The 56,861-nt window shown below is 66.5% G+C and carries 46 protein-coding genes and 1 tRNA gene (1 of these 47 running past the window's edge); 21 read left to right on the forward strand and 26 right to left on the reverse strand.

What is annotated here, in order from left to right; all coding sequences use genetic code 11:
* The 3 genes from BLS91_RS14670 to BLS91_RS14680 all read right to left on the reverse strand — a co-directional run.
* A protein-coding gene (locus BLS91_RS14670) for a CDP-alcohol phosphatidyltransferase family protein (protein WP_092341500.1) crosses the window boundary here: on the reverse strand, positions 1-604 show its 5' portion. The gene continues 221 nt to the left of window position 1, outside the view; 604 of the gene's 825 nt are visible here — the first part of the coding sequence; its start codon is at positions 602-604; the stop codon falls past the left edge of the window.
* 4 nt (positions 605-608) lie between these two features.
* The gene (locus BLS91_RS14675) at positions 609-1,664 is read right to left on the reverse strand and encodes a glycosyltransferase family 2 protein (protein ID WP_369827299.1); all 1,056 of its coding nucleotides are present in this window, start codon (positions 1,662-1,664) and stop codon (positions 609-611) included.
* A 139-nt stretch (positions 1,665-1,803) separates the two neighbouring features.
* Complete coding sequence (locus BLS91_RS14680; RefSeq protein WP_092341501.1) at positions 1,804-3,495, reverse strand: S1C family serine protease; 1,692 nt, start codon at positions 3,493-3,495, stop codon at positions 1,804-1,806.
* 147 nt (positions 3,496-3,642) lie between these two features.
* Between BLS91_RS14680 and BLS91_RS14685 the strand changes: the two genes are divergently transcribed.
* On the forward strand, positions 3,643-4,842 hold the full coding sequence (locus BLS91_RS14685) for an aminotransferase class I/II-fold pyridoxal phosphate-dependent enzyme (RefSeq protein ID WP_092341544.1): 1,200 nt from the start codon (positions 3,643-3,645) through the stop codon (positions 4,840-4,842).
* A 117-nt stretch (positions 4,843-4,959) separates the two neighbouring features.
* Here BLS91_RS14685 and BLS91_RS14690 read toward each other — a convergent pair whose 3' ends face one another.
* On the reverse strand, positions 4,960-6,033 hold the full coding sequence (locus tag BLS91_RS14690) for an alkene reductase (protein WP_092341502.1): 1,074 nt from the start codon (positions 6,031-6,033) through the stop codon (positions 4,960-4,962).
* Between the two features lie 194 nt (positions 6,034-6,227).
* Between BLS91_RS14690 and BLS91_RS14695 the strand changes: the two genes are divergently transcribed.
* Both BLS91_RS14695 and BLS91_RS14700 read left to right on the forward strand, forming a co-directional pair.
* Positions 6,228-7,325, forward strand: coding sequence for an alpha/beta fold hydrolase (locus tag BLS91_RS14695; RefSeq protein ID WP_134505246.1), 1,098 nt, complete (start codon positions 6,228-6,230; stop codon positions 7,323-7,325).
* 142 nt (positions 7,326-7,467) lie between these two features.
* On the forward strand, positions 7,468-7,860 hold the full coding sequence (locus BLS91_RS14700) for a DUF7882 family protein (protein WP_241983101.1): 393 nt from the start codon (positions 7,468-7,470) through the stop codon (positions 7,858-7,860).
* Here BLS91_RS14700 and BLS91_RS14705 read toward each other — a convergent pair.
* Positions 7,847-8,722 carry a carbon-nitrogen hydrolase family protein gene (locus tag BLS91_RS14705; protein WP_092341504.1) on the reverse strand — a complete coding sequence of 292 codons (876 nt, stop codon included), beginning with the start codon at positions 8,720-8,722 and terminating at the stop codon, positions 7,847-7,849. The genes BLS91_RS14700 and BLS91_RS14705 overlap by 14 nt on opposite strands.
* 129 nt (positions 8,723-8,851) lie before the next feature.
* Between BLS91_RS14705 and BLS91_RS14710 the strand changes: the two genes are divergently transcribed.
* The 8 genes from BLS91_RS14710 (at position 8,852) to BLS91_RS14745 (ending at position 17,843) form a co-directional block, all read left to right on the forward strand.
* Positions 8,852-10,399, forward strand: a complete 1,548-nt coding sequence (locus BLS91_RS14710) for a glycosyltransferase family 39 protein (protein ID WP_134505247.1) — start codon at positions 8,852-8,854, stop codon at positions 10,397-10,399.
* A gap of 4 nt (positions 10,400-10,403) precedes the next feature.
* Positions 10,404-11,168: a polyprenol monophosphomannose synthase gene (locus BLS91_RS14715; RefSeq protein WP_198412786.1), complete on the forward strand. Its 765-nt coding sequence runs from the start codon at positions 10,404-10,406 to the stop codon at positions 11,166-11,168.
* A 91-nt stretch (positions 11,169-11,259) separates the two neighbouring features.
* Complete coding sequence (locus BLS91_RS14720) at positions 11,260-11,976, forward strand: NUDIX hydrolase (RefSeq protein WP_369827300.1); 717 nt, start codon at positions 11,260-11,262, stop codon at positions 11,974-11,976.
* A gap of 37 nt (positions 11,977-12,013) precedes the next feature.
* Positions 12,014-13,324: a quinolinate synthase NadA gene (nadA, locus tag BLS91_RS14725; protein ID WP_092341506.1), complete on the forward strand. Its 1,311-nt coding sequence runs from the start codon at positions 12,014-12,016 to the stop codon at positions 13,322-13,324.
* Entirely contained in the window at positions 13,324-14,985 is a 1,662-nt protein-coding gene (nadB, locus tag BLS91_RS14730; RefSeq protein WP_092341507.1) for an L-aspartate oxidase, read from the forward strand. The genes nadA and nadB overlap by 1 nt, the downstream gene beginning before the upstream one ends.
* Positions 14,979-15,857: a carboxylating nicotinate-nucleotide diphosphorylase gene (gene nadC, locus BLS91_RS14735; RefSeq protein WP_092341508.1), complete on the forward strand. Its 879-nt coding sequence runs from the start codon at positions 14,979-14,981 to the stop codon at positions 15,855-15,857. The genes nadB and nadC overlap by 7 nt, the downstream gene beginning before the upstream one ends.
* A 3-nt stretch (positions 15,858-15,860) precedes the next feature.
* Entirely contained in the window at positions 15,861-16,997 is a 1,137-nt protein-coding gene (locus BLS91_RS14740) for a cysteine desulfurase family protein (RefSeq protein ID WP_092341509.1), read from the forward strand.
* A gap of 123 nt (positions 16,998-17,120) precedes the next feature.
* Positions 17,121-17,843, forward strand: coding sequence for a GntR family transcriptional regulator (locus BLS91_RS14745; protein WP_369827293.1), 723 nt, complete (start codon positions 17,121-17,123; stop codon positions 17,841-17,843).
* An 87-nt stretch (positions 17,844-17,930) separates the two neighbouring features.
* Here the strand turns inward: BLS91_RS14745 and BLS91_RS14750 are convergent, their stop codons facing one another.
* The 14 genes from BLS91_RS14750 to BLS91_RS14810 form a co-directional block, all read right to left on the reverse strand.
* The gene (locus BLS91_RS14750) at positions 17,931-18,728 is read right to left on the reverse strand and encodes an ATP-binding cassette domain-containing protein (protein WP_092341511.1); all 798 of its coding nucleotides are present in this window, start codon (positions 18,726-18,728) and stop codon (positions 17,931-17,933) included.
* Positions 18,725-19,765 (reverse strand): ABC transporter permease, encoded by a 1,041-nt coding sequence (locus BLS91_RS14755; RefSeq protein WP_092341512.1) that lies wholly within the window; start codon positions 19,763-19,765, stop codon positions 18,725-18,727. Before BLS91_RS14755 ends, BLS91_RS14750 begins: the two co-directional genes overlap by 4 nt.
* Entirely contained in the window at positions 19,762-20,733 is a 972-nt protein-coding gene (locus tag BLS91_RS14760) for a sugar ABC transporter substrate-binding protein (RefSeq protein ID WP_233197405.1), read from the reverse strand. Before BLS91_RS14760 ends, BLS91_RS14755 begins: the two co-directional genes overlap by 4 nt.
* Before the next feature lie 80 nt (positions 20,734-20,813).
* Positions 20,814-21,713, reverse strand: coding sequence for a TIM barrel protein (locus BLS91_RS14765; RefSeq protein WP_092341514.1), 900 nt, complete (start codon positions 21,711-21,713; stop codon positions 20,814-20,816).
* Complete coding sequence (locus BLS91_RS14770) at positions 21,710-22,708, reverse strand: Gfo/Idh/MocA family protein (RefSeq protein WP_092341515.1); 999 nt, start codon at positions 22,706-22,708, stop codon at positions 21,710-21,712. The genes BLS91_RS14765 and BLS91_RS14770 overlap by 4 nt, the downstream gene beginning before the upstream one ends.
* Positions 22,709-22,832: 124 nt before the next feature.
* On the reverse strand, positions 22,833-24,719 hold the full coding sequence (iolD, locus tag BLS91_RS14775) for a 3D-(3,5/4)-trihydroxycyclohexane-1,2-dione acylhydrolase (decyclizing) (RefSeq protein WP_092341516.1): 1,887 nt from the start codon (positions 24,717-24,719) through the stop codon (positions 22,833-22,835).
* A gap of 11 nt (positions 24,720-24,730) precedes the next feature.
* Positions 24,731-25,684 (reverse strand): 5-deoxy-glucuronate isomerase, encoded by a 954-nt coding sequence (iolB, locus tag BLS91_RS14780; RefSeq protein ID WP_092341517.1) that lies wholly within the window; start codon positions 25,682-25,684, stop codon positions 24,731-24,733.
* A 59-nt stretch (positions 25,685-25,743) separates the two neighbouring features.
* The gene (locus BLS91_RS14785) at positions 25,744-27,204 is read right to left on the reverse strand and encodes a CoA-acylating methylmalonate-semialdehyde dehydrogenase (RefSeq protein ID WP_092341518.1); all 1,461 of its coding nucleotides are present in this window, start codon (positions 27,202-27,204) and stop codon (positions 25,744-25,746) included.
* Positions 27,205-27,240: 36 nt separating this feature from the next.
* On the reverse strand, positions 27,241-28,122 hold the full coding sequence (locus BLS91_RS14790) for a class I fructose-bisphosphate aldolase (RefSeq protein ID WP_092341519.1): 882 nt from the start codon (positions 28,120-28,122) through the stop codon (positions 27,241-27,243).
* A complete protein-coding gene (iolC, locus tag BLS91_RS14795; protein WP_092341520.1) occupies positions 28,119-29,081 on the reverse strand; it encodes a 5-dehydro-2-deoxygluconokinase in 963 nt (320 codons plus the stop codon). The genes BLS91_RS14790 and iolC overlap by 4 nt, the downstream gene beginning before the upstream one ends.
* 228 nt (positions 29,082-29,309) lie before the next feature.
* Positions 29,310-29,435, reverse strand: coding sequence for a hypothetical protein (locus BLS91_RS20980; RefSeq protein WP_255410030.1), 126 nt, complete (start codon positions 29,433-29,435; stop codon positions 29,310-29,312).
* 81 nt (positions 29,436-29,516) lie between these two features.
* Positions 29,517-29,590 (reverse strand) — tRNA-Met (locus BLS91_RS14800).
* Between the two features lie 221 nt (positions 29,591-29,811).
* Positions 29,812-32,727: a UPF0182 family membrane protein gene (locus BLS91_RS14805; protein WP_241983102.1), complete on the reverse strand. Its 2,916-nt coding sequence runs from the start codon at positions 32,725-32,727 to the stop codon at positions 29,812-29,814.
* Positions 32,728-32,860: 133 nt separating this feature from the next.
* On the reverse strand, positions 32,861-33,964 hold the full coding sequence (locus BLS91_RS14810; protein WP_092341521.1) for a YlbL family protein: 1,104 nt from the start codon (positions 33,962-33,964) through the stop codon (positions 32,861-32,863).
* A 210-nt stretch (positions 33,965-34,174) separates the two neighbouring features.
* Between BLS91_RS14810 and BLS91_RS14815 the strand changes: the two genes are divergently transcribed.
* The 3 genes from BLS91_RS14815 to BLS91_RS14825 all read left to right on the forward strand — a co-directional run bounded on the left by BLS91_RS14815 (position 34,175) and on the right by BLS91_RS14825 (position 37,625).
* The gene (locus BLS91_RS14815) at positions 34,175-35,476 is read left to right on the forward strand and encodes a zinc-dependent metalloprotease (protein ID WP_092341548.1); all 1,302 of its coding nucleotides are present in this window, start codon (positions 34,175-34,177) and stop codon (positions 35,474-35,476) included.
* 152 nt (positions 35,477-35,628) lie between these two features.
* Positions 35,629-36,639 (forward strand): alcohol dehydrogenase AdhP, encoded by a 1,011-nt coding sequence (gene adhP / locus BLS91_RS14820; RefSeq protein WP_092341549.1) that lies wholly within the window; start codon positions 35,629-35,631, stop codon positions 36,637-36,639.
* A 140-nt stretch (positions 36,640-36,779) separates the two neighbouring features.
* On the forward strand, positions 36,780-37,625 hold the full coding sequence (locus BLS91_RS14825; RefSeq protein ID WP_134505248.1) for a TOMM precursor leader peptide-binding protein: 846 nt from the start codon (positions 36,780-36,782) through the stop codon (positions 37,623-37,625).
* Here the strand turns inward: BLS91_RS14825 and BLS91_RS14830 are convergent.
* Both BLS91_RS14830 and nudC read right to left on the reverse strand, forming a co-directional pair.
* Positions 37,516-39,225 (reverse strand): ATP-dependent helicase, encoded by a 1,710-nt coding sequence (locus tag BLS91_RS14830; RefSeq protein ID WP_092341523.1) that lies wholly within the window; start codon positions 39,223-39,225, stop codon positions 37,516-37,518. The two genes, BLS91_RS14825 and BLS91_RS14830, sit on opposite strands and share 110 nt — an antisense overlap.
* Before the next feature lie 2 nt (positions 39,226-39,227).
* Entirely contained in the window at positions 39,228-40,211 is a 984-nt protein-coding gene (nudC, locus tag BLS91_RS14835) for an NAD(+) diphosphatase (protein WP_092341524.1), read from the reverse strand.
* An 86-nt stretch (positions 40,212-40,297) separates the two neighbouring features.
* Between nudC and BLS91_RS14840 the strand changes: the two genes are divergently transcribed.
* Positions 40,298-41,446, forward strand: coding sequence for a phosphotransferase (locus tag BLS91_RS14840; protein ID WP_134505249.1), 1,149 nt, complete (start codon positions 40,298-40,300; stop codon positions 41,444-41,446).
* Here the strand turns inward: BLS91_RS14840 and BLS91_RS14845 are convergent.
* Together BLS91_RS14845 and BLS91_RS14850 are read right to left on the reverse strand one after the other, a co-directional pair.
* Positions 41,329-44,700: an ATP-dependent DNA helicase gene (locus BLS91_RS14845; protein ID WP_092341525.1), complete on the reverse strand. Its 3,372-nt coding sequence runs from the start codon at positions 44,698-44,700 to the stop codon at positions 41,329-41,331. The genes BLS91_RS14840 and BLS91_RS14845 overlap by 118 nt on opposite strands.
* Complete coding sequence (locus BLS91_RS14850) at positions 44,697-47,918, reverse strand: ATP-dependent helicase (protein ID WP_241983103.1); 3,222 nt, start codon at positions 47,916-47,918, stop codon at positions 44,697-44,699. The genes BLS91_RS14845 and BLS91_RS14850 overlap by 4 nt, the downstream gene beginning before the upstream one ends.
* A 95-nt stretch (positions 47,919-48,013) precedes the next feature.
* Between BLS91_RS14850 and BLS91_RS14855 the strand changes: the two genes are divergently transcribed.
* Positions 48,014-48,238, forward strand: coding sequence for a DUF3107 domain-containing protein (locus BLS91_RS14855; protein ID WP_092108379.1), 225 nt, complete (start codon positions 48,014-48,016; stop codon positions 48,236-48,238).
* Positions 48,239-48,243: 5 nt separating this feature from the next.
* The gene (locus tag BLS91_RS14860; RefSeq protein WP_092341526.1) at positions 48,244-48,552 is read left to right on the forward strand and encodes a hypothetical protein; all 309 of its coding nucleotides are present in this window, start codon (positions 48,244-48,246) and stop codon (positions 48,550-48,552) included.
* A 15-nt stretch (positions 48,553-48,567) separates the two neighbouring features.
* On the opposite strand, the gene BLS91_RS14865 is transcribed toward BLS91_RS14860, so the two are convergent.
* Entirely contained in the window at positions 48,568-49,212 is a 645-nt protein-coding gene (locus BLS91_RS14865; protein WP_244288017.1) for a ferritin-like fold-containing protein, read from the reverse strand.
* Positions 49,213-49,441: 229 nt separating this feature from the next.
* Between BLS91_RS14865 and BLS91_RS14870 the strand changes: the two genes are divergently transcribed.
* Positions 49,442-51,016 carry a DEAD/DEAH box helicase gene (locus tag BLS91_RS14870; protein ID WP_092341528.1) on the forward strand — a complete coding sequence of 525 codons (1,575 nt, stop codon included), beginning with the start codon at positions 49,442-49,444 and terminating at the stop codon, positions 51,014-51,016.
* 121 nt (positions 51,017-51,137) lie between these two features.
* On the opposite strand, the gene BLS91_RS14875 is transcribed toward BLS91_RS14870, so the two are convergent.
* On the reverse strand, positions 51,138-52,007 hold the full coding sequence (locus BLS91_RS14875) for a PHP domain-containing protein (protein WP_092341529.1): 870 nt from the start codon (positions 52,005-52,007) through the stop codon (positions 51,138-51,140).
* Positions 52,008-52,095: 88 nt separating this feature from the next.
* Between BLS91_RS14875 and BLS91_RS14880 the strand changes: the two genes are divergently transcribed.
* Both BLS91_RS14880 and BLS91_RS14885 read left to right on the forward strand, forming a co-directional pair.
* Complete coding sequence (locus BLS91_RS14880) at positions 52,096-53,136, forward strand: endonuclease/exonuclease/phosphatase family protein (RefSeq protein WP_092341530.1); 1,041 nt, start codon at positions 52,096-52,098, stop codon at positions 53,134-53,136.
* An 86-nt stretch (positions 53,137-53,222) separates the two neighbouring features.
* A complete protein-coding gene (locus tag BLS91_RS14885) occupies positions 53,223-54,779 on the forward strand; it encodes an aminopeptidase P family protein (RefSeq protein ID WP_092341531.1) in 1,557 nt (518 codons plus the stop codon).
* A 70-nt stretch (positions 54,780-54,849) separates the two neighbouring features.
* Here the strand turns inward: BLS91_RS14885 and BLS91_RS14890 are convergent, their stop codons facing one another.
* The gene (locus tag BLS91_RS14890; RefSeq protein ID WP_092341532.1) at positions 54,850-55,365 is read right to left on the reverse strand and encodes a YflT domain-containing protein; all 516 of its coding nucleotides are present in this window, start codon (positions 55,363-55,365) and stop codon (positions 54,850-54,852) included.
* A gap of 109 nt (positions 55,366-55,474) precedes the next feature.
* Here BLS91_RS14890 and BLS91_RS14895 point away from each other — a divergent pair, with 109 nt between their 5' ends.
* On the forward strand, positions 55,475-56,806 hold the full coding sequence (locus BLS91_RS14895) for a magnesium transporter MgtE N-terminal domain-containing protein (protein ID WP_092341551.1): 1,332 nt from the start codon (positions 55,475-55,477) through the stop codon (positions 56,804-56,806).
* Positions 56,807-56,861: the final 55 nt, after the last annotated feature.

A 56,861-nucleotide genomic window follows, 5' to 3' on the forward strand; every position in this document is an offset into this window, starting at 1 on the left:
GGCTCGAGGTGGGCGTCTTCTCACCGTGGGTATCGGCGAGCTTGGTCAGGCCGGCATTGGAGCGGGCGACGTGCACCATGTCGTTGAGCGCCTTGTTCAGCACGATGATCAGGGCGAGCAGCAGCGCCAGGCTGGTCCAGAGAAAGTCGTCGGGCGATTCGAACGGGTAGGCGGCCGCCCGAATGCCAAGCGCGATGGGAATGAGCGACTCGGTGGAGTAGTGCCCAACCTTGTCCAGGAACACCCCGGCCGGCGAGGAAGTACCGCGCCACCTCGCCACCTCGCCGTCGCAGCAGTCGATGAGCATCTGCACCTGGCTGAGTGCGAGAGCGAGTAGCGCCCCCCAGATTCCGGGGATCAGCAGGGCCGCAGCGGTCGACCAGCCGGCCAGGATCATCAGCGCGGTCACACCGTTAGCGGAGATACGCGTCTTCAGCAGCATCCAGGTGAGGTACGGCGACAGGTCGCGCAGGTATAGGCTCGCCGTCCAGTGCTCAGCGTTGGCGCGCAGGCGCACCTCCGGCGGCTGGGCGACAGCGCGCAGATGCGCGATCGACTCCGGCCTGACAGCGGGGTCGCGGGCGATATTCGGCGAACTGGTCATCTGCTCACCTTCCCGTGTGTGCCGTGATATTGCTGGTGAGTTTCAGGTAACCGAGCACGAACCCGATCCCCCAGCAGAAGTGAATGCAGGGTAAGACTACGAGAAAATTGAGGGACGCACGAAATCCGTCCGGCCGGGCAACTGCGAGCGTCGCAGCGACCACGATGAGCAGATACCCGGCGGGAACGATCAGGCCCAGCAGCAGCCACGGCGCCGCACCGAGGGCGGCCTGCACCACGCCGACGATGCCCAGGAGCAGTCCGAGTGCCACTCCCAGCACCATCGCCGGCGGCACGAAATAGCGGATGCCGTTGGCCGCCGGATACCGCCTGGCCAGCTCACCGCGCCAGAGCCCGGTCGAGAGCATCTGCCGGGCCAGCTGGGCCAGGGTCGGCCGCGGGCGATAGAGCACACGCAGTTTCGGGGTGAACCAGACCGTGCCGCCTGCTTCGCGGAGGCGACGGTTCAGGTCCCAGTCCTGGCCCCGTTTGACGCCCTCGTCGAACAGGCCGACGTTCAGGATGCTCTCGGTGCGAAAGCAGCCGAGGTACACCGTTTCGGCGACGCCTTCCGCCCCGCCAACGTGATGCGGTGTGCCACCGAGCCCGATCCGGGTGCCGTAAGCGCGGGCCACTGCGCGCTCGAATGCGCTGATGCCGCGGGCATCCATGATGCCGCCGACATTGTCTGCTCCGGTACGTACGAGGGTCTCGACGGCGATGCGGGCGTACTCAGGAGGCAGCACGGAGTGCGCGTCGACGCGGATGACCACCGCGTACTGGGAGGCACGGATGGCGATGTTCAGGCCGGCCGGAGTTGATCCGACCTCGTTGGCTACGACCCGAATGCGCGCGTCAACGGCGGCCATTTCCTCGACCAGTTCGGTCGTGCCGTCAATGCTCGGTCCGAGCGCCAGAGTGACTTCGAACGTTCCCTGGTAGTCCTGGGCGAGCAGGCTTTCGACGGCGGCTCGCACGTGCGTCGCCTCGTTGAGAACGGGCATCACATACGACACCCCGGGAAGAAGACCCGTACCACGTTGGTGCACCTGGCTGGCCAGCTTTCCGGTTATTGGGTAGGACGATCGAGCCTACCAGCCCACGAAATGGCCGTGCGCCCGGTGGTACGCACCCACTGACAAACACATCGCGCCGCCGGCGAGCCGGCGACGCGATGTGGGAAGGAACAGAAGCGAGCGGTTAGCTTGAGAGCTCGCCGACCGTGACCGAGACGGTGATCGACTTGCCGTCCCGCACGTAGGTGAGATCGGCGCTGCCGCCGGCCGGGAGCACCCGCACCTGCGCGGTGAGGTCGATCGAGTCCGTGATCGGCACACCGTTGAAGTTGGTGATGACATCGTCGGCGGCCAGACCGGCCTTGGCAGCGGCGCCACCGGAGGTGACCTCGCTGATGAGCGCACCAACCGTGCTGCTGGTCGAACTGGACGCGTCCTTCACGCTCGCACCGAGCAGGCCGTGGGTGGCCTTTCCGTTGGCGATGATCTCGTCGGAGATGCGCTTGGCGAAGTTCGACGGGATGGAGAACCCGACGCCGATGCTGCCGGCGGCCGACGAGGAGGTGGTGCTGCCGGCGCTCGCTATGGCCACGTTGATGCCGACCAGTTCACCGCTGCCGTTGAGCAACGCGCCGCCGGAGTTGCCGGGGTTGATGGCGGCATCCGTTTGAATCACCGGGAGCGCAATGCTGGCGGTGGCGGCCTGCGAGCCCTGCGACGGGGTGCCGTCCTGGTTCGGAAAGTCGAAGAAGAACGGGTTCTGGCTTTGGCCTTCGTCGGGCGTTGTGGTGTCTGGCGAGGTGGGGGCGGCCGAGCTCGCGACGGTGATGCTGCGATTCAAAGCGCTGACGATGCCGTCGGTGACCGTGCCGGAGAGGCCGAGCGGGGCGCCGATGGCGATGGCGCTGTCACCGACGTTGAGCTCGGAGGAATCGCCCCAGGTCATGGGAGTGAGACCGCTCGCGTCGGTCAGTTTGATCACGGCGAGGTCGGAAATGGGGTCGGTGCCGACCAGGGTCGCGGCGTAGAGCTTGCCGTCGTTGCTCTTGACCTCGATTTTCACATCGGAGGCTGCGCCGTCGAGGGTGACCACGTGGGTGTTGGTGAGCACGTAGCCGTCGTCGGTGAGAATGACGCCGGAGCCGGTTCCGCCCGCTGAACTGCTGGACACGTCGATGGTCACGACGCTCGGCGAGGCCTTGGCCGCGACGGCGGTGATCTGGTTGACGCTCTTGGTGTTGTTCACCACGACGTTGCTCGGGCCGGAGGCCTGGCTGACGGGTACACCGTTGTTCTGGCCGTTCATCATGAGGGCGGTAATGCCGGCGCCGGACGAACCGCCGACGAGCGCACCAATGGCGAGGGCCGCGATCAGCGCGACACTACCCTTGCGGCGACCGGATTCCTTGGTCTTAGCGGCGAAGGGCTGGCTGGGATAGGCATCCGTCGGGTAGGAGTCTGCTGTCGCATAGGCCTGGGGTACGGCGTTCGGGGCGTAGGCGGAGGACGACGCTGTCGGGGTCTCGATCGGGCGACCGAAGGCATCCGTCGGGTCGGAATCCGTGGGGTAGGCAACCGTTTGGTTGGCGGCGGGAGAGCTGTCAGCGGGGACGTTGTCTGCGGGCCGGTTCTCGGCGGATGCGTTCACGACGGGCTCCGGTGAAACGGATGCTGCCGGCTGGCTCGGTGCTGCAACGACCGGTACGGCGTTCGATGGCGGCGCAGTAGGGGCCGAGGGCGCGGCCGGTACGTCGGTCGGTGGCACCGTCGGTGGTGTGCTGGGCGGGGTAGCCTCGCCGGAATCATTCACTTCAAAAGCGGCGGCATCATCGGACCTGTCGGGGGTGGTGCCGGAATCATTGGTGTTGTCAGTCATCGGGTGCTCCTTCCAAGCGTTGCCAGCTTTGCGCCCAAACCTGAACGTTCGATATGTACACACTGAGAGCATTCAATGATCAAGCCGAGACGTTGCCGAGGCGATAGTTTGGAAACCATGCAGCACTCTTCACGGGTCGAACCAGCCCTGACCATTTCCGGCGCCTGGCAACGCACAGCCAGAGGTGCCGGACTTCTCGCCGCGGACGGCAGCGTTGCGGCGAGCATCTTCGCCGAGATGAGCGCTCTCGCCGCGCGCACCGGTGCGATCAACCTCGGACAGGGCTTTCCTGATGAAGACGGGCCGGCCGTGGTGCTCGAGGCGGCCCGCCAAGCGATCAGCGACGGAGTGAACCAGTACCCGCCGGGCCGAGGCCAGCCGATTCTGCTCGAGGCGATCGCCCGGCACCAGCAGCGGTTCTACGGACTGACTCTCGACGCGGGAAGCGAAATCCTGGCGACTGCGGGAGCGACCGAGGCTCTCGCCGCGACGATTCTGGCACTGATCGAGCCCGGAGACGAGGTCGTCACCTTTGAGCCCTTTTACGACGCGTATGGCGGTCTGATCGGCTTGGGCGGAGGCATCCATCGCACCGTGCCGCTGCGTGCCCCCGATTTTCAGCCGGACCTGGACGCGCTGCGGGACGCGGTCACCGACCGCACCCGGCTGATCATCGTGAACGATCCGCACAATCCCACCGGAGCGGTCTTTCCCCGCGAAACGCTCGAGCTGATCGTGGAGCTCGCCAACCAGCACAACGCACTCGTGGTCACCGATGAGGTCTACGAACACCTGACCTTTGGCGCGCCGCACATCCCGATCGCGACCCTGCCGGGAGCGTGGGAACGCACGGTCACCATCTCCTCGGGCGGCAAGACGTTCAGCCTCACCGGCTGGAAGGTGGGCTGGCTGAGTGCGCCGGCCGCCATCGTCACGGCGATTCTCGCGGTCAAGCAGTTTCTCACCTACGTGAACGCGGCGCCGTTCCAGCCGGCGATCGCCGTGGGGCTCGGCCTGCCCGATGCGTACTTCGATGGAATCGCCGCCGATATGAAGGCCAAACGTGATGTGCTGGCGCCCGGTTTGCGGGCGGCCGGTTTTGAAATCAGTGTGCCGCAGGGCTCGTATTTCATCGTGGCGGATGCGACACCGCTCGGCTTCACCGATGGCACCGAGCTGTGCCGAAAGCTGCCCGGGCTGGCCGGGGTGGTCGCGGTGCCGATAGCCGCGTTCTGCTCCCCCGGCAACCGGGCCGAGTACGCGCCCCTGGTGCGTTTCGCTTACTGCAAGAAGGAGCCCCTGCTCGAGCAGGCCTCGGCCCAGCTGGCGGCCCTCTCCCGTTCATAACTCCTGCAATTTCTGCGACACCGGGTTCTGAACGCCGCAATGACACGGAACTTTCGCTGACGGCATAGGAATTGCAGGAGTTATGCACCCCAGCGCATGAGTGGGGGTGACGCGGGGTTACGACGCTAGAGCGGGGTAGTCGGTGTAGCCCTCGGCACCGTCGGCGTAGTAGGTGAGCGGGTTGGGGTCGTTCACGGGAAGGTCGTTCTGCCAGCGATGCACCAGGTCGGGGTTCGCGATGGCGGCGCGCCCCACGACCACAGCGTCGGCCACGTCGTCCCGCACCAGGGCCAGGGCTTCGTCGCGCGCGGTGATGGCGCCGAATCCGCTGTTGACCAGGAACACGCCGCCGAAGCGGATGCGCAGGTTCTGCACGAATTCTCCGCGCGGGTCGGCGTGCAGCACGCTGAGGTAGGCCAGGCCGAGCGGAGCCAGACCGTCGACGAGGGCACCATAGGTGGCCGCGAGGTCGGTGGCATCCGTTTCGAGCGCGTCCTGAATGTTGTGTTCCGGTGAGATGCGGAGGCCCACCTTGTCGGCGCCGATCGCCGCGGCGACGGCGGTCACGACATCGATGACGAACCTGGCGCGTCGTTCGGGTGAACCGCCCCAGGAGTCGTCGCGCACGTTGGAGGCCGGTGACAAGAACTCGTGCAGCAGGTAGCCGTTGGCGCCGTGCAGTTCAACGCCGTCGAATCCGGCCGCGATGGCGTTCTGCGAGGCGAGCACGAACTCGGCGATGATGCCGGGCAGTTCCTCGGCCGTCAGCGCGTGCGGCACCGGGTAAGCCTGCTTGCCGTCGTAGGTGCGGGTGGTGCCATTGATGGCGATGGCGCTCGGCGCGACGACGGGGAAGCCGCCGTTCGTGGCCTCGTGAGTGACCCGGCCGGCGTGCATGACCTGGGCGACGATGCGACCGCCGGCGGCGTGCACCGAGTCGGTGACGGCTTTCCAGCCGGCCAACTGTTCCGGCTCGACCAGCCCGGGCTGGCCGGGGAAGCCCTGGCCGGCGTGGCTCGGGTAGGTGCCCTCACTCACGATCAGGCCGAGCGAGGCGCGCTGCGTGTAGTGCAGGGCGACCAGGTCTCCGGGCACACCGGACTGGCCGGAGCGGATGCGGGTCAGCGGCGCCATAACGAGACGGTTGGGGAGTTCGAGGTCGCCCAGGTTCAGCGGAGAAAAGAGATTCACGGGCACTTCTTTCACAATCAGCCGGCAATCAGACCGGACACGTTCGTTGGGGGCACTAGGTGGATCCTGGGTGCCCGTAGGCAGCAACGGGCCACAGGCGCGCGATATTCCTGCCTGTCAATTGGCTGGACGGCCGCGTGCAGTTGGATGGCCAGGCGGGCAATCCGGTTGGTCTGCGGCACCGAACTACCACCATGAGCATCTTGATGTCCCGACCAGCGATCCGAAACCACGCCGTGTCACCGCTCTGCGCTCTGGACTCACCGAAGCCCGGTCCGCGCCCCGGCCCCCACGTTCCCGCCCGGCCAAAACCGGCACCACCGGCCACCGCGCTGGGCTACAGCCCGTTCCCGCTCGACTCGGATGCCCGCCACTTCGGCCTCACCACGAGTTCCATGCGGCTTAGGGGCGGAACGGTCACGGTACGGCACGGACGCCGCAGCGCGAGTACGACCGCGACCATCCTGCTGCACGGCGCCGCCGGGTCATGGACCACCTGGACACCCCTGCTTCAGGCCGCCGATGCGACCGCCCGCGACCTGACCGATCTCATCATCCCCGACCTGCCGGGGTGGGGTGACTCGCCACTTCCGGCCGACCGTTCGACGCTCGGCCTCGAGTCGATGGCCGAGCTGGTCGCCGACCTGGCGCGCTCCCTCGGCTACGAACGCTGGAACGTTGTGGGTCACTCCATGGGCGGGTTCATCGCACTGGCGCTGGCGGCGAGCGAAACGCGCGCCACGGCATCCGTCGGCCTGGTCTCGGCCACCTCGTTTTCGGTCCAGGACAGCGTTCGGCACCCAGTTCGCCGGTTCTTTGCGCTGCCTGCTTTCTCAGCGCTGTTCCAGACCATGCGGATGCTGCAACTCGCTGGCCCGCTCGGCCGCGACCTGGTACGGGCGGTCACGCGCTTCGGCCTGCTGCGCTTCCTGGTGGCTCCACTGTTTCGGTACGGCCAAGCCGTCGATGCAAGCGTGGTCGCCGCCCTCGGCGCCGAGATGCGGCCGGCCGGTTTCGTGCTGGCGGCGACCCGTGCCGGCGCCTACGACGCCTCCGCAAGCTGGGCGCAGATCAGCTGCCCGGTGCGCTCCGTGCACGGCGACCGAGACGTGTTCGTCACGGCCCAGGACGACCGAAAGCTCCGTTCGGTCGTGCCGCAGTGCGTGATCAGCACGATCGCCAGCGCCGGGCATTTCGGTCAGATCGAGCGCCCGCTCGAGGTGCTGCTGCGGCTCGAATTCGCGGCCCCACTACCGATCGTATCGACTTCGAGTCAGCTGGGCACTTCCTGAAAACCTTGCATTTACCCCCCAAACGGAGGACGGTTATTAGCAGTGCCCGGTTCAATTCCAAAGTGCATTCTTCGCTTTCATTCGTTCCGGCTCCCGGCTCTCAGTGAGCGCAACCGATCGCAGCGAAATGGAAGTGGCAATCATGGGTTCTCTCACGTACGACCGTGTCGTCGTGGAATTCGAAGATCGCATGCTGGCACACCTGCAGCTCGTAATCATTCAAAAGCTTCGCCGCGGCGAAAGTTTTCTGTTGTCCTGGCGTGATGCCGCCGTCGTCGGCGACGGCCGCAGCTCTGCCTGGCTGCACCCGGCGATTCCGCTCTATTTCAAGTTTGCCGGCGGCCACGCACCGAGCATCAACCCGAACTGGGTCGCCCAGCTGACCCGCTCGGCCAACAGCTCGCAGGGGCTCGTGGTAACCGCGGAAGAAAGCGCCGCCGTTGACACCAATGCGACCCCGAAGCTAGAACCGGCCATCGGCATTCGAGCGGCCGCGCAGACCCGCGCGACCAAGGCCAGCGTCACCGAACGCTGATTCTCATAGGTGCCGCTTCGCGCGGCACGACGGTGAAGCGTCGGAGTGCGAGGGCCGGATTGATAGCGCGCACGGCGGTGACTCTGGCCGGTGTGAGGTACGCGACGGCGACATCCGCTGCCTCGCCGAGGCTGACCAGCGCAACGCCCATCGGGTCAATGATGAGGCTGGTACCAACGCCGATCGGCGGGGTCTGATCGGCGGCCGCCACAAAAACGGTGTTCTCCAGCGCCCGGGCCGTCAGCAGGGTACGCCAGTGGTGTTCTTTGAGCGGGCCACGCACCCACTCCGACGGCACGAGCACGAGGGTGACTCCCGCGTCGACGAGTCGACGCGTGACCTCGGGAAAGCGGATGTCGTAGCAGGTCTGCAGCCCCACCCGCAGGCCGCCGACATCGAAGGTCTCGGGGTCGGTCACGGTGCCGGGCAGCACCCACTCCGATTCACGGTCGCCGAACGCGTCGTACAGGTGCAGCTTGCGGTAGGTCGCCACGAGGTGCCCGGTGTCATCGAGAGTGACGAGCGTGTTCGAGAACCTGGCCGGGTCCACGGTCGTTTCGAGCATGCCGGCCACGATGTGGATGCCGAGTTCGGCGGCGAGCGCGGCCAGCGCGGTCACGAATTCTCCGTCGAGCGGTTCGGCGGCCGCCACAAACGACGGTCCGAGTTTCGGTTCGAAGAATGCCGAGTACTCGGGAAAAACGACGAGCTGGGCGCCACGACCGGCGGCCGTTTCGGCCAGCTGCCGCATGGTGCCGAGGTTAAGCGCCCGATCTGGCCCAGGGGCGAACTGGGCAACGGCCACGCCGACCGCATCGGAATCGATCGTTGCGGATTCATGCGTTGCGGCGCCTGGAGTCATGGCGAAAGCCTAGCTGGCCGCTCGATCAGCATGCCGATACCGATGCCAACCGGCGAAAGGTTTGATCTTCGCAGTCAACTGAGGGGTTATCGAAGGCTCCCGTTAACATTTGCTGGGTAAGTTCATAGGGTGACTTCCGTTATCGCTCCGCATCTCGTGGCCCCTCCGGTGCCCGGACGACGCCTGTGGCGACGGCTTTCACCCGCCTGGTCGGCGGGTCTCGTGGGCCTCGTGACCTTTTTGGTATCGTTCGCCTGGTCCTGGCAGCCGTCGTATTGGGGCGATGAGGCGGCCAGCGTCATGTCGGCCGAACGATCGCTCCCCTCGCTGTTCGGCATGCTCGAGAACGTCGATGCCGTGCACGGCCTCTACTACCTGTTTCTGCACGGCTGGATCGACCTGTTCGGTGCGTCCGAGCTCGCCACCCGGCTGCCGAGCGCGATCGCGATCGGCGTCGCGGCTGCGGGAACGGTGGTTCTGGCGCGATTCTTCATGGGGTCTCGGGTTGCCATCGCCGGCGGACTGGTCTTCGCGATCATTCCGCGGGTGACCTATATGGGCTCCGAGGCGCGATCCACCGCCATCGCCACGGCCATCGGGGTCTGGCTGACCGTGCTTCTCGTGCACGCTGTCCGAAGCAGCGCCGGGAGTCGGCGCCGGCAGATCCTGCTCTGGGGTTCCTATTCCGTGCTGCTCGCGCTCGGCATCTACGTCTTCCTGTTCCTGGCGCTGCTGCTGCCGGTACACGCGGTGGCGGTCCTCGTTCTTGGCGGCCGGCATCCGCTGTGGCGCAGCGTTTTCTTCTGGGTCGGCGCCAGCGCGATCGGGCTGCTGCTGGCCGCCCCGATAGTGCTGGCGGGCTCAGCGCAGCGGGAACAAATCGCGTTCATCGGCCGACGACCCCAGGTCAGCGTGAGCGAAGCGGCCGTCATGCAGTGGTTCGACACCATTCCGGTGGCGATCATGGCCTGGTCGCTCATTCTCGTGGCTGTGATCGCGGTATTCCTGCGCCGCCCCGGCAGGCCTCTTTCGGCCGGCCTGCCGCGCCGCACGGGACTGACGATTTTTCTGGCCTGGATGCTGGTGCCGAGCGCGATTCTGCTCATCGGCACCCACCTGATCGCGCCGATGTATTCGTTGCGCTACCTCTCGCTCTGCGCTCCGGCGGTGGGCATTGTGATCGCCGTGGGCGTGGCGGCACTGGCCAGCAATTGGTTGCGCGTCGCGAGTGTCCTGGCCCTCGTGGCCGTGATCGTGCCCGCCTATGCGGTGCAACGCGGTGACTACGGCAAGAATGAGGGCAGTGACTGGCGCCAGGCAGCCGACATCATCGCCGCCCGGGCAACGCCGGACGACGGCGTGGTCTTCGACCAGAGCGTGCGCCCGTCACGCCTGCCCCGGCTAGCTATGCATCTCTACCCCAACGCTTTCGCCGGACTGCGCGACGTGACCCTGACCCGCCCGTACGCTGACACGACCTGGCTGTGGGACGAGGTCGCACCTCTGACCGACGTGCTGCCGAGCGTAGTGAACCTCAACACGGTGTGGCTGCTGCAATACTCGGGGAGTGCAGATTCGCGGAAAGAAACGGATGTCCACACGCTTCAACTCCAGGGTTTCCGCGTCGCCGACACGACACTGGTCAACCGCACCCGCATCATCGAAATGACGAGGTAACGTCGTGCCCACCACCACCAACACGCTGGTACTCGTACCGACCTATAACGAGGCCGAAAACATCGCCTCGATCGTGGATCGACTGCGCTCCAGTGTGCCCGAGGTGCACATTTTGGTCGTCGACGACGCTTCGCCCGACGGCACCGGCACCCTCGCCGACGCGATCGCGGCTCGGGATTCCAGCGTTCACGTGCTGCACCGCACCGAGAAGACCGGCCTCGGCGCGGCGTACCTCGACGGCTTCGGCTGGGGCCTCGGCCGCGGCTATACCCGGTTGGTGCAGCTCGACGCGGACGGCTCCCACCTGCCGGAGCAACTCGCCACGCTGCTCGATGCCGCCGTCACGGCTGACGTCGTGATGGGCTCACGCTGGGTTCCCGGCGGGGCCATCGAGAATTGGCCCTGGCACCGGCGCGCACTCTCCCGCGGCGGCTCCTGGTATTCCCGTCTGCTGCTGCGGCTGCCGCAGCGCGACGCCACCGGCGGTTACCGGGTTTACTCGGCCAGGGCACTCGAGCGTATGGACCTCTCGAGCGTCGACAGCCTCGGCTACTGCTTTCAGATTGAGATGCTGCTGCACGCGGTGCGCGCCAACCTGCGCGTCGTCGAGGTGCCGATCACCTTCGTCGAGCGGGTACGCGGATCGTCGAAGATGAGTCCACGCATCGCCATTGAGGCGATGGCTCGGGTCACTCTGTGGGGCGTGACCGGAATGGGCATCAGCCGGTCCGGCGCGCGGGAGGCCGCCGCGGCCGCACGCGGAGCCTGAATCGGAAACATTTCGGGTGTTTGAGTCAATTTGACTATATGATGGATCCAGCAGTTAAAGTCACACTGACCTTTACGACTGGATCCCCGTGCTGGAGCACCACCTGACCGAGAAGAGCCTGCTGGAACGCGGCAGCGCGCAGGCGACCCTGGCGGTTTCGACCGTGATCTTCGCCCTGCGCCCCGACGACGAGTCGGGCCTGAAGACACTCTGGCTCCCGCTCGTGCGCCGCACCCGCGACCCGCACCGAGATCTCTGGGCGCTGCCCGGCGGATGGCTGCCGGCCGACGAAGAGCTCGCAGCCGCTGCCGGTCGCACCCTGCGCGAAACCACGGACCTGTCGCCGCGCTACCTGGAGCAGTTGTACACGTTCGGCGATATCGACCGCTCCCCCGGCCTTCGCGTGGTCTCCGTCGTGTACTGGGCGCTGGTGCGTTCGGAGGTCGCGGAGCGAGCATCCGTTGGTGAAAACGTTCGTTGGTTTGCCGCGGACCAGCTGCCGCCGCTGGCGTTCGACCACAACCGCATCGTGGAATACGCCCTCTGGCGGCTGCGCACGAAGGTCGAATACGCCCGCATCGCGCACGCCTTTCTCGGCGACACTTTCACCCTCGCCCAGCTGCGCGACGTGCACGAGGCCGTGCTTCAGAAGGCGCTCGACCCGGCCAACTTTCGTCGCTCGATGGAGTCGAGCGGCACCCTGATCAGCACCGATCAGCACGTGGCGGGTGCCCGCCACCGGCCCGCACGGCTTTACCGGTACGACGATCGGGCCAACGAGCACGACCCGCCGGGACCAACCCGCTAACTCCCCCCACCCCTCTTCATTCTCAAGGAGCACGACCATGACTATTCCTTCGGTCGAGACCACCATTCGTCTCATCGGCACCGGCAAAGCCGCCGGCAGCACGTGCAGTCCCGATCTGGCGACTGCGCCGTGGGAATTCGACGCCGGCACCCCCGGTTACGGCCCCGGCTCCTCGATGGGCGACGTGATTCCGGCCGGATCCCCCCGTCAGGGCGCCCTGCCGGAGCGCTACCGCACCGCCTCACCCGAGGAACTCAGCGCCCGCATCGTCGAGGCCAAGAACGTGCTCGGCGACTCGGTCGTGATTCTCGGCCATTTCTACCAGCGCGATGAGGTGCTGCGGCACGCCGATTTTGTGGGCGACAGCTTTCAGCTCGCCCAGGCCACGCAGAGCCGCCCCGACGCGGCCGCGATCGTATTCTGCGGCGTGCACTTCATGGCTGAAACCGCCGACCTACTCTCCGGGCCCGATCAGGCCGTGATTCTGCCGAACCTGGCTGCCGGCTGCTCCATGGCAGACATGGCCGACATCGACTCGGTCACCGAGTGCTGGGAACAGCTCGAGGAGCTGTACGGCATCGGGGCGGATGCCTCCGGCCGGGTTCCGGTGATTCCGGTCACCTACATGAATTCCTCCGCCGCGCTCAAGGGCTTCTGCGGCGAGCACGGCGGCATCGTCTGCACCTCGTCGAACGCCAAGACCGTGCTGGAGTGGGCGTTCGAGCGCGGCCAGCGCGTTTTGTTCTTCCCCGACCAGCACCTCGGTCGCAACACCGCCAAGGCCATGGGCGTGCCCCTGGAGCAGATGCCGATGTGGAACCCGACCAAACCGCTCGGCGGCAACACGGCTGCCGAACTCGACGAAGCCCGGGTCGTGCTCTGGCACGGTTTCTGCAGCGTGCACCGCCGCTTCACCGTGCCGCAGATCGACGCCGCCCGCGCCGATCACCCCGGCGTGCGGGTCTTGGTGCACCCGGAATGCCCGATGGCGGTCGTCGACGCTGCCGACTCGGCCGGTTCCACCGACTTCATCGCGAAAGCCATCGCCGCGGCCCCCGCCGGCACGACCTTCGCGATCGGCACCGAGATCAACCTCGTGAACCGGCTGGCTGCCCAGCACCCCGAGCACGAGATTTTCTGCCTCGACCCGGTGATCTGCCCCTGCTCCACCATGTACCGCATCCACGCCGGCTACCTGGCCTGGGTGCTCGAAGCGCTCGTCGGCGGCGGCGAGGCACCGGGCGAAGTTCTCAACCAGATCACGGTGGCCTCCGATGTCGCCGGTAACGCCCGGGTGGCCCTCGAGCGGATGCTGGCGGCCCGGCCGCCGGTTCTGGTCGGCGCCTGATGTCATCCGTTCTCGTCATCGGGAGCGGCCTCGGCGGCCTGCTGGCCGCTGTGCGCGCAGCGGATGCCGGGCACCGCGTGGTGCTCGTCACCAAGTCGGTGCTGCCGGAGAGTAATACCCGGTACGCGCAAGGCGGCATCGCCGCTGCCCTGTTTCGTGACGACTCGGTGGACGCCCACGCGCTCGACACGCTGCGCGCCGGCGCCGGACTGTGCGACCCGGCTGCGGTGCGAGTGCTCTGCGAAGAGGGACCGGCGCGGGTGCGCGACCTCATTCGGTTCGGCGTGGACTTCGACCGCGACGAATCCGGGGTGGCTCGCGGACTGGAAGCTGCACACTCGCGCTCCCGGGTCGTGCACGCCGGCGGTGACGCCACCGGCGCCGCGGTCGAAGCGGCGCTCGTCGCGACCGTTCGGCGCCGGGCCGCGATCGAGGTATGGGAACACACCATGCTGGTCGACCTGCTGGTCGACGACGCCGGCGCAGCGAGCGGCGCCCGGGTACTCGGCCCCGACGGCGTGCAGCGCTCGCTCGAAGCCGACGCCGTGATTCTCGCCACCGGCGGTGCCGGCGCCCTCTATACGCACACCACCAACCCCGCGGTCGCCACCGGGGACGGCGTGGCGGCGGCGTGGCGGGCCGGGGCATCCGTTACCGATCTGGAGTTCTACCAGTTTCACCCCACCGCCCTCGCGGTGCCCGGCACGCCGCTCGTCTCGGAGGCGGTGCGCGGTGAAGGCGCCGTGCTCAGAAATCAGCTCGGCGAGCGCTTCATGCTGGCCGAGCACCCCGACGCCGAACTCGCCCCACGCGACGTCGTCGCCCGGGCCATCGCCCGCCAGATGGAACGGCAGGGCGGCGCCCCGGTGTTGTTCGACGCGACCGCGCTCGGCCGCGAGCTGCTCGAAAACCGGTTCCCCACTATCACTGCCGCCTGCCGTGCCGCGGGCCTGGACTGGGCGGTCGAAGCCATTCCGGTGGCCCCGGCCGCGCACTACTGGATGGGCGGCGTCGAAACGGATACCTGGGCTCGCACCACCCGGCCCGGCCTGTTCGCCGTCGGCGAGGTTGCCCGCACCGGGGCGCACGGTGCCAACCGGCTCGCCTCCAACTCGCTGCTCGAGGCCGCCGTCTTCGCCGACCGCGCGGTGCGCGCGCTGGACCAGTCCTGGCCCACCGGCTCGGAAGGTCACGCCCACTCGCCGGTCTCTGCCTTCTCACACCATTTCGACAAGGCGATCCGCTCTGCGGATCTCTCCCACCCGTCGGTCGAGCCCGTCGAGACCGCCATAGGATCACCGTCAGCCGATCGAGCAACGCTGGTCGACCGCACAACACTCCAGCAACTCCTCTGGCACTCCGCCGGGGTCCACCGCTCCGGCGCCGGCCTGGCCGCAGCCGCCGCCAACCTCGCCGAGTGGACAGCCCCCGACCCCGCCAGCACCGCGGTCGCCGCCCTCGAAGACCGCAACCTGCTCGACCTTGGCCGCCTGCTCGTGACCGCCGCCCTCGCCCGCGAGGAGTCGCGCGGCGCGCACTACCGCTCCGACTTCGCCGAGACCCGGCCCGAATTGGCCCGCTCAGTCTCGCAAGCACGCAGCTCCCAGTCACGCCCGCAATCACTCGAACTCGTTCCGGCCCAGGAGGCCATCGCATGCTAAGCAATCACTCCATCAACGTTGTCGTGCAAGCCGCCCTCGACGAAGACGCCCCCTGGGGCGACCTCACCTCGGCCGTGCTCATCCCCGAGGATGCCGTCGCGACGGCCAGGCTCGAAGCCCGCGAACCCGGCGTGTACAGCGGCAGTGCCGTGTTCACCGCCGCCTTCGCCCTCACCGACCCCCGCATCGAGGTACGCCAGTTCGTCGCCGACGGTGACCACTTCGTCGCCGGCGCCACGCTGGCCGAGGTGACCGGCCCGGCCCGCGGCATCCTGCAGGCTGAACGTATCGGGCTCAACTTCGTGCAGCGGATGAGCGGAATCGCCACCCTGACCGCCCGGTACGTCGCCGAGACGGCCGGCACCAAGGCCCGCATCGTCGACACCCGCAAGACCACGCCGGGCCTCCGCGCCCTGGAACGCGCGGCCGTGCGCGACGGCGGCGGCCACAACCACCGGTTCAGCCTGTCCGACACGGTGATGGCCAAGGACAACCACCTCGCCATCCTCGCCGCCGGGCCGCTCGGCCTCACCGAGGCACTGCGTGCCGTTCGCGCTCGTCTCTCGCACACCACCCACTTCGAGGTAGAGGTCGACCGGCTGGACCAGATCGAAGGCGTGCTCGCTGCGGGCATCGACACGATCATGCTCGACAATTTCAGCCCGGAAGACCTGCGTACGGGCGTGCAGCAGGTCGCCGGTCGCGCCATCGTCGAAGCCAGCGGCGGAGTATCGCTCGAGACCGTACGCGACATTGCGGCATCCGGTGTCGATGTCATCTCGGTCGGAGCACTCACGCACAGCGTGCACTCGCTCGACCTCGGCCTCGACGTGGCCATTCGGGTGAACACGCCGGCTGGGTTTGCTCTCTGACCCATGATTTACCTGGATAACGCCGCGACGACCCCGGTGCGCCGCGAGGCCCTCGAGGCCATGTGGCCGCACCTCACAAGCGGCTTCGGCAATCCATCGAGCCACCACCAGGTCGGTGAGGCCGCCGCTGCCGCCCTGCTGGAGGCGCGCCGCAGCGTCGCCGCCTCGCTCGGCTGCCGGCCCGGCGAGGTCACGTTCACCAGCGGCGGCACCGAAAGCGACAATCTCGCGATCAAGGGCGTTGCCCTCGGCGCCCCGCGCGGCCGCCACATCGTGACCACTCCGATCGAGCACGAGGCTGTGCTCGACTCCTGCGACTACCTGCGGCGGCTGCACGGTTTCGAGATCACCCTGCTACCAGTGGATGCCGCCGGCCGCGTCGACCCCGCCGACCTGGCCCGCGCGCTCCGTTCCGACACGACCCTGGTCTCGGTGCACTACGCCAATAATGAGGTCGGTACCGTGCAGCCCGTGGCCGAACTGGCCGCTGTCGCGCAGGGTGTGCCGTTCCACACCGACGCGGTGCAGGCCGGCGGTTGGCTCGACCTGAACGTGACCACACTCGGCGTGGACGCGCTGAGCCTCTCCGGCCACAAGCTCGGCGCTCCCCCCGGCATCGGCGCGGTTTTTCTGCGCGGACGCCTTCCGATCGAACCGCTGCTGCACGGCGGCGGCCAGGAGCGCGGCAAACGCAGCGGCACCGAGAACGTCGCCGGAGCGGTCGCCCTCGCCGTCGCCCTGCGCCTGGCCGGTGAGGAGCGCGTACTCGCCGCCGCCCGCACCAGCACTCTTCGCGACGAGTTCATCAGCACCGTGCTGCGCGACACGCCCTCGGCCCGGCTCACCGGCCACGCCACTGAACGGCTGCCGGGCACCGCGTCGTTCGTATTCCCGGGCACGAGCGGCGAGGCGGTGCTGCTCGAGCTTGAGCAGCACGGCATTGTCTGTTCGAGTGGGTCCGCCTGCGCGGCCGGCAGCAGCGAGCCCTCGCACGTTCTCACGGCCATGGGCCTCACGGCCGAGGTCGCTCACACTGCGGTGCGGTTCGCGCTGGGTGTTGGCACGAGCGCGGCGGACGCGGTCGAGGCGGCGGCATCCGTTCGTGCAGCGGTCGCTGCGGTCGCCAGCCTCGGTGCCTGACCCGCCTCCTGACAGCGTCGCTATGACCTGATAATGTCATGACAACTAGCCAAAGCTCTTGGCTTGTCAGTGAGGTGTCAGGTGAGCGCGCAGGAAGAAAACGTCCTCCCTATGGGAATGTTCATGGATCTGGAGCGATCCGGGCCGATTCCCCTGTACTTTCAGGTTTCGCAGCGCATCGAAAAGGCCATCCTGAGCGGTGAACTGCCCGCCGGGTCACGGCTCGAGAACGAGGTCGCGCTCGGCCAGCGACTGGGCCTCAGCCGGCCCACCGTGCGCCGCGCCATCCAGGAAATCGTCGACAAGGGTCTGCTGGTACGTCGCCGCGGCATCGGCACCCAGGTCGTGCACGGCCAGGTCACCCGCAGAGTCGAGCTGACCAGCCTCTACGACGACCTCACCAACACGCACAAGGTGCCGTCCACCCACCTGCTCACGCTCGAATCCCAGCCAGCGGATGCGAAAACCGCCGAGCGTCTCGGCGTCGACGAGGGCAGCCCCACGTTGCACCTGCGCCGCGTGCGCCTGGCCGACGACGTGCCCGTCGCCGTAATGGAAAACTGGCTCCCAGCGGAATTCATCGGTATCGAGCCCACTGATCTCGTCGCCCACGGCCTCTACCAGGTGCTGCGTTCACGCGGCGTGACGATGCGGGTGGCCCGCCAGCACATCGGCGCCCGCAAGTCCACCGCCGAAGAGTCAGCGCTACTGGAGATCGAGAAGAGCTCAGCCCTGCTCACGATGGACCGCACGGCCTTCGATAATTCGGGCCGCGCCGTTGAGTTCGGGCAGCACTGCTACCGCCCCGACCTCTACTCCTTCGAAGTGACCCTGGTCGAAAAATAGCCAGCGTTTCGGAAACCGTGCAACGAAGACTGGCCGCCTGACCCCCCAAGGTCAGACGGCCAGAATTCTTTGTGCAGCCAGCGTGGTTCAGGCGCGGGCGAGGTCGTGGGCGAGGGCGTCGAGTTCCGCTCCGCCAGCCATGAGCTTCGTCATCTCCTCGATGGTAATCTCGCTCTTCTTGAAGTCCCCCAGGCTGGTTCCGCGTTTGAGCAGCAGGAACCGGTCACCGACGGGATAGGCGTGGTGCGGGTTATGCGTGATGAATACCACGCCAAGGCCGCGGTCGCGCGCCTGGGCGATGTATTTCAGCACAACGCCGGCCTGCTTGACGCCCAGAGCCGAGGTCGGCTCGTCGAGGATAACGACCTTCGCGCCGAAGTACACGGCTCGGGCGATGGCCACCGACTGGCGCTCACCACCCGACAGGGTGCCGATGGGCTGGTCGACGTCGCGCAGGTCGATGCCCATCTTGGCCAGCTCTTCCTTGGTGATCCGGCGCATCCCCTTGACGTCCAGCTGGCTGAACGGACCAAAACCTCGGGTCAGCTCGGAGCCCAAAAAGAAGTTGCGCCAGACCGGCATGAGCGGAACTACGGCCAGGTCCTGATACACCGTCGCGATGCCCAGATCCAGGGCTTCACGCGGGCTGCCGAAGGTGCGCTCGACCCCATAAGCGAGGAGCTTGCCGTGGGTGTGCGCGTGGGCCCCGGACAGAATCTTGATGAACGTGGACTTGCCGGCACCGTTGTCCCCAAGAACGCAGAGGACCTCACCGACACCGACCGAGGCCGACACACCCTGCAGCGCCAGAATGGAACCATAGGTCTTGCCGATGTCCCGAACTTCAAGAATCGGCGGGTCAGCGGATGCCTGTGCGTCTGTCATGAGCGAACTCCTGCCTGGCGGCGTACATAGAGGTTGACGAGTACGGCAAGCAGCAGCATGCCACCGAGGAACGCTTTGAGCCAGTTATTGTCCCACTGCGCGAACACGATGCCCTGCAGGGTCATGCCGTAGATCAGGGCACCCAGAGCGGCACCGATGGCCGATCCGTAGCCGCCGGTCAGCAGGCAACCGCCAACAACAGCGCAGATGATGTAGATGAACTCCTGGCCGATGCCGGTCGTGGCCTGCACCGTTGACACGTCGAACAGCTGGAGCATTCCGACGAGCCAACCAGCGCCAGCCGTGGTCATGAAGAGGCCCATTTTGACCTTCATGACCGGCACGCCCACCTGGCGCGAGCTGGTGATCTGGCCACCGACCGCGAAGATCCAGTTTCCCGAGCGGGTACGAAGCAGAATCCAGGTGGCCAGCGCGGTTAGGGCGATCCACCAGACGATGGAGATTTTCACGTCCATGCCAAGGAGTGCGAACGAGGAACCGAAGAATACCTTGACGGCATCGAAGCCGGGTACGGCGCTCATGCCCTGAATGGAGACCGTACCGGTGATGATCTTGGTGACCGCCAGGTTCACCCCCTGCAGAATGAAGAAGGTGGCGAGGGTGACGATGAAGCTCGGCAGCCCGGTCTTCATGACCACGAAGGCGTTCGCCGCACCGATTGCCAGTGCGATCGCCAAGGCGATCACGAGGGCGAGCCAGATGTTGACGCCCCACTCGGTCGTGACGATTCCGACGATGAGTCCGGTCGTACCGACCATGGCCCCGGCGGAGAGGTCGAACTCCCCGCCGATCATGAGCAGGGCCACGGCGACGGCCATGATGCCGAACAGTGATGCCGAGTAGAGCCAGGTGGCCACGCCGGCAGGAGTCAGAAAGGCCTGGGTCGAGACCGAGAAAAAGATGAAGATGGCGAGGGCGGCCACCGCCGCGCCGACCTCGGGTCGGCGCAGCAGCGTGATGATCAGACCGGCGGGCTTAATCCGTTCGTCGGTAACCGCGGGTGCGGTACGGGTCATCGCGTTCCATTCTTCGCGAACTTCGCGACCTGCTCCGCGTTGTCCTTGGTGACGAAGCCGGGGCCGGAGTAGACCGGCATGCCGCCACCGACGACGTCGCCATTGCGAGCCTGCAGGGTGAGGAAGGTCACCGGCAGGTAGCCCTGGGAGTACGGCTGCTGGTCAACGGCGAACAGAATCTTGCCGTCGAGGATGAGCTGGGTGACGTCGGAGGACACGTCGAAGGTCGCGAGTTTCGCCGAACTGGCCGCTTCTTCGATCGCCTGGCTGGCCGCTACAGCGATACCCGGGTTCAGGGTGAGGACGCCATCGATGGACGGGTCAGCCAGAAGGCTGCTCTTGATCGTGTTCTGGGCGTCGGCGACGTTCGCGACGTCGACCTGAACGTTGGTGACGCTACCGCCGAGGGTGTCAGCTGCGCCCTTGCAGCGTTCTTCCAGTCCGGTGTTGCCGGCCTCGTGAATGACGCAGATGACGTTACTGACATCGGCAGCGGCGAGCTGCTCGCCCGCACCCTGACCGGCGATGAACTCGCTCTGACCGACGTGGGTCTGGGCACCGAATTCCCGGGACTGTTCCAGGCCGGAGTTGATCGTGATCACCGGGATACCGGCGGCGACGGCCTTTTCGACGGCGTTCTTGACGCCGTCCGGGTTGGCCATCGAGACGATCAGACCGTCGGGGTGAGTCGCAACGGCGGCGTCGATGAGCTGGCTTTGCTTGACCGGGTCACCATCGCCCTGGTAGGTGACAGTGGCGCCGAGGTCTTTTCCGGCCTGCTCCGCACCACTCTTGACGACGTCCCAGAAGGTGTCTCCCGGGGAGCCGTGGGTTACGACGGCGATCGTGACCGGGTCGCCCGAGGCCGCAGCGTCGGTGGTGGCTGCCGTGTTCGTTGTGGACGTGCAACCGGTGAGGGCGAGCGGCAGGACGACGAGCGCCGCCATCCAGCGAGATTTGAGCTTCATAAGTGGATCCTCCATTGGATACATTGTGACTGAGGCGGTGCCGTGTGTGGTGCGGATTGTGATGTCGGTCGTGAAGAGTCTTAGGGAGTCGCCAAACCGGCGATGAAATCGATGCTGGTGCGCACATCCGCGAGTGGGCCCTGGCCCTCTGCCGGGTTCTCGGTCAGGATCGTGTCCTGCTCGAGCACGTAGTAGCCCGCATAGCCGGCCCCTTCGAGGAAGGTGACAATTGCCCGGATGTCAATGTCACCGGTACCGAGCGGTGTGTACAGGCCCTGGCGCACCGCATCGGTGTAGGTGAGTTCCTTGCGCTGCACCTTCTCGGCCAGGGCTCGGCGCACGTCTTTGAGGTGCACGTGGCTGATCCGAGTGGCGTTGTCGCGGGCCAGTTCGACCGGGTCGGTCCCGCCGATGAGCAGGTGTCCGGTGTCGAGGCACAGCCCGATCTGTGAGCCGTTCAATACCCGCTCGACGTCATGGCTCGATTCGATCATTGTTCCGACGTGGGGGTGAATCGAGGCCACCACGCCGCGGGCGGCCGCGGTCTGCACGAGCCGATCGAGGTTGGCGAGAAGTGTGTCCCATTCCTGCTCGCTCAGCGTCGGGCGGGAGTCGTAGCCGACCTGACCGGTGTCGGCCGAGAGAACGAGGCGGGTCGCCCCCGCTGCCAGAAACGAGTCGAGTTCGGCCTCGATAGCCGGAACCGGGTCGTTTCCCGCGTCGTGCAGCACAATCGGAACGAAACCACCGACGGCCTTCAGACCGGCAGCCGCCAAGGTTTCGGCCTTGTCGATCGGACCAGACGGAAGAAAACCCTCGGGACCGAATTCGGTGGCCACGACGCCCAGGTCGCGCATCTCACCGAGAACACGCTCAGGCGCGAGCTGAAACCCCCAGTCGGGAACCTCGCAGACCCCCCAGGAAATCGGTGCGGCAGCGATGCGGCTCAGGAGATGAACGGATGCTTCTGCCACGGTCATCGCCTGACTTCATCGAGGCGCACCAGGCGTCCCTCGGCACGGGACAGTTCGGCGGCCTCGGCGATGTACAGCGCTTCCAGTGCATCCCGAGGGGTGCACGGGCTGACGGTCTCGCCCGCGGCGACGGTGACGAATCGGGCCAGCTCCGCAGCGTAGGCGGAAGCGAACCGCTCCTGAAAGTTGGGCCAGGCAGACTCTCTGGGAAAGCTGACGCCCGGCTCTGCACTGGTCAGCGGAACGCGCTCGTCGATTCCGACCGAACGGTTTCCGAGGCTTCCGGACAGTTCCATGCGCACGTCGTAGCCGGCACCGTTGTAACGTGAACCCTGCACGGTAACCAGGGTTCCGTCATCGAGTGTCAGCAGAGCAGCGGATTCGTCAACGTCACCGGCATCACCGAAGAAGGAGGCGCCGCGGTTGGCACCGGTCGCGAAGACCGTAGCGACCTCGCGGCCGGTGACCCAGCGCAGAATGTCAAAGTCGTGAATGTGGCAGTCGCGGTAAATTCCTCCGCTGGTGGGAATGTACTCGGCCGGGGGCGGCGTCGGGTCGCAGGTCAGCACGTGCATCCGTCGCAGTTCGCCGATGTCACCGTTCTGCAGGGCACGCTTGGCCTCGGTGTAGCCGGCGTCGAAACGGCGCTGGAACCCGATCTGAACGGGAATGTCGTGACGCTCGACCTCCTCGACGAGCGCGATACTCGAGCTGAGATTCTCGGCGAGGGGCTTCTCGCAAAACGTCGGGATGCCGGCGCGCACGGCCCGCACGATGAGCTCGGCATGGGCCGAGGTCGGCGCGGCAATGACGATGCCGTCTGGCTTCGAGGCGAACGCCTCGTCGATCGTGGCGGAGGCCGAGCCGACCGAGGCCGCCGCGGACGCAGCGCGGGCCGGATCGAGATCCGCGATCAGCAGGTCGGTGACTTCGGCCTGCGCCTTCAACGTGCCGACGTGAGAGAGCCCGATCCTGCCGGCTCCCAGAACTACGAATCGCACTTTATAGCCTCCACATTGAGTTTGTTTTAATGTCCTAATGTTGTTGCTTTTGACCACGGTATACGCTTGCCAAGCGGTCGTCAAGGCTTTGTCTTAACATACTTACAAATCTTGGTCGGATGAGCTAGGACCCCAGATAGGGGCGTTGATTCTCACGTTGCGCCACATAATCACGGCGCGCCTGCGTCGTGCTGTCCAGGACCGACACCTCGGCCACAGGAACGTCCCACCAGCTCTCCGTGTCCGGTGAGAACAGCAGGGGGTCACTGTTGACATGAATGAGCGTCGCTGTCACGGAGGCCTTCGCCCTGGCCACGGCCGCGGCCAGATCAGCGATGGCGTCTGGCCCGGGCTCGACCCTGATCACTGAAATACCCAGGCTGGCCGCGTTGGCCGCCAGGTCGATCGGCAGCGTCGCATCCGTTTCAAAGTTGTTGTGGGCCGTGTCGCGAAAACGATACTGCGTGCCGTACCGTTGCGACCCCACGGTGTCACTCAGATGACCGATCGAGGCGTAGCCGTGGTTCTGCACCAGCACGATGATGACTTTGACGCCCTCAGCCACCGCCGACACGATCTCGGTGTGCATCATGAGGTACGAGCCGTCGCCGACCATGACGATCGCGTCACGGTCGGGGGCAGCCCGGCGCACGCCGATGCCCCCGGCAATCTCGTAGCCCATGCAGGAGAAGCCGTATTCAACGTGGTAGCCGAGTTCATCTCGCACCCGCCACAGCTTGTGCAGGTCGCCGGGCAGCGAGCCGGCCGCGCAGACGACCACGTCGCGCGGGTCTGCGGCGTGCTGCACCGCGCCGATGATTTCCGACTGGGCCGGCAACGGCCGACCACTCGGGGTGACGGCCTCGTCGACCACCGCGTTCCACTCCGCTTTCTCCAAGCGGATGCGATCGGCAAATTCGGCGTCGACCCGGTAGCGATCGAGACCCTCGGTGAGTTCCAGCAGCGCTTCCCGGGCATCCGCTACCACCGCGATGGCTGCGCCATGCTTAATCGCGTCGAAGGACGCCACGTTGATGTTGACGAAGCGCACGCCGGGATGCTGGAACGCGGTGCGGCTGCCGGTCGTAAAGTCACTGTACCGAGTGCCGATTCCGATGATGAGGTCGGCGTCCCGGGCGATGCGGTTGGCGGCTGTCGTTCCGGTGGCGCCCACGGCGCCGAGGCTCTGCGGGTGGTCCCAGACGAGGGAACCGACGCCGGCCTGCGAGGTGCCAACCGGAATGCCGGTGTGCAGGGCGAAGGCGGCGAGCGCCGCTGCGGCGTCGGAGTAGATGACGCCGCCGCCGGCCACGATCATGGGGCGCTTGGCCTCACGGATGGCGCGCACGACCTGGTCGATGACGCCCCGATCCGGCCGGGGGCGACGGATGCGCCACTCCCGATCAGCAAGAAACTCCACCGGCACGTCCAGAGCCTGTGCCTGCACGTCCTCGGGGAGGCACAGCGTGACGGCGCCGGTTTCTACGGGGTCCGTCAGCACCCGCAGGGCGCCGATCGCGGCCGAGAAAAGCTGTTCGGGGCGCTGCACCCGGTCGAAGAAGCGCGACAGCGGTTTGAAGGCATCATTCACGCTGATGCTCGCGTCGTGCGGCAGTTCCAACTGCTGCAGCACCGGGTCGGCCACCCGGGTGGCGAAGGTGTCGGACGGCAGCAGCAGCACGGGCAGCCGGTTGATCGTGGCAAGGGCGGCCCCGGTCAGCATATTGGTGGCACCGGGGCCGACCGAGGCGGTGCAGGCGAAGGTCGACCGACGTCGGCGCATCCGGGCGAAAGCCACCGATTCGTGCACCATTCCCTGCTCGTTGCGCGCTTGATGATACGGCATGAGGGTTGGGTCGTCCACGGACAGCTGCTTGAGGGCCTGGCCGATGCCGGCGACGTTTCCGTGTCCGAAGATGCCGAAGGTGCCCGCGATCGTGCGTTGGCGCACATCGCCGTCCACGGTGTACTGGTGGGCGAGGAACTCGATGAGTGCCTGGCTGACTGTCATGCGTCGGGTTGTCACGCTGGTGTGTCCTTTCGGAGTACTGCGGGTTCTGAAGTGTAAGGAAGCCGGGAATCGAACTCCTGGCCCGACCAGGTGCCCCGAATCCAGCCGTGCGCCGGATCATCGCTGATGCGCCACGAGCGGTCGGGGTCAGGGCCGGCCATCACGTTGAGGTAATAGAGGTCGTAGCCGGGCGCTGCAACGCAGGGGCCGTGCCAGCCGAAGGGCACGAGGGCAACGTCGCCGGTGTGCACTTCGGCCGAGATGTCGATATCTCCGGCTTCGGATGAATAGGTGCGCATGAGACCGAACGGGCGCGCCGTCTCCGGCGCGACCTGGCCTCGGGTGACGTTGCTCTCGAAGTAGTAGATCTCCTCGAGCCTCGACTCCACGCCCTCCCGGTGCTCGTCGTGCTTGTGCGGCGGGTAACTCGACCAGTTCTCGGCCGGCGTAATCACCTCACACACGATCAGCCGGTCGGCCGCGAGACTGGCCGGGGTGCCGAAGTTGTGCACCTGGCGGCTGGAGCGACCCGCCCCGCGCAACTCGATCGGGACATCCGCTTTGGGGATATACGCCACCGGCAGCGCCTGATCGGTCGGCGCTTCGGCCACCGCCACCCGGCCCGCACCTTCAATGGACAGCGCGGTTCCGGTGGGCAGGTAGAGGGTGTCGGTCGGGCCGTGAAAAACGGATGCCCGTCCCGCGAGAACCTGCACCCGCGGCTCGGTCTCCCCCGCGAGGGTGTAGCGCACCGTGAACGCCCCGGCGAGGGGCACTACGATGCGTTCGACGGCCTCCGCCGCCAGCTGTGCTGAGCCACCCTCGGACACCGCGGCGACGCGGATGCCGGTGTAGCGCCATCCGCTGATTGCGGTGTCGACGACGGTTTCCCAGCCGTCACGCTCGAGGGAGCCCCGGGCGTAGAACCAGTCGCGCGGGTGAGGGGCAGCGGATGGCGTTGTCATGGCGGGGCCTAGGCGTTCTGCGGGAAGCCGAGGTTGATGCCGCCGTGGCTCGGGTCGAGTCAGCGGCTGGTGATGGCCTTGCCGCGCGTGAAGAAGTGCACGCCCTCAACGCCGTGGGCCTTGATGTCGCCGAACAGTGAGTTTTTCCAACCGCCGAAGGAGAAGTACGACACGGGCACGGGGATCGGAACGTTGATGCCGATCATGCCCACCTCGATCTCGTTCTGAAAACGGCGGGCCGCGCCGCCGTCGTTGGTGAAGATGGCGGTTCCGTTGCCGAACGCTCCGGAGTTGATCAGGTCGACGCCCTCTTCGTAGCTTGCCACGCGTACCACTGAGAGTACCGGTCCGAAGATCTCCTCCGTGTAGGCCTTGGAGGTGACGGGCAGGGCGTCGATCAGGGTCGGGCCGAGCCAGAATCCGTTCGGGTCGCCGTTCACCTCGATGCCGCGGCCATCGACGACGATCGTGGCGCCGTCTGCGGCGGCGATGTCGATGTAGCTGGCGACCTTGTCGCGGTGCACCTCGGTGACGAGCGGGCCCATGTCGCAGGAGCGGCGGCCATCGCCAACGGTGAGGGTGTTCATGCGGGTCACGATCTTTTCGATCAGCACGTCGGCGACCGGTTCGACGGCGACGATCACGCTGATGGCCATGCAGCGCTCCCCCGCGCTGCCCCAGCCCGCGTTGATGGCCGAGTCTGCGACAAGGTCGAGGTCGGCGTCTGGCAGCACGAGCATGTGGTTCTTGGCTCCGCCGAGGGCCTGCACGCGCTTGCCGTGGCGAGTGCCGCTCTCGTAGACATACTGGGCGATGGGGGTCGAACCAACGAAGGAAATGGCCTTCACATCGGGGTGCTCGAGCAGGCCGTCGACGGACTCCTTGTCGCCCTGCAGCACGGTAAACACGCCGTCGGGGAGGCCTGCTTCCTTGAGCAGCTTGGCCATCCAGATGGCCGAGCTCGGATCTTTCTCGCTCGGCTTGAGGATGACCGTGTTGCCGGCCGCGAGGGCGAGCGGGAAGAACCACATGGGAACCATGGCCGGAAAGTTGAAGGGGCTAATCACGGCGACAACGCCGAGGGCCTGGCGGGTGGAGTACACGTCGACGCCGGTGGAGACGTTTTCGGAGTAGTCGCCCTTGAGCAGATGCGGAATACCGCAGGCGAATTCCACGACCTCCTGGCCGCGGGAGACCTCACCGAGGGCATCGGAAATCACCTTGCCGTGCTCGCTGGTGATAATCTCGGCCATCTCGCCCTTGCGGGCGTTCAGCAGTTCGCGAAAGCTGAATAGTACCTGCTGGCGCTTGGCGATCGACAGGTCGCGCCAGGCTGGGAAGGCGGCCTTGGCGCTCGCGATGGCGGCTGCGATCTCGGCCTGGTCGGCGAGCGACACGTTTTTGCTGACCGTGCCCAGGGCGGGGTCGTAAACCGGGGCGGTGCGACCGGAGATTCCTGGTTGCTCCTTTCCGTTGATCCAGTGCGCGACGAGGGCTAAATCCGTGGTTGTTCCGGGCATAGTGGTCTTCTTTCTGAACGAGAGTGAATGAACGTTTCAGGCGCCGTGCACGAGTTCGGCAGCGGTATCGATGGCCGCCTCGACGTTGCCGTCGCTCGGGTAGAGCAGGCTGCGGCCCACAACGAGGCCGCGCACGCCGGGCAGCCCGAGGGCGTTCCGCCAGGAGTCGAACGTTTCTTCCTGTTCGCCGACCGGGTCACCGCCGAGGAGCAGGGTCGGCAGGGTGGTGGCGGCCATAACGCGAGCCATGTCGGCAACGACCGGCAGCTTCAGCCACGAGTAGGCGCTGGAGTTGCCGAGGCCCTCGGCGATGGCAATCGAGAGGATGACGGCATCCGTTGTAAGGTCGTTCTTGACGCGACCATTGGCCCAGGAGCTCATGAACGGTTCGAGCATAATGGGAATGCCGCACTTGGCCGCTTCGCTGACGGCGAGCGCTGTCGCCTCGAGGGTAGCCAGCGAGCCGGCGTCTTCGAGGTTGATCCGCACGAGGTTCTTGGCGAAGTCGAGCCGGTCGCGCTTGATTTTGTCGATGTCGTAGGCGGTGTAGCGGTCGTCCATCTCGAACGACGAACCCCAGAGCCCGCCGCGGTTCATCGAACCGACCACGATCTTGTCGTCGAGCAGACCGAGCAGGGCCAAGTCGTCGATGATGTCGGGGGTGCCCAGCACGCCGTCGACGCCCGGGCGGGAGAGCGCGGTGGCGATGCTTTCAAGCAGGTCATAGCGGTTGGCCATGGCGTTGGCATCGTTGCGCACACCGAGCGCACCGCGGGCGCGGTGGTCGGCGGCCACGATGAACAGGCGCCCGTCGCCGCGAATCAGCTCGCGGCGGGTGCGGCTGGCAAGAATTTCGCCGATGCGCTCGGGCTGCGTCGCGCGGGCATGCCGCAGGGCGTCGAAGTCCAGCGTGGTCATGCTGACAGTCCCTTCAGAATTTCTTCAACGTCCGTGGTCGTGGGCATTGCTGTCGAGCATTCGCGGCGGCCGGCCACGATGGCGCCGGCCACGTTGGCGAATTGCAGAATACGGCGCAGCGGCCAGTCCTGCAGCAGGCCGAAGCAGAGTGCCCCGCCGAAGCTGTCGCCTGCGCCGAGGCCGTTGACGACGTCGACGAAGTACGGCGGCACCTCGACGGTTTCGGTGCGCGTTTTCGCGAGCACGCCCTTGGGACCCTGCTTGACGATGGCCAGTTCGATGCCGCGTTCGAGCAGTGCGTCGGCGGCCCGAAGCGGTTCGGTCTCGCCGACGGCGACTTCACACTCTTCCTTGTTGCCGACGGCAACAGTCACCTGGCCGAGCGCGAGCGAAACCTGAGCGCTCGCTTCCTCCGGCGAGGCCCAGAACATGGTCCGGTAGTCGAGGTCGAGAATGGTCAGCGGGCTGCGACCACGAGCCTGCCAGGCCGCGAAATGAGCGGATCGGCTGGGTTCTTCGCTGAGGCCGGTGACGGTCGACCAGTAGATGCGGGCGTTCTTGATGGCCTCGAGGTCGAGTTCGTCTGCATTGATGACGAGGTCGGGAGCTTTGGGTGCCCGGTAAAAATAAAGCGGAAAGTCGTCCGGCGGAAAGATCTCGCAGAACACGACCGGCGTGTTCAGGTCGGGCACGCCGGAGACGAACTCGTCGCTCACGCCGAGGCGGCGGAGCTCCTGGTGAATGTAGTTGCCGAACGGGTCGTTTCCGGTGCGGGTGATCACCGCTGAGTTCAGTCCGTGGCGCGCAGCCGCGACGGCGACGTTGGTGGCGCTGCCCCCGAGGTACTTGCCGAAGGTCGAGACATCTTCGAGGCCGACACCGTCCTGCAACGGGTAGATATCAACGCCGACGCGGCCGATCGTGAGCACGTCGTGGGGGGATCGCGGTGAAGTCGTCATACGCCGATGTACAACTTTCTGAACTAGAAGTGGTCGGCTTGTCGCCGTTCCTCCACAGTAGCGCCCATTGAGCTTAATGTCATGACATATTCACAATAAGTTTTTCAGAGCCAGCGCGGTGCCGCCGGAACGGGTGTCTCAGCTGAAGAAATGCTCCGCGTCGTTCGCCCCGTCGCCCAGCCCGTGAGGTTGGCGAGACTCCCGGAGACAACGCTCGCAGCGTCGTCATCACCGATGGTTGTCGCGTAGGGTGCAGCGACGACTAAACGGATGCTGCCCGCCGGCCACAAAGGTGGTGGCTGCTCGCGCATCGGCCAGCTCGGTGTCGATGGCCATGGTCGCGTCATTGCTCATGACGGCAACGGTACGGCACTGCCACGGATAAGGAGACCGGCACGAAAAAGCCCCCGGAACCAAGGGTTCCGGGGGCATCTGTTGCGGGGGCAGGATTTGAACCTACGACCTCTGGGTTATGAGCCCAGCGAGCTACCGAACTGCTCCACCCCGCGCTACAAGAACAAATTTAGCACACCCTGAAAGCACGGTTGACCACTTTGGGTTGATATCGCCAATTGGGCACCGAATCTGCATCTCTAATGGCATCAAACACCATGGAATGGCTCGCCGCAAGGAAAATATTCAAAAGCCCCCTCCCGCGGCGCAGCGCACAAAGGCCGCAAGCCCCCACCCGAGACGGGTGAGGGCTTGCGTCCGGTTGTTCGGGGTCGAACTACTCGCCGAGCAGGGCGAGCATGCTCGCGATCGTCTGGGAGAGCTTGGCGTCCGCCGTGCCGTAGTCGGCGAAGTTGCCGGCGGCGAGTGCGGTTGCCTTGTCGGCAATCGCGGTCTTGGCGACGGCGAGCAGCGACTTGAGTTCAGCATCCGTTGCCGGATCACCGGTCGAGGTGCTGGGCACGTCCGTGCCCGTGGCCGGCGTCTCACCGGTCGCACCACCCGTGGCAGCCGTGTCCGGTACGGCCGTGTCACCGGCCGTCGCACCAGAGTCGCCGCCGAACAGTACGTCGAGGGCACCGTTCAGGGTATCTTCGAATGCGATCTGATCACCGAAGGCCACGAGCACCTTCTGCAGCAGCGGGTAGCTGGTCTCACCCGTTGACTTCACGTAGACCGGCTGCACGTAGAGCAGTCCGCCACCGACCGGGAGGGTTAGCAGGTTACCGTTCAGCACGGTCGACGATCCCTGCCGCAGCAGGTTGAGCTCGGTCGAGACGGTCGGGTCGGCGTTGAAGACGTTCTGCACCTGGCCGGGACCGGGCACGGTGCCGTCCTTGGGCAGGTTGAGGAGTCTCAGCTGGCCATAACCATCCGCTCTGACACCGTCTACTGATCCAGCGTCGGCGTCCACGGCGAGGTAGCCGTAGAGCACGTTACGACTGGATTCACCGGTCGCTTCCGGCTGGAAAGTGGAGTACATCGAGAACGACGGCTTGTCCGATCCGGGTACCTGCATGGTGAGGTAGTACGGCGGCTGCAGGGTGGGGTTGGTCGCGGGCGAGTCGGGGTCGTTCGGCGAGATCCACGCGTCGTCCTTGGAGTAGAACGAACCCGGATCGGTGACGTGATACTGGCCGAGGATGGCCCGCTGCACCTTAAACAGGTCGGCCGGGTAGCGCACGTGGCTCATCAGGTCGCCGCTCATCTCGCTCATGGGCTTGAGCGTGGAGGGGAAGATCTTCTGCCAGGTCTGCAGCAGCGGCTCGGTGTCATCCCAGGCGTAGAGGGTGACCTCGCCGCTGTAGGCGTCAACCGTGGCCTTGACCGAGTTGCGCATGTAGTTGATGCTGTCCAGCGCATACGGCTGAGCCGGCGTCTGCGTGTCGGCGATGGCGTCGCTCAGGCTCACCGGGGTCGAGTACGGGTAGCTCGCCGACGTGGTGTACCCGTCGACGATCCACTTCACGCGCCCGTCGACGACCGAAGGGTAGGCGTCGGAGTCCAGTGTCAGGTACGGCGCAACTTTTTGCACGCGGGTCACCGGGTCACGATCGTAGAGAATCTCTGACTTGTCGTTGACCGACGCGGCCAGGAAGATCTGCTCGGACTGGAACTTGAGCGCGTAGATGAGCTTCTTGAACGCGTTGTCGAGTTTCGGTCCGCCGTCGCCGGAGAACGTCGTATAGGTCTGCCCGGCACCCTCGGTGCCCGACGGATAGTCCAGCTCGATCGGATCGACGCCGTTTTCGGCGCCGACGATGGAGTACTCGGGCGAGGTCTCGCCGAAGTAGATGCGCGGTTCGAAATCACCGAGCGCACCGCTCGTGGGAATGCCGGATTCGAGGAACACGGGCTGCCCGTCGACCGAGCGCTGGTTGCCGTAAGCGGCCACCACACCATAGCCGTGGGTGTAGACGGTCTTCGAGTTGACCCAGGTGTTACCGGTGTTCAGGCCGTCAAGGTTGAGGTCACGAACGGCGACGACGGTGTCCTGCGACACGCCGTCGATCATGTAGCGGTCGACATCGAGATTATTCGGGAACTGGTAGTACTGGCGGAACTGCTCGAGCTGGCCGAACGAGTCACTCACCAGTGCTGGGTCGAGGATACGGATGTTCGCGGTGGTCGCGGCGTCGGCACGCAGGGCGCCCGGCTCGGCGGTGGTCTTCGCGTCGTAGGCGATCTCCTCGATGTTGGCGACGCCGTAGGCATCACGCGTGAGGTCGATATTGCGCTCGATATACGGGGCCTCGAGGGCCTTGGCGCTCGGCTCCACCTGGAAGCGCTCGACGACCCAGGGGTAGAGCGAGCCGATCAGCAGGCTCGACACGATCAGCAGCGCGGTTCCGATGACCGGCAGGCGCCAGCGGCCGATGATGGCCGTGAGAATGAAGAGCAGGGCGACGACGGCGGCGATGCCGGCCAGAATCGCACGGCCGGGGATGGTGGCGTTTACGTCGGTGTAGCCGGCACCGGTAATGAGCGAACCCTGGTTGGTGAGGGTGGAGTACTGGTCGAACCAGATACTCACTGCCTGCAGCAACAGGTACAGCGCCGCAGTGACGGCGATCTGCACACGTGCTGCCTTGGAGATGAGCACCTCGCGGCCGGACACCCGAATGGAACCGTAGAGGTAGCTCGTCGCGACCGTGACGAGGGCCGCGATGAGCACCACAGCGGATGCAAAGGCGAGCACGGCCTGGTAAAACGGCAGGTCCATCAGATAGAAGGAGATGTCAAAGTTGAACTGCGGGTCAACGCGCCCGGTCTCGGTGCGGTTGAGCCACATGAGCACGGTCTGCCAGCGGGTGGCTGCGGCCACACCGGCGAAGAGGCCGAGCAGGGCGGGGATACCGTACATCGCAAGGCGACGCAACGGCTCAATGACCTGCTGGTAGCGATCAAGCTGCGAGTTGAGCTTCGCGTAAACCGGGCGCAGGCGGTAGGCCAGCTGGATGCTCACCCACACCGGCACGGCCATGGCGACGAACCCGATCAGGAACAGCACGCTGCCGGCGATCCACTGGGTGGTCAGCACATTAAGGAACCCGAGTTGGTCGAACCACAACACATCGGTATACAGTCCGGCGAAGATAAAGAACAGGATCACCAACCCTGCGATAATTGCTGCGGTGATTGCTAGCGGGGCTCGGCTGCGCCGTGGGGCGTTGTCGGCTGCTGATGAACTCACGAATTGGCCTCTTGCGCTCAGTCGTTGGGTACAGGGTGATCATTGACTACATGATCAGGGTCAGCCTCCATCTTACTTAAGCGCCCCTGAGAGAGTCATCACTGCCACGCGTCGAGGGGACTATGATCTTTCGCTATTTAACCGGGCAGGTGGGCAGGTCGCTCGTGTCGCCGGTCTTGATTCCCTCGAGGGCCGTGAGCGCCTGATCGAGCGTCGAAACCGAGAACACGGTCAGACCATCGGGGATATTGCCGGTCACCTCGTCGCAGTTGTCCGCTGGGGCCAGAAACCAGGTTGCCCCACTCTCAAGTGCGCCGTGCAGTTTCTGCTGGATGCCGCCGATCGGTCCCACCGCGCCGGACTGATCGATGGTTCCGGTGCCGGCCACGTTTTCGCCGCCCTGCAACTGGCCAGGGGTGAGCTTGTCAATGATGCCAAGCGCGAACATCATCCCGGCACTGGGGCCGCCGACCTTGTCGAGTTGAATCTGCACCTCGAACGGAAAGTCATAGGTGACCGACACGTTGACTCCGGCCACCACCGTTCCGTCGTTGTCGATCGGCGTGACCGAGACGGTTTGCGCGACACCGCCGCGCAGGATGTCGATGCTCGCCGCCTTATCAGCGCCGTTGACCTGCAGGGCAGCGCGCAGTTCGGCGACATTGGCCACCGCTTGGCCGTTCACCGCGGCGATCTGGTCCTTGCGCTCGATGACTCGCGCGGCCGGAGAACCATCGGGCAGGCTGACCACCGTGACCGTCGTGGGGTAGTCGTAGCCGAGGTGCGTGAGTGCGGCGGCGATGGCATCCTGTTGGGAATTGATCATGTCGGCGCTCGACTGCGCGTCGCGCTGCTCGGTACTGACGTTCTCGGGAAAGACCTGATCAATGGGCAGTACGGCCTCGCTCGGATCGAGCCAGGCTCCGGCAACCGTGAGCCAGCTCGGGCGGTTCTCCCGATTGCCGAGCAACGACACGGTGAGCAGATCCAGCGTGCCCTTGGTCGGGTAGACCATCTCGTCGGGGATGGTGATGAGCAGCGTTTCGACGTCATCGGCGTCGGTGGCAGAGCCGAGGGTGTTGAAGACCGGGCCCGGCTTCTCGATGACGTAGGGGGCCGGCATGATACCCAGGATCACCCCGGCGACGAGTGCGATCAACAGCGCCATCCAGCCGAACGATGGGCGCCGGCGCCGTGCACTGGTGGGTGCCGGTGAGTCATGGGTGAAGAGAGCCACCGTGCTCCTTCCGTGTTGGTACTGGTCTGGTTACGGGTCGTGTTCGCGACGGGCGCACAGCAAGCCCTTCAGCCTAGGATATTTCCCAGCCCCGAGCGGGCTACTCGCACTAGCGTAGAAGTATGCAACTGAGAGGGGCCTGAAGTGGCCGACGATTCCCTACCCCCGAACGATCAGAACCCGAACGAGCCGAGCGACGAGTTTCGTGACATGCTGCGCGACATTCTGAGCGGCAAGAGCGGAATCGACCCGAGCCAGCTTGCCGGTGCTGCCGGCCTGCCGAACGATCCGGCCAGCGTGGCCGCCCTCATGCAACAGCTCCAGGGTGCCATGAACTCCCAGGGCACCGGCGTGGACTGGGAGATTGCGCTCACCCAGGGCCAGCAGCGAGCGGCCAACGGCCAGCTCATGGCGACCGATGAGCAGCAGACCCAGTTGCGTCAGGCCTTTCACATTGCGGCGCTCTGGCTCGATGACGTCATCTCCGTGGCCGAACTGACCGTTGAACCACGCCTCATGACCCGCCGCGAATGGGTCACCGCGACCATGCCGCTCTGGACTCAGCTGGCCGAACCCGTTGCCACGAGCATCTCCGACTCTCTGACCCGCGTCTTCGCCGAGCAGGTGCCCGAGGAGATGCAGGGCATGGTCGCCAACGCGAGCCAGCTCGTGCGCAGTATCGGCGGCACCCTGTTCGCCATGCAGCTCGGCCAGGTCGTCGGCCAGCTCGCCAGCGAGGTCGTCAGCGGCGGCGACGTCGGCATTCCGCTGCTCGGCGAGCAGCAGGCTGCACTGCTCCCCCAGAACGTTGCCGACTTCGGCAACGGCCTCGACGTTCCCGCAGACCAGGTGCAGATCTACCTGGCCGTGCGCGAGATCGCCCACGCCCGTCTGTTTCGTCATGCCCGCTGGCTGCGCCTGCACCTGACCAGCGCGGTCACCGCTTACGCGCGCGGAATCAGTATCGACTCCAGCCGGCTCGAAGAACTCGCCGGAAGCTTCGACCCGTCGAACCCGGAAGACCTGCGTCAGGCCATGGTCGACGGTTCGCTCATCCAGCGACAGGACGAGTCACAGATTTCAGCCTTGGCCCGCCTCGAAACGATGCTCGCCCTGGTCGAAGGGTGGGTCGACATCGTCACCGCTCGCGCCACCATCCGACTGCCCAAAGCGGATGCCATCGCCGAGACGGTCAAACGCCGCCGAGCCTCCGGTGGCCCAGCCGAATCCGCCTTCGCGACCCTCGTCGGTCTTGAGCTTCGCCCGCGCCGATTGCGGGAGGCTGCTGCCATGTGGCAGGCCGTGACGGATGCCGTGGGTAACGAAGCGCGCGACGCGCTCTGGTCGCACCCCGATCTGCTGCCCACCGAGCAGGACATCGACGATCCCCAGAAGCTCATTGCTCGCCTCACGAGTGCGGCTCGTGGCGAGCCCGACGTGCTCGACGACGTCGACCAGGCTCTCGAAGACCTGCTGCGCGATGACGGTGCCGAGCGCCCGCACGAGGAATAGAACACTTTTCTACCCCTCAGGGGGGGTCGCAACGTTGCGGCAACCTTTGCTGATCTACCGTCGTGCAACGGACGAAATGTCCCAAACGAAGGAGTTTGGCAATGACGATTACCGAGAGCGATCCGAAAAAATCCACCCGGGTGCCCACGACCATGCACGCGGCCGTCGTGCACGAGTTCGGCCAGAACCTCACCATCGATGAGGTACCGGTACCAACCCCCGGCCCCGGCCAGGCCCTGGTCAAACTGATCAGCAGCGGTGTCTGCCACACCGACCTGCACGCCGTTGAGGGCGACTGGCCGGTCAAGCCGAGCCCGCCATTCATTCCCGGCCACGAGGGTGTCGGCGAGGTCGTCGCCCTCGGCGCCGGCGTCGATGACCTCGCCGTCGGCGACCTGGTCGGCAACGCGTGGCTCTGGAGCGCGTGTGGCAGCTGCCAGTACTGCCGTACCGGCTGGGAGACCCTCTGCGAAGCGCAGCAGAACGGCGGCTACAGCGTCGACGGTTCGTTCGGACAGTACATGCTCGTCGACTCCCGCTTCGCCGTGCGCATTCCTCACGGCGCCGACCCGATCGAAATCGCCCCGGTGCTGTGCGCCGGCGTCACCGTCTACAAGGGCCTCAAGATGACCGAGGCCCGTCCGGGCCAGTGGGTCGTCATCTCCGGCATCGGTGGCCTCGGTCACATCGCCGTGCAGTATGCCAAGGCGATGGGCCTGCGCGTTGCCGCCGTCGACATCGCCGACGACAAGCTCGCGCTCGCGCGCAAGCACGGCGCCGAACTCGTGATCAATGCTCTTGACGGAGACCCGGTCGCCGCCATTCAGAAAGCCACCGGCGGAGTGCACGGCGTACTCGTGACCGCGGTTCACCCGGCCGCCTTCGGCCAGGCAATCGGCATGACCCGTCGTGGCGGCACCATCGTCTTCAACGGCCTGCCGCCGGGAGACTTCCCAGCCCCGATCTTCGACATCGTGCTCAAGGGCCTTACTATTCGCGGCTCCATCGTGGGTACCCGCCAGGACATGGAAGAAGCCCTGCAGTTCTACGCGCGCGGCCAGATTCACCCCACGGTCTCCGAACGCCGCATCGACGAGGTCAACGAGGTACTCGACGAGATGAAGCACGGCAAGATCGACGGTCGCGTGGTCATCCGCTACTAGGTTGCCCCACCACGATCTGCACTGAGGTGCGGGCTGCGGATACGTTCGAATCCCAATGTTCGAGCGTGGTCGCGCCCGCACCTCTGGTGTGCCTGTGGATAACTTCTCCGCGTTCTGGCCAGGTGCGTCATCATGTCGGCATGGCCCTCCGACTGAACCCACGATACCCACTGGTCTGGCGCACACCGGATTGCGTCCAACTCGGCGTGGACCACGCCATCGTCACGATCGGCGGGCTCACTCTCGCCCACGAAGCCGTGCTGTCAGCCCTCACTGCTGGGGTGCATCGATCGGGTGCGCTGCTGTTGGGAACCCTCGCCGGGGCATCCGCTGCGGAGGTGGCGCACCTGCTCGAACTGCTCGAGCCGGCACTGCTGTACGTGCCGGACGATGCAGAACCCACGGTCACGCCCCTGCCCCGCACCGTGCTCGTTGACGGCGTCGGGCCGACCGCTTTTCGGGTGCGCACCCTGCTGTCCAACCTCGGCATCGAGGATCCGCTGCCCGGCGACGAACCCGACCTGGCCGTGCTGGTCGGGCAGTACGTTTTCTCACCCGAGCGTCACGGACACTGGCTGCGCCGTGATATTCCGCACCTTCCGGTGGTGTTCAGCGACAGCGCGGCGCGGGTCGGGCCGCTGGTCGAACCGGGCCAGGGGCCCTGCCTGACCTGCCTGGAACTGGCACACGTTGACACTGATCCGGCATGGCCGGCCATGGCCTGCCAGCTGGCCCCGCGACAGGCCCCGAGTGAAACGCCCAGGCTGAGTTTTGAGGTGGCCGCCCGAGTGGCCGGGCTCGTACAGGATCGCCTGGAGACGGGCCGGTCAGCGGTGTTCGCCCGGTCGTTGAGCATCGACGCCGTCACCGGTACCGTCACGCGGAGCGAGCACCGGCTCCACGAGCGGTGCGGCTGCCAAGCTCTTGCAGAAAACGAGACCGTTCCCGAGGCGCGCGAGCCTGCACACCCGACGACGACCAGCTGAGCGCGAGTCGGCGGCGGGCCCGGGTGATGCCGACGTAGAGCAGACGACGTTCCTCGTCGATCTGATCGAAGGTGCTGGCATAGCTGATCGGCACGAGACCTTCGCTGAGCCCGACCACGAACACGTCATCCCATTCGAGGCCCTTAGCTGAGTGCATCGTGGCGAGCGTCACGGCCGACACGGTCGGTTCGTGCTGGCCGGCCTGGCGTTCCATCAGCTCGTCGGTGAACTGGCGAAATGTGGTTCCCGGTGCGGCTTGGTCGACCAGCCCCATCAGGGCATTGAGGGATTCCCACCGAGCCTGCACCGCGCCGCGCGTCTCCGGCGCCGTCTGGCTCCAGCCGAGCGAACGCAACACGTCGCTGACCGACTTGAACAGCGGTTCCCCGACGATCGAAACGGATGCCGCCCTTAGGCTCATCACCGCCTGCTTCACCTCCGGCAGGTCGAAGAACCGTTTGGCCCCGCGAATCTGGTAGCTCACCCCCACCTCGGTCAGCGCCGTTTCGAGCAGCGCGGCCTGCACGTTGACCCGGAACAGAACGGCCACGTCTTCGGGTTTGGTGCCGGTGTCGATGAGATGCAGGATCTGCTCGGCGACGCCGCGCGCCTCGGCCATATCGGAGGCATAGCCGCGCACTGTCGGATCGGGGCCGCCGTCGGACTGTGCGGCGTGCAGGGTCAGCGCGCCGGAACGGCCGCGCATGAGCTGGTTGGCAGTGGCCACGATCGGCGCCGTTGACCGGTAGTTCTGCTCAAGCCGCACCACGGTGGCGTCCTCGTAGTGTTTGGGAAAGTCGAGCAGGTAGTCGCTGCGGGCGCCGGCGAAGGAGTAGATGGTCTGGCTGGCATCGCCGACGACGCAGAGGTCGCGGCGGTCGCCGAGCCAGAGTGCGAGCAGGTCGTGCTGAAGCGGGGAGACGTCCTGGTATTCGTCGACGACGAAGAATCGGTACTGTTCGCGCACCTGCAGTGCCACCGACGGTTCGGCCTCGATCATGCCAGCCATGGCGAGCAGCACGTCTTCGAAGTCGATCTGTTTGCGATCGTCTTTGAGCTTCTCGTAGGTCTGCTGCAGGGCGACCACCTGGTCCACATCGAGCCGACCGGGCAGGCTGCGTCTGGCGATGCCGGCAGCGTACTGCTCGATGCTCAGGCCGCTGGTCTTGCGCCATTCCACCTCGGCGGCGAGGTCGCGCAGGGTGGCGGTGTCGATTTTAAGGTGCAGGGCTTCGGCGGCGTGGCCGAGAATGCGCCCCTTGCCGTCAAGGATGCGTGGTGCCTGCCCGCCGACGACGTGCGGCCAGAAGTAGTTCAGTTGGGACAGCGCGGCGGCGTGGAAGGTGCGCGCGGCCACTCCCCCGGCGCCGAGCTGCCGCAGACGACCGCGCAGTTCGGCGGCCGAGCGGCTCGTGAAGGTGAGCGCCATGACCCGGTTGGGAGCATAGGCGCCGGTCAGCACGCCGAGCGCGATGCGGTGGGTGATGGCGCGGGTCTTGCCGGTGCCGGCCCCGGCGAGCATGCAGACCGGGCCGATCAGCGCTTCGGCGGCAATCCGCTGCTGCTCGTCGAGGCCTTTCAGTAAGGAATCGGCGGTCACCGTCACGGTCGGATCAGTTCCGTCGCGGCGGGCAGCGGGGCGCCGAGCCAGCGCTCGATCATGGCGTGCGCGATCGAGGACGGGCCGGGCAGCAGCATCCACTCGCCGGCGTCCTGCAGTTCCTGCCGGCTGAACCAGCGCAGCGCCAGAATCTCGGCGCCATCGGGCAGCAGGTCGTGGGCGGGCTGGTCGTCGGCTAGCCGGGCCGTGAACCCGCACATGACCGAGGCCGGAAACGGCCACGGCTGCGAGCCGACATAGGCCGGGTCGGTGACCCTCAGGCCGGATTCCTCAAACATTTCGCGGATCACGGCCGATTCCAGGGCCTCGCCGGGTTCGACGAAACCCGCGAGCAACGAATATCGGTTGTTCTCCCACATAGCGTTGGAGCCGAGCAGAATGCGATCGTCGGCGTCGGTGATGAGCACGATCACGGCCGGGTCTGTGCGCGGAAAAACCTGGCTGTTGTCGACCGGGCAGCGACGCACCCAACCGCCCTCTTCGACCACAGTTGCGGCGCCGCAGCGCGGGCAGTGAGCGTGTGAGGCGTGCCAGTTGAGCACGCCGAGGGCCTCGGTAAACAGGCCGGCGTCACGGTCATCCAGCACGGTCGCGACCGTGCGCAGGCCGACCCAGCGCGTGGAATCGGACTCGAGGCCGACAGCGGCGGCATCATCGAGCTGCACGGCGACGATTTGCGTCCCGAATGCTTCGGGCAGGTCGGTCGAGAGCGACCGGCCCAGGTAGACGCGCAGGCTCGGGTTCTGTGCACTCATCGGCAGGCTCGTCGGCGACAGCAGGGCGAGGTGCACGGCGCCGGTGTGGTCCTTTGGCGCGAGCAGAATTTTACCGTGCCAGACGGGCAGAACGCGGGTGGCGGCATCCGCCCAGAGCTGGTCGAACAGCCCGGGAACGCCACGGCTGAGATGATCGCGGTCGATCGCGTGCCGAGACAGCGGCAACCGCGTCGTGAAAGTGAACGACATGGTGAATCTCCGAGCTCTGCGAGAACGTGGGTGTGGAGGCGTGGCGAATAACCAGCAGGTGCGTAATTCGATCTAACCTAGTAGGCATGGCCAGAACTCAACTCACTCTAGCCGCGTTAGCCACCTCCGCTGTTCCGGGGCTCGACGTGGCCTACGCCCGTAAGCACAGTGCCGGCGCGCACGGACTGTTCGACTCGGCGCTCGTCATCGACAGAGACGGGCGGGCGCTGATCATTCGCGTTCCTACCAGCCAGTCGGCCGAAACGGAGCAGTCCGCTGACCTCGTGGCGTTGCGCGCGCTCACCACCGGCAATCGCAGCCGGCTGCCGTTCGACGTTCCGGAATATGTCGGCCAGACGCCGATTCAAGGTACCCGCGCGGTCGTCTACGAGCTGCTGGCCGGTGACAGTTTCGATGCGGATGCCCTCACCGGGCACGAGGGCGTCTCCGGGTCGATCGGGCGGGCCATCGCCGCGATCCACTCACTGCCGAGCGCCTTCATCGGCACCGCCGGGCTTCCCCAGCAGAGCGCGGAACAGTGTCGCAAGGATACGATCGACCTGATCGACCGCGCCGCCAACACGGGCTACCTGCCCGCCGCGCTTCTGCGCCGCTGGGAACAGGCCACCGACGACGATGCGCTGTGGCAGTTCGCACCGGCCGTGGTTCACGGGTCGATGTCGGCCGATTCCATTCTGATCACCGACGACGCCGTGTCGGGCATTCTCGGCTGGTCGGGCCTGGCCGTCGGTGACCCGGCCCGCGACCTGCACTGGTTGCTTGCCGCGCGCGGTAACGCCGCCGAACTGGCCATCGATGCCTACTCGAACGCACGCCAGGGCAGTGATACCCACATCACCCAGCGCGCCATGCTCTATGCCGAGCTCGAGCTGGCCCGCTGGCTGCTGCACGGCGCGAGCAGCCACGACCAGTCCATCGTCGATGACGCCGTCGCCATGCTCGACGGGCTCGTCGATACCGTGCACAGCCATACCCAGCAGCCGCTCTCCCCCGAAACCGGCCCGATCATGACCGTCGACGACGTGGAGACCATGCTCGACCACATGCCGCGCGCCGCTCGGGATTACGACCAGCACGCAGCGATGCACACCGACAGCTACAACTTCTCGGGACTGACCATCGATTCCGAATCCGACGACGACTCCGAGGATGCTTCGTCGAGCACCGGGGTCATCGCCCCAGACCAGGCGGCGAGAAGGTCTGCCTCGGAGTAGAGACGCTCCGGGGCTATGACGGTGTCGTCGGCCACGAAGTAGAACACCGCGTCGACAATGCTCGGATCGATCCCCTTCCACCGGGCATAGGCCAATCGGTAGAGCGCGAGCTGCGTCTGCTTGAGTTCGAGGTCGGCGGCGTTTTTTGGTGCCCGCCCGGTTTTCCAGTCGACCACCTGAAACCCGGTCGGCGTTTGGTAGACGGCGTCGAGCTTGCAGACAAAGACCTGGCCGCCGAGCACGTGGTGAATTTCAATCTCGACGTCGACGGGCGCCCGATCGGCCCATTCGGACCGTTCGAAGGTAGCTTGCAGTACCGCGAATTGCTCCTGCTCCGGCACCCCGAGGTCACTCAGCGTGCCGGTACCGCCGTCGTCGTCGGTGCCGAAGTCGAGTTCGTTCAGTGCGGCATCGACGCGGTCGGTACCGGTGGCACCGCCGGCGCGGCTCTCCACCCAGGAGTGGAACAGAGTTCCCAGCCGCGTGGCCCGATAGGGACGCTGCGGCATCGGGCGCCGCAGCTCGGCGGCGACTCCGGCCGGGTCGTCGACGTAATCCTTGAACCGGGAGGCCGGAATGCGGGTGGGTACGGGGGCCGCCGCGCCACCGGCCAGCCGCAGGGCGCGTTCCTCGAGCAGCAGGGTGACCGCGTGGGACCAGCGGGTGGGGGCATCCGCTTGGCTGCCCGCCACGCGGGTCGCTGCGGCTTCAACGAGCGCGCGACGGGTACCGAGCGGGTCGAACGGCCACAGTTCGGTGCCGTCCTCGGCGGAATCCGGCTTGACGACCTCGTCGCTCGTGTCGGGGATGGCGGGGATGAGGCCGGCCTCGGCGAGTTCGGTCAGGTAGCGGCTGGGCCGCCGCATGGTCGATCCGGGGCCCCAGAACGAGCCGGTTAGCAGCAACTCTCGTTTGGCGCGGGTGGTGGCCACGTAGATGAGCCGGCGTTCTTCGTCGTCGTGCCGTGTCGCCAGCTCGGCCTTGTAGGTCTGGAAAGCCAGCTCGTAGTCGAGCTGGGTCTCGTGGCCGATGATTTCAAGTTCGGGCAGTTCGGAGCGGTCGCCGCGAAAACCGTAGGGCAGTTCGCCGAAACGCAGCCAGCCGCTGGTGTCGCGAGCAGCCGCGGGGAGGCTCTTCTCGGTCAGGTTGGGAATAGCTACGAAGTCCCATTCCAGGCCCTTGGCGCCGTGAATCGTGAGCAGCTGCACGGTGCCCTGTTCGGAGAGTTCGGCGCGCGGGCCGAGGTCATCCTGCAGCTCCGCGCGCTTCAGCCAGCGCAGAAAACTGGCCAGGGTGCCCTGCTCGTCACTGTCGAGGAAGGCGGCAACCGTGTCGTGGAAGGAGTACAGGTTGGCCAGTCCGAGATCGTTGGCCTCGTTCGCGGTCAGTTCGATGTCCAGCCGAAATTCCTGCTCGATCAGGCGCACGAAGTCGAGCAGCGGCAGGCCGGCGCGGGATCGCAGCCAGGCCAGCTGCCGACCGGCCGACTGCACGCGGGCGCGCCCCAGCTCGCTGAACCCGTCGAACTGGCCGTGGGAGTCAGGCGCAGTGCCGAGAAAATCGAGCGCATCGACAAGGGAACTGCCCTCGTCGCCGGCGACGGATGCCCGCAGCTTGCCCCGTAGATCGGCCGAGATGGCCTGCTGCGCCCAGTCATGTCCGGCCAGCCAGCGCGCCACGTCGGCGAGCGCCGCGAGGTCGCGGGCGCCGACCCGGTAGCGGGCGCCGCTGAGCAGGCGTACCAGTTCGCTGCCGGCAGCCGGGTCGTGCACCACACGCAGCACGCTCACGACATCGGCGACCTCCGGGGTCGAGAGCAACCCGCCGAGGCCGAGCACGTGGGCGCGCACACCGTGCGCCCGCAGTACCTCGGCGAAGTAGTCCATCTCGCGGCGCGCACGAAACAGCATCGCGCCGCTGTAGTCGGCGGGCCCGTGGTCGCCGACCAGCCGGGCGGCAAACCAGTCGGCGACCGCGCCGGCCTCCTCGGCGATGGTTTGCGCCATGACCGCGTCGACAGTGCCTGGTCTGGTGCCGGTCGGCACCTTGAGCGTTTCGACCTGGATTCCGCCCGGCTTGGCCCGCAAGGCTTCGCTGAGCGGCGCGACGAGGGCGTTGGCGGTATCCAGCACGCGAGCGGGATTGCGCCAGGTGAACGACAGCGACATCGTCGGAGCGGACGCTGCGGCGCTGAAATCCTGCGCGAAGCCGAGCAGGTTTGCGGAACTGGCACCGCGCCATCCGTAAATCGACTGGTGCGGGTCACCGACCGCCATCACCGGGTGGTCACGAAACAGGGTGTGCAGCAGCTCGGTCTGCAACACCGAGGTGTCCTGGTATTCATCGAGCAGCACCACCCGATACTGGTCGCGGTAGCGGTCGACGACCGCATCGACCTTCTGGCAGACCTGGAGTGCAAGGGCCACCTGGTCGGAGAACTCGATCAGGCCGAGGCGCCGCTTCTCGCTGCTGTAGTGCGCGGCGAGTTCGGCCAGCACCGGCAGCGGTGCAACCGAGGCCAGGGACTCGACCGCCGAATCGTAGGGCTTCTTCTTGCGCGGATTGCCGTAGGGCAGATCGGGGAGGTAGGCGAAACTCTGGGCCAGAGCGGCGAGGTCGTGCGGCGCTCCCGGGGCGCCGTCGTGCCAGGCTGGCGGGTTCTCGGCGAGGGCGCGACTGAGCTGCAGCACGGCGTCGGTGACCTGGTCGAGGCTCTTGCCGAACGGCACGAGGCGGCCGTCGCCGTGCTCGATGACGACCCGCCGGGCGAGCAGCCAGCCGCTCGTTTCGCTCAGCAGAACCGACTCCGGTTCCCGGCCGAGCAGCAGAGCATTGTCGGTGAACAGGCGACTGGCGAAGGAGTTGTAGGTGGAGACGTTCGGAGTGTTGAACAGGTCGGAACCCGCCGCTGCGGTGGAGTCATCGCCGTCATCGGTGCCGGCGATCATCGGCATGAGGCCGGCTCGGTCGAGCTCGGTGATGCGCCGGTTGATGCGCTCTCCCAGTTCGCCGGCTGCCTTCCGCGTGAAGGTGAGCCCGAGAATCTGGTCGGGACGGGCGTGGCCGTTCGCGAGCAGCCAGAGCACCCGGTTGGCCATGGTCTCGGTCTTGCCACTGCCGGCTCCGGCGACCACCAGGGTGGGAGTGAGCGGCGCCTCGATCACCGCCTGCTGTTCGCTGGTGGGCGGCGGCAGTTCGAGTTGCGCGGCGATGTCGAGGGCCGAAATTGTCGAGATCGTCGTGCTGAGACTCATGAGCTGACCTGCTTGATGACGTGGATTCGGCAGGACCCGTGGGACCGCGGGTCGAGGCAGTGCGAGGTGATCTCGGCGATGAAGGTGGCGCCGCCCATGCCCGTCGCGTCGGCACCGACCCGCTCGCGGAAAGCAACGAGCTGCTCCGGCGTGAAGGCGGGCTGGGTGGGATTGCGGTAATTCTGTTTGACCGTGCCGGACGAGACGATGACCAGGCGGGCCCCGGCCAGGTCCATATCCCCGGACACGCCCTCGATGACGCCGTCCTGGAACGCTAGCTGATAAGCGCCGAGTTGCGGATGCTCCGCGACGCCGACATCGCTGGTCGCGTCACCCTTGCCGGTTTTCAGGTCGACGATCACGGCCCGGCCGTCGGCCTGGCGTTCCACCCGGTCGATGGTGCCGGAGAGCACGGCACCGCTCACCTCAAGCGTGAAGGTGCCCTCGGCGCTCAAAAGCTCACCACCGCCGCGTTCGAAATCGAGCAGGTAGGAGGCGAGCCGGTCGGTGAGCTCCCTGGCTGCGACCTTCTGCACGCGCGACTGCCAGTCAGCGTCGAAGTCGAGCTCATTCCAGCGCGCCTCCACGCCCTGCCAGAGCGCTTCGGGCCGGCGATCGGTCGCGTCTTCCATGACCTTGTGAATGATCGTGCCGAGGTTCGCTGCGGTGTTCGAGCTGCCACCGCCGACCTGGCCGATCAGCCAGTGCAGCGGGCAGGTTTCGAAGGCCGCCATGCGCGACGGCGAGACCCGCACGGGCTCGTCGCCGGCCTCTGGATCGTTGAGCGGGCGCACGGTGCTGGGGTCGGTCAGCCCGTACCACTGGTCGGGCGCAGCGCCGGGCACGTTTTCGCTGGCCAGGCGGGCCAGCGTGGCCGCGGCATCCGCTGCCCGGGCGACCGTCTCGGAGTCGGTGCGAGCCGGCGAGCGGATGGCGCGGGTTAGGTCGCGGCGCAGCCGCCCGGCCAGGCCGCGCAGCGACAGGGGGTAGCGGCCAAGATCGTCAACGCCCAGGTCGGGCTCAGGCGCGGGCAGCAGGCGCAGAAACACCGAGGGTTCGTTCTCTTCATTGCTTACGGCGGTGACGAGCAGTTCGGTCGTGGCCCGGCTGGCGGCCTGGGCGAACATGCGCAGTTCGTCGTGGAGTACCTGGGTGCGGGCAGCGGTTCCGGCCAGCCCCGTATCGCCCTGTCCCGAAGCAACCAGGGCCAGGTCACCGGCGCCGAGCAGTGACCCGCGGATGCGCAGGTCGGGCCAGACGTTGGCCTGAACGCCGGCGAGCACGACGATGTCGAAATCCCGTCCGATGGTGCCGCTCGGCGTCGACACGATGACGGCAGCGCCGAGCGAGCGCGGCGCGAGGGTGTCTTCGGGCACATCCGTGTCGACGAGGTGTTCGAGGAACAATACCGGCGGGGCCGATGGCGTGCGCTCGACATAGCGCTGGGCGGCGGAGAACAGGGCGACGACGGCGTCGAGGTTGTGGTTGGCTTCGTCGGCGACGATTCCGGTTCCGGTGGACTGTTCTTTCCACTCTCGCTCGAGGCCGCTGCGCTGCCACAGGCCCCAGAGCAGTTCTTCGATGGTGGCGCCAGCGTCGTATTCGATTTTGGCCTGGCGCAGGCTGGCTCCGCAGCCGGCCGCACGGCGGGCGGTGCGGTTGTCGATGGTGAGGAGCAGCTCGGGGTCGAGGAGGGCGGCAACGAGCAGGTCGTCAGCGCTGCGCGGTTCGGCGTTGTCAGTGGCCAGCTCCTGTTGGCGCAGCGCTGCGCGCAGCCGGCGCAGGGTGATCGGGTCGAGTCCGCCGAGCGGGCCGCGCAGCAGCAGGGTCGCTGCTTCCGGGGCGAGCGGCTTACGGCCGAGGGTTACTTCGAGGGCCAGGATGAAGGCCCGCACCGCGTACTCGTCGCGCAGCGCGGTGCTCGCCGTCGAAATCTGGGTCGGCACTTCTAGGGCTGCGAGCCCCTTGGAGATCGAAGGGACCAGCGACCCGGTGCGCACGATCACGGCCATGCGGGACCACGGAATGTCGTCGATCACGTGGCGTTCGCGCAGCAGCCGGGCGATCACAGCGAGCTGATCGGCCGGGCTGCTGGCAACGACGGTGTGCACGGATTGGTCGAGATATTCGCCCGGAACGGCCGCCACACTCGTCTGTTCGATCGTGGCCGGTTCGATGCTGGCTTGTTCGATGCTGGCCGCGGCACGCTGGGTTCCAGCCGCCGCCGCCCCGATCCGGCTGGTGATCTCCGCGACGACACGACGGATGCCCGACCCGTGCCGGTAGACCGTCCCCAGCACGATCGGCGCGGCCACCCGGCCGCCGTCTGCGGGCACGCCGGGACGCAGGTACGAGCCGAGACGGCCCAGGGCATCCGGGTGGGCACCGTGGAACGAGCCGGTGCTGATGTCGGGGTCGCCGACGGCGACGATCGCTACCCCGCGCGCCTGAAACTGGGCGAGCAGGGTGAGCGTGGCCTGGGTGACCTCCTGCGCATCGTCGAGCACAATCAAGCGCAAGCCGGCCAGCGAACCGAGTGTTGCAACGCCCGCCATTCCTGCCTCGGCACCGGCCACGATCGCGGCGGCATAGCGGGCAAGCTCGGTGGAGTCGAACTGGCCCGGGCGAGCCTGGTCTTTGGCCTCCTCGTAGCCGCGAATGAACTCGGCCGCCGCAACCCACTCCGGCCGACCGAGGCCGAAACGCTCGAGCTGGCCAGGGGTCACCCCGTATTCCACCGCTCGCATCATGAGGTCGCGCAGTTCGGTGCGAAAACCGCGCAGGCGGCGCACGTCGGCACCGAGCGTGGCCGGCCAGGCCGGCCCTGCTCCGTCGTCGAGGTGGCCCTGCAGCAGTTCGGCGATGATCTGGTCTTGCTCGCCACCGGTGAGCAGCGTGGGCGGAGGATCACCGGCCTGGGCCACGGCGGAACGCACAATCTGAAAGGCCACCGAGTTGGCGCTGCGAGCCAGCGGACCGTTGGTGGGCACACCGAGGCGCAGTGCGAGCCGGTCGCGCAGGGCTGTGGCACCGGCGCGGGTCGGCACCAGCACCAGAACCTCGCTCGGCGAATAGCCACGGTTCAAGACCCGATCGGCCACGAGTTCGACGAGCGTCATGGTCTTGCCGCTGCCTGGCGCGCCGATCACCGCGCCACTCACCCCGTCGGGGAGGTCGAGAACGGCCTGCTGGGCGGCATCAAGGTCGAGGTTGGTCACATTTCAACGGTAACGGGTTGCGCCGACAGTGAAATCGGTCAGGGCTGGTCTGCGTTCTGTCGTACTCTGGGCGCAAGGCTACGAAAGGCAGTTCGGTGGATATTCGCATTGGTATTTTCAACTCTCCCCGGGAGATTGGTTTTGAGACTTCGCAGCCAGCGACCGAGATTGAGGAGACCGTTGCGGCGGCCCTCTCCGGTCAGACCGGCTACCTGAAGCTCAGCGACAGCAAGGGTCGCGTCTACATCGTTCCGACCGTGGGCCTGGCCTACGTCGAACTCGGCAGCGAAGAGTCACGCCGCGTCGGTTTCGTCGCTTAACGCACATGGAACTGCTGTTCGTCGCGCTGTTCGGCGCGGTCATCGGCCTCGCCGCGCGGTATTTTCTGCCCGGGCGGTCCACCCAGGGTTCGGTGCTGGTTCCGGCGATCGGAACGGTCGCGGCATCCGCGGTCTGGGTCGGGCTGACCTGGCTCGGCTGGGATTGGGCCGGCGGGTGGATCTGGTGGGTGTCTCTCGGGGCCGCCGCCGCTGCATCCGTTGTGCTGAACCTGGTGATTAGTCGACGACGTATTCACGCCGACCAGCGGATGCTGCAACTCCTCGCCAAAACCGGCTCGCCCGACACCGCGTAGCGTTCGGGGCGCTCGCTAGGCAGTGAGGCCGAGTCCGTCCATGCGGCGGGTGTGTGCGGCGATGAGCTCGGTGAAGACCGGTTCGATGCGCGCCTCGGCTCCGTCGCCTCGGTCAGTACCAGGATCGGCGGCTGGCATCGCCGACCGGGCCACGAGCAGGGTGTCTCCGACGAGTCGGCGACCCCACATGGCCAGCCGGGATCCGAGCGCCACGTCGTTTTCGATGGCGGTCTGCAGTTCGTGCACGAGCACGTCGGTGCCGGAATCCTCGCCGAGCAGCTGCGCCACCCGCGGGCCGATGTCGCGCGGCAGGCCGTCAGAGAGTCGAATGAAGAAGTCGTCGAGAAGACCGCCGGCGAGGTAGCAGCTCAGCAGCAGCTCGTGCCAGTTCGCACCGCTGGTCTTCTGGCGAAACTCATCGAGGCCGGCGACGAACGGGGCCATCTCGGTGGCTGGCTCGTGCCCGCGGCGACGAATCTCGGTGATCAGGCCGTGATGCTTGCTCAGGGCCCGACCGGCGGCGGCGCTGAGGCCTTCCTTCACGGCGAGGTTCGGCGCTGTCGCCACGGCGCGGGCCAGGCTTTCGAACTCGCCGAGCTCGCAGTAGGCGGCCTGGCCGAGAAAATGCTGCACACCGGGAGCGAGGGAACTGATGTCCACTTTTTCGGTTGGCTGGAGCGCCCCGCGGGCGGAAAGCCGGGGAGCTTCATTGCGCTGCGGGCGCCGACCGAACCACGTGACCACGGGCTTAGCTTAGGACAGCGCGCCTGTGGCCGCGGTACAGGCGGGGCAGTAAGGTGGAATTACGTCGCCGGCAAGGATCGGCGGCCGCTGCCCGAGACGCAAAAACGGGCGCACTTCGCTTCCAGTTAATGACAGGCATACATTCGTGACTTTCTCCGAACTTAATATTGACCAGGACATGGTCGACTCCCTTGCAGCCAAGGGCATCCTCGAACCGTTCCCCATTCAGACCCAGACCATCCCCCTCGCCCTGGCCGGCCAGGACATCATCGGCCAGGCCAAGACCGGCACCGGCAAGACCTTCGGTTTCGGCCTTCCGGTCATTCAGCGCCTCGGCCTCGACCCCGAGCCCGGCGTGCAGGCACTCATCGTCGTTCCAACCCGAGAACTGTGCGTTCAGGTTTCCGAGGACCTCGAGCTCGCTGCGGCCGGCCGTAACACCAAGATCGTCTCCATCTACGGCGGCAAGGCCTACGAGGGACAGATCGAACAGCTCAAGGCTGGCGCGCAGATCGTGGTCGGCACCCCCGGGCGCCTGCTCGACCTGGCCAGCCAGCGTCTGCTCACCCTTGCCAACGTGCGCGAGATGGTGCTCGACGAGGCCGATAAGATGCTCGACCTCGGTTTTCTCTCCGACATTGAGAAGCTGTTCTCGCAGACGCCGTCCACTCGCCACACCATGCTGTTCTCGGCGACGATGCCCGGGCCGATCGTGGCCCTCGCCCGTCGCTTCATGAACCGCCCGATCCACATTCGTGCGACCGACCCCGACGAAGGCCTCATGCAGGCCAACATCGAGCACCTCGTCTACCGTGCCCACAACATGGACAAGGACGAGGTCATCGGCCGCATCCTCATGGCCGAGGGCCGCGGCAAGACCATCATCTTCACCCGCACGAAGCGCGCCGCCGCGAAGCTCGTCGAAGAACTCGGCGACCGCGGCTTCAATGCCACGGCCGTGCACGGCGACCTCAACCAGGAACAGCGCGAACGCGCCATGGCCAGCTTCAAGAGCGGCAAGAAAGAAATCCTGATCGCAACGGATGTCGCTGCTCGCGGTATCGACGTCGAAGACGTCACCCACGTGATCAATCACACCATTCCCGAAGACGAGAAGGCATACCTGCACCGCGTCGGTCGCACCGGCCGCGCCGGCAAGACCGGAATCGCCGTCACCTTCGTCGACTGGGACGACCTGCACAAGTGGTCGCTGATCAACAAGGCGCTGGACTTCGGCCAGCCCGAACCGATGGAAACCTACTCTTCGTCGCCGCACCTCTACACCGACCTGAACATTCCGGCCGGTTCCAAGGGCCGCCTGCGTGCAACCCCGGTTAAAGACGTCGCTGCTGGCGACACTCGCACCGGTGGCGCCGGTCGCTCGGGCGGGGCACGCAGCGGCGCTGGCGGTCGCTCGGACTCCGGTCGGTCCGGCGGCGCACCGCGCGGTGGTCGATCCGAGGGCGGCCGCGGTCGTGGTGATTCCACCCGCGCAGCCGATCGGGCGGCAACGAGCCCGGTGACCACCGGCGCCGACGAAGGCCGGCCCGCCCGGTCGCGCACTCGCGTCAGTTCCAGCACCAATCCGGATGCCCCGGCCGCTACCCCGGCAGCCGGCACTCACGATGGCGGCGGAGCCGAGCACCACGACGGCAACAACGCGCCGCTGCGTCGCAGCCGCACCCGTCGTCGCTCACCGCAGACCGGCAGCAGCATCTAGCAGCTGATCAAATCATGAGGGCCCGGCATCCGGGCTGACACCGTTTCGACCGTGCCAGCCTGGGTCCGGGCATTTGTGTATTGGTGCCCCGGCATCCGCTATTGCGGTCAGCCGTTGAGAATCAGCCGTAGACGGGAGCTGAGCCGCGCCCCTGCGCGATGATGCGGTCGAGCACCTCGGGGGCCGTCGTGTTCTCGCCGAGCCGGTTGGGCTTGCCTGTACCGTGGTAGTCGCTCGAGCCGGTGACCAACAGCCCGAACTTGGCGGCGAGTTCGTACAGCCGAGCGGTGGGTTCCGGGTTGTTCTCACGGTGACCCAGTTCGAGGCCGAACAGGCCGGCACCCACCATGGTCTTCAGCCGGGACTCTTCGACGACCTCATTGATGCCGCGCGTGGCGGGGTGCGCGATGACCGGCACTCCCCCGGCGGCACGCACCAGTTCGATCGCGCGCAGCGGGTCGGGCGCGTAGTGCGGTTGAAAGTAGCCGGCTTTCCAGTGCAGAATATCGGCGAAGGCCGCGCTGCGGTTCCGGGCATGGCCGCGGGCCACGAGGGCGTCGGCGATGTGTGGCCGACCAACGGTGGCATCGGGGGTGGTCTGGGCGAGTACGTCGTCCCAGCTCAGGTCGTAGTCGACCCCGATGCGAGCGACCATCTGCTCGGCCCGGCTGAGCCTGGCCGCCCGCACCCTGGTCATCTCGGCCAGCAGGGCCGGATCGGTCGGGTCGAAGAGATATGCCAAAAGGTGCACACTCGCGTACTGTACCCGCGTGCTGAATTCCATTCCGGGAATAAGCGTGATTCGGTCGGTGCGCGCCGCAGCGGATGCCTCGGCCCAGCCGGCCGTGGAGTCGTGGTCGGTGAGGGCAATCGTGCCCAGGCCCGCAGCGGATGCCGCACGAACCAGCTCGGCCGGCGTCTCGGTACCGTCCGACACGCTGGAGTGCGCGTGCAGATCGATCGGACCCTGGAATTGCCGCGCGACTGCCATCACCCCATGCTAGTTGTCCACTTGAGCCCCCTCCTCTCTGCGCGAAGCGCTGGGGATTCCCCAGAATTCTCATCTACAGTTCAAAACAATGTTCACGCGACTCTTCCGGGCACTGATTCTCATCGCTGCCGCCGTTTTCCTGCTGGTCCTGACCTGGCCGCAGGCGTTCGGCCTGCACAACACCTGGGTCGTCGCACACCTCGTGTCGTTTCGGGCGATCGCCGTGATCGGTGCGATCGTCGGCCTCGTGCTGTTCGGTCTGCTGCGCTTCATTCGGCCGCTGCGGCGAACCCTCGGCATGGTCATGGTGCTGCTCGCCCTGTTCGCCGTGGCCAATCTCGGTATTCTCGTCTCCCGCGGCTTCACCGCTGATACCGCCGATGTCAGTACGGCGCCAACTAGTTCCGCCGACTCCGTCACCGTGCTCAGCTGGAACACACTGGGAGACGCTCCGGGCGCCGCGGTCATCGCCGCGGAAGCGGTGGCTCAGAATGCCGACATCGTCACCCTGCCCGAAACAACAGAGGCGACCGGTGTCCTGATCGCCGAACTCATGCGCGACGCCGGCCGGCCCATGTGGGTGCACACACTTGCCTTCGATCTGGTGTCGAAGGCTCGTTCCACCACCCTGCTGATCAGTCCGGAACTCGGCGAGTACGCCGTGAGCAACGCGGCCGGGTCCGGCCCGCCCGGAAACACCAACGTGCTGCCGACCGTTGTCGCCAAACCGGTGGACGGCAGCGGACCGACCATCGTGGCCGCACATGCCGTGGCCCCGATCCAGTATGAAATGTCGAACTGGCGCAGCGACCTCGACTGGCTCGCCACCCAGTGTCAGGCCGACAACGTGATCATGGCGGGCGATTTCAACTCGACCCTCGATCACATGGCCGGCCGCGCCGGTGCGCCGGACGCTGTTCTCGGAAACTGCGGGGATGCCGCGCTATCGGCCGGCGCAGCGGCCGTCGGCACCTGGCCCACCAGCATTCCCGCGCTGCTCGGCAGCCCCATCGATCACGTCATGGCTACCCCGAACTGGCACGTGAGCGCGCTGCAGGTGATCGAGTCGCTCGACGGTGCCGGCAGCGATCACCGGCCGATCGTGGCCACGCTCACACCGGCCGCGTAGACCGCGCAGGCACCGGCATCCGGTCATCGCAGCATCTGCGCCACGGTGATCGGCCGCCGCCCAGAGTGCGGTGCGAGAATGGTGCAATGGCTGATACCACTGCTTCCGCTCTTATTCCCGCTGCTCTGACTCCACCCGTGCGCTCGAACGAGAACCGTTCGACCACACCGGGATCTACCGGCTTCAAATCGTTCATCGCGAGCGGCTGGGCCGATCGCACCGACGTGCTGCCGCCCGCCCGCGAACAGGCGCCCTTCGCCGCCGCCCGACGTGCGCGGCTCTCTGCCCAGTACCGCGGAGCGCGCCTGATCATTCCGGCCGGCCGATTGAAGCAGCGCTCCAACGACACCGACTACGCCTTTCGTGCACACTCCGCCTTCGCGCACCTCACCGGCTGGGGCAGCGACAGCGAACCCGGCGCCGTTCTCGTGCTCGAACCGACGGATGCCGGCCACGACGCCACACTGTACTTTCGGGAACGAGCCGGCCGCGACTCCGACGAGTTCTACGCCAACCCCGACATCGGCGAATTCTGGATCGGCCCGCGCCCATCGGTGGCCCAGGTCGCGAGCGATCTGGCTCTCGATGTGCGCGGCATCGCCGAGCTCGCCGGAGTGCTGAACGCCGTCGACAGCGAAACCCTCGTGCTGCGGGAGGCCGACCCGACCTTCACCGAGCAGGTCGACGAAGCCCGCCTGCGCTTCGCCGCGGAACGGGTACTCGGCAGCAACGCCACCGATTCCCCGTTCAGCATCGAGATCAACGCCGAGCACGAGCCCGACGCCGGCTTGGCCCGCGACGTCTCCGAACTGCGCCTGGTGAAGGATGCCTACGAGATTGCGCAGATGCGCCTCGCCGTCGCCGCGACCGCGCGCGGCTTCGACGATGTCATCGCCGACCTGCCGCGTTCGAGCCAGCACGCCCGCGGCGAGCGCCTGGTCGAGGGCGTCTTCAACACCCGGGCGCGCAGCGACGGCAACACGGTCGGCTACGACACCATCGCCGCGTCCGGCCCGCACGCCTGCATCCTGCACTGGACCCGCAACGACGGCGTCGTCGCCCCCGGCGACCTGATTCTCATCGACGCCGGCGTTGAGCTCGACAGCTACTACACCGCCGACATCACCCGCACCCTCCCGGTCAACGGCGTCTACACCGACGTTCAGCGTCTGGTCTACGAGACCGTTCGTGAAGCAGCGGATGCCGCCTTCGCCGTCGTTCTCCCCGGCGTGGTGTTTCGCGACGTGCACGCTGCGGCAATGAACGTCATCGCGCGCCGCACCGCCGAGTGGGGCATGCTTCCGGTCTCCGCCGACGAGGCCCTGCAGCCAGAGAACGGCCAGCACCGCCGCTACATGGTGCACGGCACCAGCCACCATCTCGGCATCGACGTGCACGACTGCGCGCAGGCCCGCCGCGACATGTACATGGACGGCGTACTCGAACCGGGCATGGTCTTCACCATCGAACCCGGCCTGTACTTTCAGCCCGACGACCTCACCGTTCCGGCCGAATTCCGCGGCATCGGCGTGCGCATCGAAGACGACATCCTGGTGACCGAGACCGGTGCCGAAAACCTCTCGGCCGCGATCCCCCGAACCGCCACCGAGGTAGAGGCGTGGTTGGCGGCGTCCAAGCGCTAACCGGTTCGCGAGAGCGCAAAAAGTGCCCGTTTGAGAATCTCAATCGGGCACTTTTTGCGCTCTCGCGTGACTATTCAGAGGGGGTGACGGGTGCCGGGGGCTCGTCGCCCAGCAGGTTGCGGGCACGGTGTACCAATTCGGGATCGACGATGATCTGGTAACTGGTCGCGATGACCTGCATGGTCGAGGTGAAGTCACGCCGGCGCCGGTTGATGGCGTAGCTTGCGATCCCGAGCAGCATGCCGAACCCGGCGCCCATGATGAGGGCGGCGAACACGAACGGCAGGCTCGATCCGGTCGGCGAGAACAGAAAGAACAGGATGCCGAAGAAGATTCCGAGCCAGGCACCGGATGCCGCCCCCGCGAGCGCGACCCGGCCGTAGGTCAGTTTGCCGGTCACCCGCTCAACACTCTTGAGGTCGTTGCCCACGATCGAGAGCTGTTTCACCGGAAAATCGGCCTTCGCCAGCGTGTCGACGGCGGCCTGCGCGTCAGCGTACGTGCTGTAGGTGGCGAGCACCTCCCCGCGCGGCAACACGGGGGGCAGCACCGGGCGGCGTCGGGAGAAAAGGCTCTGGTTGCTCATGGCCCCATTCTTTCATGACGGCCGGACTGCGGGGCTGAGTGGTCGTTCAGCGAAAATGAACCCTTCGTGCCGGGCCACGATTATCAGGCCAGTGGCCTACATTTATAGTGTGAGTGCCACCAGAGTTTTTGTTGCCCGACTGGCCGGGTGCACCGTTTTCGACCCCGCGGGCGACCGCGTGGGCAAGGTGCGCGATGTTCTCGTGGTGTATCGAAAAAACGACCCGCCCAGCGTTGTCGGCCTGATCGTGGAGATACCGGGCAAACGGCGCGTGTTCGTGTCGATCAATCGGGTCACCAGCATCGGCAGCGGCCAGATCATCACGACCGGCCTGATCAACGTGCGCCGCTACGAACAGCGCGGCGGCGAGGTGCGCGTCATCGCCGAATTACTCGGCCGCAAGGTGCTCTTCACCGACGGTTCCGGCGAAGCCACGATTGAAGACGTCGCGATCAAGGAGGGCACGGAGGCGGACTGGGCCATCAGCCAACTGTTCGTGCGCCGCCCCAAAACCAGCGCCTCACCGTTCGTCAAGGGCGTCACGACCTTCGCCACCTGGGCCGAGGTACGCGAAAAAGAAACCAAGGGCCAGGCGCAATCCGCCGAGCACCTCATCGCGACCTACTCCGACCTTAAGCCCGCCGACCTTGCCAACACCCTGCTCGACCTGCCGCGCGAGCGCATGTTCGAGGTAGCCGGTGAACTGCCGGACGATCGCCTCGCCGACGTGCTCGAAGAGATGCCCGAAACCGACCAGGTCGGCATTCTGACCAGCCTCGGCGACGCCCGCGCCGCCGACGTGCTCGACCAGATGCAGCCCGACGACGCCGCCGACCTCATCGCCCAGCTGCCAGAGGAGCGCGGCGAACAGCTGCTCGACCTGATGGAGCCCGAAGAAGCCGAAGACGTACGCTTTCTGCTCTCCTACGCCCCCGACACCGCGGGCGGGCTCATGACGACCGAACCGATCATTGTTTCAGCCGACGCCACCGTCGCCGAAGGACTCGCGCGCATCCGTCGGCACGACCTGGCCCCGGCGCTCGGCGCGGCGATCTGCGTGACCCTGCCGCCCTACGAAGCTCCCACCGGCCGATTCCTCGGCATGGTGCATTTTCAGCGGATGCTGCGCTACCCGCCCCACGAACGCCTCGGCACGCTGCTCGACGCCGGACTCGACCCGGTCACCGCCGACACGTCGGCCGCCGAAGTGAGCCGTATCCTGGCGAGCTACGACCTGGTGTCGGTGCCCGTGGTCGACGAGAACTACCGACTGGTCGGGGTGGTGACGATTGATGACGTGCTCGACTACCTGCTGCCCGACGACTGGCGCAGCCACGACGGCAATGATGATGTGCGCCGCCGGGCCGCAGCCCGCAGCGAACTGAGAACCGGCAGCATTCCACTGCCCGGAGCGCAAAGGACGACTCGTGGCCCACAATAACCGCCGAACCGGCAGCATTACCATACCAATACTGCCCGGAGCGCAAAGGACGACT

This window comes from Cryobacterium flavum (assembly GCF_900103805.1).
In the GTDB taxonomy this organism is placed as follows: Bacteria; Actinomycetota; Actinomycetes; order Actinomycetales; family Microbacteriaceae; genus Cryobacterium; species Cryobacterium flavum.

Bases quoted from the DNA above. Each gene is read 5' to 3' on its own strand.
- BLS91_RS14740 (WP_092341509.1), top strand. From the start codon at position 15,861: ATGATTTACCTGGATAACGCCGCGACGACCCCGGTGCGCCGCGAGGCC.
- BLS91_RS14785 (WP_092341518.1), bottom strand. From the start codon at position 27,204: ATGCCCGGAACAACCACGGATTTAGCCCTCGTCGCGCACTGGATCAAC.
- iolD (WP_092341516.1), bottom strand. From the start codon at position 24,719: ATGACAGTCAGCCAGGCACTCATCGAGTTCCTCGCCCACCAGTACACC.
- BLS91_RS14700 (WP_241983101.1), top strand. From the start codon at position 7,468: ATGGGTTCTCTCACGTACGACCGTGTCGTCGTGGAATTCGAAGATCGC.
- BLS91_RS14750 (WP_092341511.1), bottom strand. From the start codon at position 18,728: ATGACAGACGCACAGGCATCCGCTGACCCGCCGATTCTTGAAGTTCGG.
- BLS91_RS14695 (WP_134505246.1), top strand. From the start codon at position 6,228: ATGAGCATCTTGATGTCCCGACCAGCGATCCGAAACCACGCCGTGTCA.
- BLS91_RS14790 (WP_092341519.1), bottom strand. From the start codon at position 28,122: ATGACCACGCTGGACTTCGACGCCCTGCGGCATGCCCGCGCGACGCAG.
- BLS91_RS14745 (WP_369827293.1), top strand. From the start codon at position 17,121: ATGGATCTGGAGCGATCCGGGCCGATTCCCCTGTACTTTCAGGTTTCG.
- BLS91_RS14765 (WP_092341514.1), bottom strand. From the start codon at position 21,713: ATGACCGTGGCAGAAGCATCCGTTCATCTCCTGAGCCGCATCGCTGCC.
- BLS91_RS14825 (WP_134505248.1), top strand. From the start codon at position 36,780: ATGGCCCTCCGACTGAACCCACGATACCCACTGGTCTGGCGCACACCG.
- nadB (WP_092341507.1), top strand. From the start codon at position 13,324: ATGTCATCCGTTCTCGTCATCGGGAGCGGCCTCGGCGGCCTGCTGGCC.
- nadC (WP_092341508.1), top strand. From the start codon at position 14,979: ATGCTAAGCAATCACTCCATCAACGTTGTCGTGCAAGCCGCCCTCGAC.
- nudC (WP_092341524.1), bottom strand. From the start codon at position 40,211: ATGTCGTTCACTTTCACGACGCGGTTGCCGCTGTCTCGGCACGCGATC.
- BLS91_RS14760 (WP_233197405.1), bottom strand. From the start codon at position 20,733: ATGAAGCTCAAATCTCGCTGGATGGCGGCGCTCGTCGTCCTGCCGCTC.
- adhP (WP_092341549.1), top strand. From the start codon at position 35,629: ATGCACGCGGCCGTCGTGCACGAGTTCGGCCAGAACCTCACCATCGAT.
- BLS91_RS14845 (WP_092341525.1), bottom strand. From the start codon at position 44,700: ATGAGTCTCAGCACGACGATCTCGACAATTTCGGCCCTCGACATCGCC.
- BLS91_RS14815 (WP_092341548.1), top strand. From the start codon at position 34,175: ATGCTGCGCGACATTCTGAGCGGCAAGAGCGGAATCGACCCGAGCCAG.
- BLS91_RS14840 (WP_134505249.1), top strand. From the start codon at position 40,298: ATGGCCAGAACTCAACTCACTCTAGCCGCGTTAGCCACCTCCGCTGTT.
- BLS91_RS14755 (WP_092341512.1), bottom strand. From the start codon at position 19,765: ATGACCCGTACCGCACCCGCGGTTACCGACGAACGGATTAAGCCCGCC.
- BLS91_RS14885 (WP_092341531.1), top strand. From the start codon at position 53,223: ATGGCTGATACCACTGCTTCCGCTCTTATTCCCGCTGCTCTGACTCCA.
- BLS91_RS14890 (WP_092341532.1), bottom strand. From the start codon at position 55,365: ATGAGCAACCAGAGCCTTTTCTCCCGACGCCGCCCGGTGCTGCCCCCC.
- BLS91_RS14860 (WP_092341526.1), top strand. From the start codon at position 48,244: ATGGAACTGCTGTTCGTCGCGCTGTTCGGCGCGGTCATCGGCCTCGCC.
- BLS91_RS14705 (WP_092341504.1), bottom strand. From the start codon at position 8,722: ATGACTCCAGGCGCCGCAACGCATGAATCCGCAACGATCGATTCCGAT.
- BLS91_RS14880 (WP_092341530.1), top strand. From the start codon at position 52,096: ATGTTCACGCGACTCTTCCGGGCACTGATTCTCATCGCTGCCGCCGTT.
- iolC (WP_092341520.1), bottom strand. From the start codon at position 29,081: ATGACGACTTCACCGCGATCCCCCCACGACGTGCTCACGATCGGCCGC.
- BLS91_RS14875 (WP_092341529.1), bottom strand. From the start codon at position 52,007: ATGGCAGTCGCGCGGCAATTCCAGGGTCCGATCGATCTGCACGCGCAC.
- nadA (WP_092341506.1), top strand. From the start codon at position 12,014: ATGACTATTCCTTCGGTCGAGACCACCATTCGTCTCATCGGCACCGGC.
- iolB (WP_092341517.1), bottom strand. From the start codon at position 25,684: ATGACAACGCCATCCGCTGCCCCTCACCCGCGCGACTGGTTCTACGCC.
- BLS91_RS20980 (WP_255410030.1), bottom strand. From the start codon at position 29,435: ATGAGCAATGACGCGACCATGGCCATCGACACCGAGCTGGCCGATGCG.
- BLS91_RS14680 (WP_092341501.1), bottom strand. From the start codon at position 3,495: ATGACTGACAACACCAATGATTCCGGCACCACCCCCGACAGGTCCGAT.